50 protein-coding genes, 2 tRNA genes and 1 pseudogene (1 of these 53 running past the window's edge) are annotated in these 57,671 nt (G+C 64.6%); 17 read left to right on the top strand and 36 right to left on the bottom strand.

Annotation, left to right across the window (positions count from 1 at the left end; genetic code table 11):
* Both ACV22W_RS10255 and ACV22W_RS10250 read left to right on the top strand, forming a co-directional pair.
* Positions 1-337, top strand: partial view of a ShlB/FhaC/HecB family hemolysin secretion/activation protein gene (locus tag ACV22W_RS10255; RefSeq protein WP_059818075.1) — the 3' end only. It extends 1,349 nt beyond the left edge of the window; the window shows 337 of its 1,686 coding nt (coding positions 1,350-1,686); its start codon lies beyond the left edge, outside the window; its stop codon occupies positions 335-337.
* Positions 338-503: 166 nt separating this feature from the next.
* Positions 504-965 (top strand): DUF2147 domain-containing protein, encoded by a 462-nt coding sequence (locus ACV22W_RS10250; protein ID WP_448019026.1) that lies wholly within the window; start codon positions 504-506, stop codon positions 963-965.
* A gap of 102 nt (positions 966-1,067) precedes the next feature.
* Here ACV22W_RS10250 and ACV22W_RS10245 read toward each other — a convergent pair whose 3' ends face one another.
* The 6 genes from ACV22W_RS10245 to typA all read right to left on the bottom strand — a co-directional run bounded on the left by ACV22W_RS10245 (position 1,068) and on the right by typA (position 10,753).
* Positions 1,068-1,478: a transposase gene (locus ACV22W_RS10245; protein WP_448019025.1), complete on the bottom strand. Its 411-nt coding sequence runs from the start codon at positions 1,476-1,478 to the stop codon at positions 1,068-1,070.
* Positions 1,479-1,622: 144 nt separating this feature from the next.
* Positions 1,623-2,720, bottom strand: a complete 1,098-nt coding sequence (gene zapE / locus ACV22W_RS10240; RefSeq protein WP_059533030.1) for a cell division protein ZapE — start codon at positions 2,718-2,720, stop codon at positions 1,623-1,625.
* A 98-nt stretch (positions 2,721-2,818) separates the two neighbouring features.
* A complete protein-coding gene (gene lpdA / locus ACV22W_RS10235; protein ID WP_057924323.1) occupies positions 2,819-4,249 on the bottom strand; it encodes a dihydrolipoyl dehydrogenase in 1,431 nt (476 codons plus the stop codon).
* A gap of 81 nt (positions 4,250-4,330) precedes the next feature.
* Positions 4,331-5,608 carry a 2-oxoglutarate dehydrogenase complex dihydrolipoyllysine-residue succinyltransferase gene (gene odhB / locus ACV22W_RS10230; protein WP_059691809.1) on the bottom strand — a complete coding sequence of 426 codons (1,278 nt, stop codon included), beginning with the start codon at positions 5,606-5,608 and terminating at the stop codon, positions 4,331-4,333.
* Positions 5,609-5,744: 136 nt separating this feature from the next.
* Complete coding sequence (locus ACV22W_RS10225) at positions 5,745-8,609, bottom strand: 2-oxoglutarate dehydrogenase E1 component (protein ID WP_059533036.1); 2,865 nt, start codon at positions 8,607-8,609, stop codon at positions 5,745-5,747.
* A gap of 317 nt (positions 8,610-8,926) precedes the next feature.
* Positions 8,927-10,753: a translational GTPase TypA gene (gene typA / locus ACV22W_RS10220; RefSeq protein ID WP_059467636.1), complete on the bottom strand. Its 1,827-nt coding sequence runs from the start codon at positions 10,751-10,753 to the stop codon at positions 8,927-8,929.
* Between the two features lie 332 nt (positions 10,754-11,085).
* Between typA and ACV22W_RS10215 the strand changes: the two genes are divergently transcribed.
* From ACV22W_RS10215 to ACV22W_RS10200, 4 genes are all read left to right on the top strand, one after another.
* Positions 11,086-11,577: a MarR family winged helix-turn-helix transcriptional regulator gene (locus ACV22W_RS10215; RefSeq protein WP_321805046.1), complete on the top strand. Its 492-nt coding sequence runs from the start codon at positions 11,086-11,088 to the stop codon at positions 11,575-11,577.
* 87 nt (positions 11,578-11,664) lie between these two features.
* On the top strand, positions 11,665-13,161 hold the full coding sequence (locus ACV22W_RS10210; RefSeq protein ID WP_448019024.1) for an efflux transporter outer membrane subunit: 1,497 nt from the start codon (positions 11,665-11,667) through the stop codon (positions 13,159-13,161).
* 52 nt (positions 13,162-13,213) lie between these two features.
* Positions 13,214-14,431: an HlyD family secretion protein gene (locus ACV22W_RS10205; protein WP_448019023.1), complete on the top strand. Its 1,218-nt coding sequence runs from the start codon at positions 13,214-13,216 to the stop codon at positions 14,429-14,431.
* A gap of 27 nt (positions 14,432-14,458) precedes the next feature.
* A complete protein-coding gene (locus ACV22W_RS10200) occupies positions 14,459-16,018 on the top strand; it encodes a DHA2 family efflux MFS transporter permease subunit (RefSeq protein WP_057924316.1) in 1,560 nt (519 codons plus the stop codon).
* Positions 16,019-16,108: 90 nt separating this feature from the next.
* Here the strand turns inward: ACV22W_RS10200 and truB are convergent, their stop codons facing one another.
* From truB to ACV22W_RS10155, 9 genes are all read right to left on the bottom strand, one after another.
* On the bottom strand, positions 16,109-17,041 hold the full coding sequence (gene truB / locus ACV22W_RS10195; RefSeq protein ID WP_448019022.1) for a tRNA pseudouridine(55) synthase TruB: 933 nt from the start codon (positions 17,039-17,041) through the stop codon (positions 16,109-16,111).
* Positions 17,042-17,054: 13 nt separating this feature from the next.
* Positions 17,055-17,375, bottom strand: a complete 321-nt coding sequence (gene rbfA / locus ACV22W_RS10190) for a 30S ribosome-binding factor RbfA (RefSeq protein WP_448019021.1) — start codon at positions 17,373-17,375, stop codon at positions 17,055-17,057.
* Between the two features lie 190 nt (positions 17,376-17,565).
* Positions 17,566-20,487 (bottom strand): translation initiation factor IF-2, encoded by a 2,922-nt coding sequence (gene infB, locus ACV22W_RS10185; protein WP_448019020.1) that lies wholly within the window; start codon positions 20,485-20,487, stop codon positions 17,566-17,568.
* Positions 20,488-20,578: 91 nt separating this feature from the next.
* Complete coding sequence (nusA, locus tag ACV22W_RS10180) at positions 20,579-22,054, bottom strand: transcription termination factor NusA (protein WP_059533060.1); 1,476 nt, start codon at positions 22,052-22,054, stop codon at positions 20,579-20,581.
* Positions 22,054-22,512, bottom strand: a complete 459-nt coding sequence (gene rimP, locus ACV22W_RS10175; RefSeq protein ID WP_014897219.1) for a ribosome maturation factor RimP — start codon at positions 22,510-22,512, stop codon at positions 22,054-22,056. The genes nusA and rimP overlap by 1 nt, the downstream gene beginning before the upstream one ends.
* Positions 22,513-22,929: 417 nt before the next feature.
* The gene (rluB, locus tag ACV22W_RS10170) at positions 22,930-24,636 is read right to left on the bottom strand and encodes a 23S rRNA pseudouridine(2605) synthase RluB (protein WP_448019019.1); all 1,707 of its coding nucleotides are present in this window, start codon (positions 24,634-24,636) and stop codon (positions 22,930-22,932) included.
* A 60-nt stretch (positions 24,637-24,696) separates the two neighbouring features.
* The gene (gene scpB / locus ACV22W_RS10165) at positions 24,697-25,719 is read right to left on the bottom strand and encodes an SMC-Scp complex subunit ScpB (RefSeq protein WP_448019018.1); all 1,023 of its coding nucleotides are present in this window, start codon (positions 25,717-25,719) and stop codon (positions 24,697-24,699) included.
* A gap of 262 nt (positions 25,720-25,981) precedes the next feature.
* Positions 25,982-27,184, bottom strand: coding sequence for a pyridoxal phosphate-dependent aminotransferase (locus ACV22W_RS10160; protein ID WP_448019017.1), 1,203 nt, complete (start codon positions 27,182-27,184; stop codon positions 25,982-25,984).
* 64 nt (positions 27,185-27,248) lie between these two features.
* The gene (locus tag ACV22W_RS10155) at positions 27,249-28,151 is read right to left on the bottom strand and encodes a LysR substrate-binding domain-containing protein (protein WP_448019016.1); all 903 of its coding nucleotides are present in this window, start codon (positions 28,149-28,151) and stop codon (positions 27,249-27,251) included.
* Positions 28,152-28,581: 430 nt separating this feature from the next.
* Here ACV22W_RS10155 and ACV22W_RS10150 point away from each other — a divergent pair.
* Together ACV22W_RS10150 and ACV22W_RS10145 are read left to right on the top strand one after the other, a co-directional pair.
* Positions 28,582-28,977: pseudogene (locus ACV22W_RS10150) on the top strand (transposase); the annotation flags it as partial.
* Between the two features lie 201 nt (positions 28,978-29,178).
* Positions 29,179-29,430 carry a hypothetical protein gene (locus ACV22W_RS10145; protein WP_448019015.1) on the top strand — a complete coding sequence of 84 codons (252 nt, stop codon included), beginning with the start codon at positions 29,179-29,181 and terminating at the stop codon, positions 29,428-29,430.
* 180 nt (positions 29,431-29,610) lie between these two features.
* Here ACV22W_RS10145 and ACV22W_RS10140 read toward each other — a convergent pair whose 3' ends face one another.
* On the bottom strand, positions 29,611-29,928 hold the full coding sequence (locus tag ACV22W_RS10140) for a hypothetical protein (protein WP_059510817.1): 318 nt from the start codon (positions 29,926-29,928) through the stop codon (positions 29,611-29,613).
* Between the two features lie 157 nt (positions 29,929-30,085).
* Between ACV22W_RS10140 and ACV22W_RS10135 the strand changes: the two genes are divergently transcribed.
* The 3 genes from ACV22W_RS10135 to ACV22W_RS10125 all read left to right on the top strand — a co-directional run bounded on the left by ACV22W_RS10135 (position 30,086) and on the right by ACV22W_RS10125 (position 31,697).
* Positions 30,086-30,802, top strand: coding sequence for a YdcF family protein (locus ACV22W_RS10135; RefSeq protein WP_448019014.1), 717 nt, complete (start codon positions 30,086-30,088; stop codon positions 30,800-30,802).
* Between the two features lie 222 nt (positions 30,803-31,024).
* A complete protein-coding gene (locus ACV22W_RS10130; protein WP_059701473.1) occupies positions 31,025-31,303 on the top strand; it encodes a hypothetical protein in 279 nt (92 codons plus the stop codon).
* A 136-nt stretch (positions 31,304-31,439) separates the two neighbouring features.
* On the top strand, positions 31,440-31,697 hold the full coding sequence (locus ACV22W_RS10125) for a hypothetical protein (protein ID WP_006486090.1): 258 nt from the start codon (positions 31,440-31,442) through the stop codon (positions 31,695-31,697).
* Positions 31,698-32,324: 627 nt separating this feature from the next.
* Here ACV22W_RS10125 and bamC read toward each other — a convergent pair.
* From bamC to ACV22W_RS10110, 3 genes are all read right to left on the bottom strand, one after another.
* A complete protein-coding gene (gene bamC / locus ACV22W_RS10120) occupies positions 32,325-33,533 on the bottom strand; it encodes an outer membrane protein assembly factor BamC (protein ID WP_448019013.1) in 1,209 nt (402 codons plus the stop codon).
* A gap of 141 nt (positions 33,534-33,674) precedes the next feature.
* A tRNA-Pro gene (locus ACV22W_RS10115) sits at positions 33,675-33,751 on the bottom strand.
* Positions 33,752-33,923: 172 nt separating this feature from the next.
* On the bottom strand, positions 33,924-34,637 hold the full coding sequence (locus tag ACV22W_RS10110) for a methyltransferase domain-containing protein (RefSeq protein ID WP_448019012.1): 714 nt from the start codon (positions 34,635-34,637) through the stop codon (positions 33,924-33,926).
* A gap of 333 nt (positions 34,638-34,970) precedes the next feature.
* Between ACV22W_RS10110 and ACV22W_RS10105 the strand changes: the two genes are divergently transcribed.
* The gene (locus tag ACV22W_RS10105) at positions 34,971-35,849 is read left to right on the top strand and encodes a tyrosine-protein phosphatase (RefSeq protein WP_448019011.1); all 879 of its coding nucleotides are present in this window, start codon (positions 34,971-34,973) and stop codon (positions 35,847-35,849) included.
* 360 nt (positions 35,850-36,209) lie between these two features.
* Positions 36,210-38,420, top strand: a complete 2,211-nt coding sequence (locus tag ACV22W_RS10100) for a hypothetical protein (protein WP_448019010.1) — start codon at positions 36,210-36,212, stop codon at positions 38,418-38,420.
* Positions 38,421-38,497: 77 nt separating this feature from the next.
* On the opposite strand, the gene ACV22W_RS10095 is transcribed toward ACV22W_RS10100, so the two are convergent.
* The 13 genes from ACV22W_RS10095 to ACV22W_RS10035 form a co-directional block, all read right to left on the bottom strand.
* Positions 38,498-38,911, bottom strand: a complete 414-nt coding sequence (locus tag ACV22W_RS10095; protein ID WP_175915780.1) for a MerR family transcriptional regulator — start codon at positions 38,909-38,911, stop codon at positions 38,498-38,500.
* A gap of 61 nt (positions 38,912-38,972) precedes the next feature.
* Complete coding sequence (locus tag ACV22W_RS10090) at positions 38,973-39,359, bottom strand: integration host factor subunit alpha (protein ID WP_006486093.1); 387 nt, start codon at positions 39,357-39,359, stop codon at positions 38,973-38,975.
* Between the two features lie 72 nt (positions 39,360-39,431).
* The gene (pheT, locus tag ACV22W_RS10085) at positions 39,432-41,861 is read right to left on the bottom strand and encodes a phenylalanine--tRNA ligase subunit beta (protein ID WP_448019009.1); all 2,430 of its coding nucleotides are present in this window, start codon (positions 41,859-41,861) and stop codon (positions 39,432-39,434) included.
* Positions 41,862-41,950: 89 nt separating this feature from the next.
* Positions 41,951-42,964 (bottom strand): phenylalanine--tRNA ligase subunit alpha, encoded by a 1,014-nt coding sequence (gene pheS, locus ACV22W_RS10080; RefSeq protein WP_014897235.1) that lies wholly within the window; start codon positions 42,962-42,964, stop codon positions 41,951-41,953.
* Positions 42,965-43,112: 148 nt separating this feature from the next.
* Entirely contained in the window at positions 43,113-43,472 is a 360-nt protein-coding gene (gene rplT / locus ACV22W_RS10075; RefSeq protein ID WP_004192938.1) for a 50S ribosomal protein L20, read from the bottom strand.
* A 30-nt stretch (positions 43,473-43,502) separates the two neighbouring features.
* Complete coding sequence (gene rpmI / locus ACV22W_RS10070) at positions 43,503-43,700, bottom strand: 50S ribosomal protein L35 (RefSeq protein ID WP_004191477.1); 198 nt, start codon at positions 43,698-43,700, stop codon at positions 43,503-43,505.
* A 190-nt stretch (positions 43,701-43,890) separates the two neighbouring features.
* A complete protein-coding gene (infC, locus tag ACV22W_RS10065) occupies positions 43,891-44,415 on the bottom strand; it encodes a translation initiation factor IF-3 (protein ID WP_071734130.1) in 525 nt (174 codons plus the stop codon).
* Between the two features lie 49 nt (positions 44,416-44,464).
* Positions 44,465-46,372: a threonine--tRNA ligase gene (gene thrS / locus ACV22W_RS10060; protein WP_448019008.1), complete on the bottom strand. Its 1,908-nt coding sequence runs from the start codon at positions 46,370-46,372 to the stop codon at positions 44,465-44,467.
* Between the two features lie 271 nt (positions 46,373-46,643).
* A tRNA-Val gene (locus ACV22W_RS10055) sits at positions 46,644-46,720 on the bottom strand.
* A 97-nt stretch (positions 46,721-46,817) separates the two neighbouring features.
* On the bottom strand, positions 46,818-49,052 hold the full coding sequence (locus ACV22W_RS10050) for a RelA/SpoT family protein (protein ID WP_448019007.1): 2,235 nt from the start codon (positions 49,050-49,052) through the stop codon (positions 46,818-46,820).
* Positions 49,053-49,091: 39 nt separating this feature from the next.
* Positions 49,092-49,445 (bottom strand): RidA family protein, encoded by a 354-nt coding sequence (locus ACV22W_RS10045; protein ID WP_027784253.1) that lies wholly within the window; start codon positions 49,443-49,445, stop codon positions 49,092-49,094.
* A 79-nt stretch (positions 49,446-49,524) separates the two neighbouring features.
* Positions 49,525-50,421, bottom strand: coding sequence for an alpha/beta fold hydrolase (locus tag ACV22W_RS10040; RefSeq protein WP_448019006.1), 897 nt, complete (start codon positions 50,419-50,421; stop codon positions 49,525-49,527).
* Positions 50,422-50,552: 131 nt separating this feature from the next.
* Positions 50,553-51,458, bottom strand: a complete 906-nt coding sequence (locus tag ACV22W_RS10035) for a LysR family transcriptional regulator (protein ID WP_448019005.1) — start codon at positions 51,456-51,458, stop codon at positions 50,553-50,555.
* 138 nt (positions 51,459-51,596) lie between these two features.
* On the opposite strand from ACV22W_RS10035, the gene ACV22W_RS10030 reads away from it, so the two are divergent.
* The 3 genes from ACV22W_RS10030 to ACV22W_RS10020 are packed head-to-tail and all read left to right on the top strand — an operon-like array spanning position 51,597 to position 53,928.
* A complete protein-coding gene (locus ACV22W_RS10030) occupies positions 51,597-52,154 on the top strand; it encodes an ester cyclase (protein ID WP_448019004.1) in 558 nt (185 codons plus the stop codon).
* Between the two features lie 11 nt (positions 52,155-52,165).
* Positions 52,166-53,176: a polysaccharide deacetylase family protein gene (locus ACV22W_RS10025; RefSeq protein ID WP_448019003.1), complete on the top strand. Its 1,011-nt coding sequence runs from the start codon at positions 52,166-52,168 to the stop codon at positions 53,174-53,176.
* A gap of 38 nt (positions 53,177-53,214) precedes the next feature.
* The gene (locus tag ACV22W_RS10020) at positions 53,215-53,928 is read left to right on the top strand and encodes an SDR family oxidoreductase (protein ID WP_448019002.1); all 714 of its coding nucleotides are present in this window, start codon (positions 53,215-53,217) and stop codon (positions 53,926-53,928) included.
* Between the two features lie 78 nt (positions 53,929-54,006).
* On the opposite strand, the gene ACV22W_RS10015 is transcribed toward ACV22W_RS10020, so the two are convergent.
* Positions 54,007-54,648, bottom strand: a complete 642-nt coding sequence (locus ACV22W_RS10015; RefSeq protein ID WP_448019001.1) for a CoA transferase subunit B — start codon at positions 54,646-54,648, stop codon at positions 54,007-54,009.
* Between the two features lies 1 nt (position 54,649).
* Positions 54,650-55,354 (bottom strand): CoA transferase subunit A, encoded by a 705-nt coding sequence (locus ACV22W_RS10010; protein WP_059533110.1) that lies wholly within the window; start codon positions 55,352-55,354, stop codon positions 54,650-54,652.
* 223 nt (positions 55,355-55,577) lie between these two features.
* Here ACV22W_RS10010 and ACV22W_RS10005 point away from each other — a divergent pair, with 223 nt between their 5' ends.
* Entirely contained in the window at positions 55,578-56,123 is a 546-nt protein-coding gene (locus tag ACV22W_RS10005) for a LuxR C-terminal-related transcriptional regulator (RefSeq protein ID WP_059447349.1), read from the top strand.
* Positions 56,124-56,229: 106 nt separating this feature from the next.
* Here the strand turns inward: ACV22W_RS10005 and ACV22W_RS10000 are convergent, their stop codons facing one another.
* Both ACV22W_RS10000 and ACV22W_RS09995 read right to left on the bottom strand, forming a co-directional pair.
* A complete protein-coding gene (locus tag ACV22W_RS10000) occupies positions 56,230-56,661 on the bottom strand; it encodes an acyl-CoA thioesterase (RefSeq protein ID WP_448019000.1) in 432 nt (143 codons plus the stop codon).
* 32 nt (positions 56,662-56,693) lie between these two features.
* On the bottom strand, positions 56,694-57,470 hold the full coding sequence (locus ACV22W_RS09995) for an SDR family oxidoreductase (RefSeq protein ID WP_059467666.1): 777 nt from the start codon (positions 57,468-57,470) through the stop codon (positions 56,694-56,696).
* Positions 57,471-57,671: the final 201 nt, after the last annotated feature.

The following is a 57,671-nucleotide window of genomic DNA, read 5'->3' as shown; positions in this document are numbered from 1 at the left end:
CGGTTCGACGCGCTATGCACTCGGCTACCAGCCCGGTGAAACGTCCGGCGACTCGGGCTGGGGGATGTCGCTGGAGGTCAACCGCGGATTCACGCCGGGCTGGACGTATATGAAATCCATCACGCCGTACATCGCGTACGACATGGCGCGCGTGTATCTGCATACGGGGACGCCGTCGCCGAGCCGTCTGTCGTCGGTCGGCATCGGCGTGCGATTTACGGACAGCCGTTACTACAGTCTCGACCTGAATATCGCGAAGCCGGTCGGCGATGCACCGGTCGAAAGCGCCTCGCGCAGCCCGCGCGTGAATGCCGCGTTCTCGTATCAGCTCAACTGATCAGTCACCAAACAGCCCGCGTCTCGCGGGCTGTTTGGATTAGAACCCCCTCTATCAAACGCAGCGCGCGGTTTCACGTATTCTGGCGAAGCTCGCAACATGCCACCGCCCCATGCAGACGGTCGTGCGAGCGCATCGAATACGACATGAAACAAGGAGGAAGACGATGATTCAACTGACCCGCCCGTTGCGCACGCTGGCCATTGCAAGCGCGCTGCTCGCTTGCGCCGCACCTGTGTTTGCCCAAGCCGACAACCCCGTCGGCATGTGGCAGACGATCGACGACAACACGCATCAGCCGAAGGCGCTCGTGCAGATCGCCGATGACGGCGAAGGCTCGCTGTCGGGGAAGGTCGTCAAGGGCCTCGGCGCCAACGACACACCCGATCGCCGCTGCACCGCATGCACGGACGAGCGCAAGGATCAGCTCATCAAGGGCATGACGATCATCAAGGCGATGAAGAAGGACGGCGACCACTGGGACGGCGGCAATATCCTCGACCCGGAAAACGGCAAGGTCTACAAGTGCAAGATGTCACTCGAAGACGGCGGCCAGAAGCTCGTCGTGCGCGGCTACATCGGCGTGTCGCTGCTCGGCCGGTCGCAGACCTGGGTTCGCGCACAATAACGCGACGCGCGTCGATACGCGCAACGCAATGAAAAATCGGCCTGCGACGATGTCGTCAGGCCGATTTTGTTTTGATGTGGGCGCGAGTGAATTCACCCGATATCATGCCGCGTGCTTCAGCGCATCCGGCACGTAGCTGCCCGGTGCACGATACGCCGGCGCTGCGGCACTGCGCACCTCCGCTGCCTTCGACTGCGCGTGCTTGCGCATCCGCGTGGACAACTCCTTGCACAAATTCACGCCGGCGTCGCCGTACAACTCGCGCATTACCTGCATCAACGTGCCGGTCTCGTGCCATACCTTGAAGCGGCGATGGCACGTCTGGTATGAAGGGTAGCGACGCGGCATCGCGGACCAGGTCGCGCCGCTGTAAATCACCCAAAGTACGCCGTTCAGGACGGCGCGCGTGTTCGCCAACGGACGGCCCCGCAACTCGGTGCGCGGCTGCATTTCGGGCAGAAGCGGCACGACGCAGCGCCACTCATGGTCGGTCAGATCGCGATACGGTGTCATGGACATCTCCAGCCTTAGGAACCATGACTCAACGATATCGACTACCCTCAACCGTGAACATAAGACAAGTCCGAAAATACCCCGAGATCGCGAGAATTTGACCGGAATTGACGTTTGAAGTCGGTCACTTGTTGAAAACTGCGATCAGGTCAGCGAAGTATCGACGATGCGGCGCGGCGTTTCGAGGTACTCCTTCGACTGCATCTCGACGATTCGCGATACCGTGCGCGCGAACTCGTTCGCCATCGGCCCTTCGACGTACAACTGCTCCGCCGGCACCGCCGCGGACATCAGGAGCTTGACCTTGTGGTCGTACAGCACGTCGATGAGCCAGGTGAAGCGCCGCGCCTCCGACGCCATTCGCGGCGACATCTGCGGCACTTCCGACAGCACGATCGCATGGAAGCGGCTGGCAAGCTCGAGATAGTCGTTCTGCGATCGCGGGCCGCCGCACAGCGTCGCGAAATCGAACCAGACGACCCCGTCGGCCTTGCGCAGCGCCTTCAGCTCGCGCTTCTCGATATGCAGGATCGGGCTTTCGTCCGGCACCGCGGCGAGCTTCGCGAACGCATGACGCAGTTCGCGATCGGCGTCCGCGCCGAGCGGCGTGTGGTACATCTGCACCTGCGCGAGCGTACGCTGGCGATAGTCGACGCCCGCGTCGACGTTCAGCACGTCGAGCTTTTGCTTGATCAGGGCGATCGCCGGCAGCATGCGGTCGCGATGCAGGCCGTCGGGATACAGATCGTCGGGATCGTAGTTGGACGTCATCACGAACTGCACGCCGTTGTTGAACAGGCGATCGAGCAGCCGGTACAGGATCATCGCATCCGCGATGTCCGACACATGGAATTCGTCGAAGCAGATCAGCCGGTAGCGCTTCGCGATGCGTCGCGCGAGCTCGTCGAGCGGATCGGCCTGCCCTTTCAGCTCCTCGAGTTCGCGGTGTACCTCGCGCATGAATTCGTGGAAATGCAGGCGCGTCTTGCGCTGCACGGGCACCACCGCGTAGAAGCTGTCCATCAGGAAGCTCTTGCCGCGGCCGACGCCGCCCCACATGTAGACGCCGCGCGGGAGGTCCGGATGATTGATGAGCTTCTTGAACGCGTTCGAGCGACGCGCCTTGTATTCGACCCACTCGTCGAAACAGCACTGCAGGCGATCGACGGCCGCGCGCTGGGCGGGATCGGACTGATAGCCGCGCGTGGTCAGTTCGCGCGTGTAGTATTCGGTGACGTTCATCGGGCAAACCGGAAAAAACGAAGGCGAGCGGGAAACCCCGCCCGCCTTCGTCATGAGACGGCTGCGCCGGCCGATGGCCGGCAGGCGCTACACCATGCTCAGCTGTTCAGCGAGCGCTTGTCGACGGCGAGCGCCGCTTCGCGCATCACTTCCGACATCGACGGGTGCGGATGGCAGATGCGGGCGATGTCTTCCGACGCCGCCTTGAACTCCATCGCCACCACGGCTTCCGCGATCAGGTCCGACGCGTTCGCGGCGATCACGTGCACGCCGAGCAGTTCGTCGGTCTTCGCGTCCGCGATCATCTTCACGAAACCGTCCGGCGCGTTCATGCCGAGCGCGCGGCCGTTGATCGAGAACGGGAACTTGCCCGACTTGATCTCGCGGCCTTCGGCCTTCAGCTGCTGTTCCGTCTTGCCGACCCATGCGATTTCCGGGTACGTGTAGATCACCCACGGAATGCAGTTGTAGTCGATGTGCGGCTTCTGGCCGTCGATCACTTCCGCGACCAGCACGCCTTCGTCTTCCGCCTTGTGCGCGAGCATCGGACCACGCACCACGTCGCCGATCGCATAGACGTTCGGCACCGCGGTACGGCAGTGGTCGTCCACGTCGATGAAACCGCGCTCGTTCGCCTTCAGGCCGATCGCCTCGAGGCCGAGGTTGTCGGTGTTCGGCACGCGGCCGACCGACACGATCAGGCGGTCGGCGTCGAGCGTCTGCGCGTTGCCGTCCTTGTCGGTGTAGGCGATCGACACGCCGTTCGCCGTCGTCTTCACGTCACCGATCTTCACGCCGAGATGGATGTCGAGGCCTTGCTTCTTGAACAGCTTGGCCGCTTCCTTCGCGAGCGCTTCGTCGGCTGCGCCGAGGAACGCCGGCAGCGCTTCGAGCACCGTCACTTCGGCGCCCAGGCGACGCCACACCGAACCGAGTTCGAGGCCGATCACGCCTGCGCCGATCACGGCGAGCTTCTTCGGCACCGAGTCGAACGTCAGCGCACCTTCGTTGTCCGACACGATCTTGTTGTCGACCGGGATGTTCGGCAGGTGACGCGCCTTCGAACCCGTCGCGATGATCACGTTCTTCGCGGTGACGACTTCGGCCTCGCCCTCGCCGCTCACTTCGATCTGCACGCCGGCGTCGGTCTTGCCGGTGAACTTGCCATGGCCCTTCAGCCAGGTGATCTTGTTCTTCTTGAACAGGAACTCGATCCCGCTCGTCATCTTCTCGACGATCGCATCCTTGCGGCCGAGCATCTTCGCGACGTCGATCTTCACGCCGTCGACCGTGATGCCGTGGTCGGCCAGGTGGTGCGACGTGTTCTCGAACTCTTCCGACGAGGCGAGCAGCGCCTTCGACGGGATGCAGCCGACGTTCAGGCAGGTACCGCCGAGCTTCAGCGCGCCGGCCGGGTTCTTCCACTTCTCGATACAGGCAACGGTCTTGCCGAGCTGCGCGGCGCGAATCGCGGCGATGTAGCCGCCGGGGCCGGCGCCGATCACGACGACGTCAAATTCCTTGGACATGACAATCCTTTCTACTTGTACGCCCGCACGGTCGCGCGTGTGCGCGAGCGTGCGGAGCGGGTCAATGCAGTGAGACTCGGCTTACAGGTCGAGCAGCAGGCGTGCCGGATCTTCCAGCGCATCCTTCATTGCGACGAGCGACAGGACGGCTTCGCGGCCGTCGATGATCCGGTGGTCGTACGACAGTGCCAGGTAGTTGATCGGACGGATCACGATCTGGCCGTTTTCGACGACCGGGCGCTCCTTCGTCGCGTGCACGCCGAGGATGGCCGACTGCGGCGGGTTGATGATCGGCGTCGACAGCATCGAGCCGAACACGCCGCCGTTCGAGATCGAGAACGTACCGCCCGTCATTTCCTCGATCGACAGCTTGCCGTCCTTCGCCTTCTGGCCGAATTCGGCGATCTTCTTCTCGATGTCCGCGAGGCTCAGTTGATCGGCATTGCGCAGGATCGGCACCACGAGGCCGCGCGGCGAGCCGACGGCGATACCGATGTCGAAGTAGCCGTGATAGACGATGTCGTTACCGTCGATCGACGCGTTCACGAGCGGGAACTTCTTCAGCGCATGCACGGCCGCCTTCACGAAGAACGACATGAAGCCGAGCTTCACGCCATGTTCCTTCTCGAACTTGTCCTTGTACTTGTTGCGCAGCTCCATGACCGGAGCCATGTTGACTTCGTTGAACGTCGTCAGGATCGCGTTGGTCTGCTGCGACTCGAGCAGACGCTCGGCGATACGTGCACGCAGACGCGACATCGGCACGCGCTGTTCCGGACGATCGTTGAGCCACGTCGTGGCCGACGCCGGCACCTTCACTTCCGGCAGCGACGGCTTTGCAGCGGCGGTCTTCGCCGGTGCGGCGGCCGGAGCAGCCTTCGGTGCGCTGCCTGCGGCCAGCGCGTCGCCCTTCGTGACGCGGCCGTCGCGGCCCGAACCTGCGACGTCGCCTGCCGACAGGCCCTTCTCGGCCAGCAGCTTCGCTGCGGCCGGCGATGCGGCGGCCGAACTCGATGCGACCGCGGCAGCCGGCTGTGCTGCCGGTGCGGCTGCAGCGGGTGCTGCGGCCGGCTTCACTTCCGCGGCGCCCGCCGCTGCTTCGGCAGCACCTGCCTTCGCTTCGGTGTCGATCGTCGCGATGATCTGGTCGGCGACGACCGTGTCACCGTCGTTCTGCAGCACTTGCGCGAGCACGCCCGCGGCCGGTGCCGGCACTTCGAGCACGACCTTGTCGGTCTCGAGTTCGATCAGGATTTCGTCCTGCGCGACTGCTTCGCCCGGCTTCTTCTTCCACTGCAGCATGGTGGCTTCCGAAACCGACTCCGAAAGCTGGGGGACTTTGACTTCTACGATAGCCATGTGATTTTCCTGGATGCTTAATCTGGGTAATGACGAGGTTCGTGCGATTCCTTCGGCCGGTGCGGCGCGCGACGCGCCCGGCGGGCCAAAAGACACGGGAAAGCGCTGCGCGCCTTCCCGTTTCGCTTGACGTCGATTATTTCGCGATCGATGCGCTCTTCAGGCGGCCGAACGCACCTTCGATGAGGGCCTTCTGCTGCTCGTAGTGCTTCGCGTAGTAGCCAACCGCCGGCGAGGCCGAAGCCGGACGGCCGCTGTATGCCAGCTTCTGCCCTTCCTTCATGCCTTCCTTCAGGTGGTGCTCGACGTAGAACCAGGGGCCCTGGTTCTGCGGCTCGTCCTGCACCCAGACCACTTCAGTCGCGTTCTCGTACTTCTTCATTTCGGCTTCGAACTGCTTGTGCGCGAACGGATACAACTGCTCGATACGGATGATCGCGACGTCGTTCGCCTTCGCTTCGCGGCGATGCGCGACGAGGTCGTAGTACACGCGGCCCGAGCACACCAGCACGCGCTTGACCTTCTTCGCGTCGATGCCGCCGTCGGTCTCGCCCAGCACCGGCTGGAACGAACCCTTCGCGAGTTCCGACAGGTCCGACACCGCTTCCTTGTGGCGCAGCAGCGACTTCGGCGTTGCGACGATCAGCGGCTTGCGGAACAGACGGATCATCTGGCGACGCAGCAGGTGGAAAATCTGTGCCGGCGTCGTCGGTTGAACGACCTGCATGTTGTGATCGGCACACAGCTGCAGGAAACGCTCGATACGCGTCGACGAGTGTTCCGGACCCTGGCCTTCGTAGCCGTGCGGCAGCAGCATCGTCAGACCCGACACGCGGCCCCACTTCACTTCGCCCGACGAGATGAACTGGTCGATCACGACCTGCGCGCCGTTGACGAAGTCGCCGAACTGGGCTTCCCACAGCACGAGCGTGTTCGGCTCGGCGGTCGAGTAACCGTATTCGAAGCCCAGCACCGCTTCTTCCGACAGCACCGAGTCGATCACCGTGAACTTCGCCTGACCGTCGGCGATGTTCTGCAGCGGCACGTACGTGCCGTCGTTCCAGCGCTCGCGGTTCTGGTCGTGCAGCACCGCATGACGGTGCGTGAACGTGCCGCGGCCCGAGTCCTGGCCCGTCAGGCGCACCGAGTAGCCCGATGCGACGAGCGACGCGAATGCGAGGTGTTCGCCCATGCCCCAGTCGAGCGGCTGGTCGCCGCGCGCCATGTTGCGGCGGTCGTTGATCACGCGCTCGACGAGCGGGTGGACCTTGAAGTTTTCCGGCACCGTCGTGATGCGTTCGCCGAGGCGCTTCAGTTCGGCGAGCGGCACGGCCGTATCGGCTGCATCCGTCCACTTGCGGTTCAGGAACGGAACCCAGTCGACCGCGTACTTGCTCTTGTAGTTCGACAGGACCGGATCGACGGTGTGGTGGCCGTCGTCCATCGCCTTGCGGTACGCCTTCACGTAGTTGTCGGCGTCTTCGGCGGTGATCACGCCCTGCTGCACGAGCTTCTCGGCGTACAGCGCACGGGTGCCCGGGTGCTGCGCGATCTTCTTGTACATCAGCGGCTGCGTGACCGCCGGCGTGTCCTGCTCGTTGTGACCCAGCTTGCGGAAGCAGACGATGTCGATCACGACATCCTTGTGGAACTGCATCCGGTAGTCGATCGCGATCTGGATCGCGAGCACGACGGCTTCCGGATCGTCGCCGTTCACGTGCAGCACCGGCGCTTCGATCATCTTGACCACGTCGGTACAGTACAGCGTCGAGCGCGCGTCGCGCGGGTCGGACGTCGTGAAGCCGATCTGGTTGTTGATGACGATGTGCAGCGTGCCGTGCGTGCCGTAACCGCGCGTCTGCGCGAGGTTCAGCGTTTCCATCACGACGCCCTGGCCAGCGAAGGCCGCGTCACCGTGGATCTGCACCGGCAGCACCTGCAGGCCGTCTTCGTCGCCGCGACGGTCCATCCGTGCCTTCGCCGAACCTTCGACCACCGGGTTCACGATTTCGAGGTGCGACGGGTTGAACGCGAGCGACAGGTGGACCGGGCCGCCTTCGGTCGACACGTCCGACGAGAAGCCCTTGTGGTACTTCACGTCACCTGCCGGCAGGTCGTCGACGTGCTTGCCTTCGAATTCGGCGAACAGGTCGGCCGGCATCTTGCCCAGCGTGTTGACCAGCACGTTCAGACGGCCGCGGTGCGCCATGCCGATGATGATTTCCTGCACGCCGGTCTTGCCTGCGTGCTGGACGACTTCGTCCATCGCCGCGATGAAGCTTTCGCCGCCTTCGAGCGAGAAGCGCTTCTGGCCGACGTACTTGGTGTGCAGATAGCGCTCGAGGCCTTCCGCCGCCGTCAGGCGATTCAGGATGTGCTTCTTCTTGTCGATCGAGAAGGACGGCGTCGCGCGGGTCGATTCCAGGCGCTCCTGCCACCAGCGCTTCTGCTCCGGATCGCTGATGTACATGTATTCGGCGCCGATCGTGCCGCAGTACGTGTCACGCAGGCCCTTGACGATGTCGCGCAGCGAAGCCTGGTCGAAACCGAAATACAGGTTGCTTGCGCTGTACGTCTGGTCGAGGTCGCCTTCGGAGAAGTCGTAGAACGCGGGTTCGAGTTCGGGGATGGCGGGACGTTCGCGACGCTTCAGCGGATCCAGATTGGCCCATTGCGAGCCGAGGAAGCGATATGCGCTGATGAGGGACTGGACGTGGACCTGCTTGCGCGCGGTCGCCAGATTGCTCGTGCTTTCGCGCGGGATGAAGGCATTGGCCTTCGCACGCTCGGCAAACGATTCGACGATCGGGAAATGAGCGACGTCATTGGCGTTCGAGCCGTCGGTTGCAGGCACGTTCTGCAGCGCGTCGAAATACTCTCGCCAGTTCTCCGGCACCGATGCCGGATTGTTGAGGTATGCATCGTACAGTTCTTCAACGTACGAAGCATTGCCGCCGAACAGATAGGAGTTCAGCTGAAACTGCTTCATTACATCTGACATTTTACGCTCACCTTTCTTCGAGCTTCTCGAGAAATAGCGGGTTACTCAACCTTCCGCGACACGGCCTGACCGTTTAGCGGATTGCGAATCAAGTCTTGCTTGGAAGGACCTAAAACTTGCGTGCGCGCAGCATATCACAGAACCGATACCGAAGTTCACGGCGAAATGCGGCTGAAAGCACCGCGTGACGGGGTTTCGCCGGATTGCCGCGACTCGCGGGAACAGTGTTTTGCAACCCGCCCGATTGCACACTGCGCAGATGCAAAAAAGGCCGCCCGAAGGCAGCCTTTTTCGTCATGCACGGGAACAGCCGATGCTTAGTCGACCGCGCCTTCGCGGCTCGCGCGGCGACGCTCGTGCTCCTTCAGGAAGCGCTTGCGCAGACGGATCGACTGCGGCGTCACTTCCACGAGTTCGTCGTCGTCGATGAATTCGACCGCGTATTCGAGCGACATCTGGACCGGCGGCACGAGACGCACGGCTTCGTCGGTGCCCGACGCACGCACGTTGGTCAGCTGCTTGCCCTTGATCGGGTTCACGACGAGGTCGTTGTCGCGGCTGTGGATACCGATGATCATGCCCTCATACAGCGCGTCGCCCGGCTTCACGAACATGCGGCCGCGATCCTGCAGCTTCCACAGTGCGTAAGCCACGGCAGCGCCGTCGTCCTGCGAGATCAGCACGCCGTTGCGGCGCTCGAAGACCGAGCCGTCCTTGACCGGTGCGTACGAGTCGAAGATGTGGCTCATCAGGCCCGTGCCGCGCGTCAGCGTCAGGAATTCGCTCTGAAAGCCGATCAGGCCGCGCGCCGAGATCTTGTATTCCAGACGCGTGCGACCGCGGCCGTCCGACGCCATGTCGAGCATTTCGCCCTTGCGGCGACCGAGCTCTTCCATCACGCCGCCCTGATGCTCGTCCTCGACGTCGACGGTCAGCAGCTCGTACGGCTCGTGCCGCACGCCGTCGATTTCCTGCATCACGACGCGCGGACGCGACACGGCCAGCTCGTAGCCTTCACGGCGCATGTTCTCGACGAGAATCGTCAGGTGCAGTTCGCCGCGGCCCGACACTTCGAACACCGTTTCGTCGCCGGTATCCTTCACGCGCAGCGCGACGTTGTGATTCAGCTCCTTCATCAGGCGGTCGCGGATCTGGCGGCTCGTCACGAACTTGCCTTCGCGGCCGGCCAGCGGCGACGAATTGACGAGGAAGTTCATCGTCAGCGTCGGCTCGTCGACGGTGATCATCGGCAGCGCTTCCGGCGTATCGACGGCGCAGATCGTCGCGCCGATGCCGACGTCTTCGATGCCGTTGATCAGCACGATGTCGCCGGCTTCCGCCGACTCGACCTGCACGCGCTCGAGGCCCTTGAACGACAGCACCTGGTTGATCTTGCGGTTCAGCACGTCGCCTTCCGGACCGAAGCGCATCACGACCGGCTGACCCGGTTTGATGCGGCCGCGCGTGATGCGCCCGACGCCGATCCGGCCGACATACGTCGAATAATCGAGCGACGTGATCTGGAGCTGCAGCGGCGCTTCCGGATCAGCCGGGCGGACCGGGACGTGCGCGAGGATCGCCTCGAACAGCGGGCGCATATCGCCTTCGCGGGTTGCCGGATCGAGCGATGCGTAGCCGTTCAGGCCCGATGCGTAGACGATCGGGAAGTCGAGCTGCTCTTCGGTCGCGCCGAGCTTGTCGAACAGGTCGAAGGTCTGGTTGATGACCCAGTCGATCCGCGCGCCCGGACGGTCGATCTTGTTGATGACGACGATCGGCTTCAGACCAAGCGCGAGCGCCTTCTTCGTGACGAAGCGCGTTTGCGGCATCGGGCCCTCGACGGCGTCGACCAGGAGCAGCACCGAGTCGACCATCGACAGCACGCGCTCCACCTCGCCACCGAAGTCCGCGTGCCCAGGCGTGTCGACGATGTTGATGTGCGTGCCTTCGTATTCGACCGCGCAGTTCTTCGCGAGAATCGTGATCCCGCGCTCTTTTTCGATGTCGTTCGAGTCCATCACCCGCTCGGCAATCTGCTGGTTCTCGCGGAAGGTGCCGGACTGGCGAAGCAGTTGGTCGACGAGCGTGGTCTTGCCGTGGTCGACGTGAGCGATGATGGCGATGTTGCGAAGGGCGCGGGTCATAGAAACCTGGAAATCGTTGAACGCGCAAACGCGCACGCTCGTCAGTCACCGGGACACGTGCGCGCGCGTTGCAGCTTGGAAACCGCAAATTATAGCACGTGAGGATGTCGAAAGCCGGACTGGCCTTTGCAACGCAGCAAACGACGCACCCCTGCCCTCGTCGCAAAAGGGAGTCGACCGACCCACATCGCCGACGGCAAGCCGAAGACCCTGCCGGCGACAAGGGAATTTAGGGGCGCGGAGCGCGCCCTCGCCCGTTCGATTAATATTTGCCGCGGCAAGCAATTGTGCCTATACTGCTGCCTAGTCAACTATTGCAGCTTCAGGGTTTTATGTCGGATTCTCCTTCTCAATCGCCTGTTTCGCCGCTGTCCTCGTATCAGATGAACGACAGCGTCGGTTATCTGATGTCGCGCGTGAAATCCGTGATGACCAACCTCGTCACGCAGCGCACGCAGGAAGAGCTCGGCATCACGGGCACGCAGGCGAGCATGCTGTTCATGATCGCGGTCGGCAAATGCTCGACGGCCGCCGAGCTCGCCCGGGAATACGGGATCGACGCGAGCGCGGTCACGCGCCTGCTCGATCGCGTCGAGAAGCGCGGCCTGCTGTCCCGCGTGCGCAGCATCGAGGATCGGCGGGTCGTGCGCCTCGAGCTCACCGACGAGGGCCGCGCGCTGGCCGAGCGGCTGCCGCCGGTATTCCGCAGCGTGCTGGACGAACTGCTGGACGGTTTTACACCTGAAGAAGTCGGGTTCCTGAAGAGCATGCTGCGCCGCATTCTCAGCAACTATTGCGAGACGGCCGGCGGCAGCATCACGTAATAGTTGCCATAACAATTACTTTTGACAGATTAATGTAAGGAAATCCTTGCAGTGTCCATCATTCATTCCGAGTCAGGGAACAGCGCGATGAAATCCTCCCCGTTGTCCGTGCGCGCCGGGTCGTGCCGCGCCGCCGTCGCCGCCGCGGTCGCCGCGCTGGCGCTGGCGGGCTGCGCAAACTACATCGGCATAAAGAGCGACAAGCAGATCGCTCCCGCGTCGCAATTCGAAACTGCCCAGAGCCTGCCCGCCCAGGGCGGCCAGTGGCCGGCGCTGGACTGGGCAAACCAGTTCGGTGATCCGCAACTGCCGAAGCTGGTCGACGAGGCGCTCCAGGGCAGCCCGTCGATCGCGCAGGCGCAGGCGCGCATCGCGAAGGCGTCGTCGTACATCGAATCGTCGCGCTCGAACCTGATGCCGAAGGCCGAAGCCAGCTATTCGTGGACGCGCGAGCTGTACTCGTCGAACGCACTGTTTCCGCCCCCGTACGGCGGCCAGTGGTATAGCGAGAACAACGCGCTCGCGAGCGCGTCGTGGGATCTCGACCTGTGGGGCAAGAACCGCGAGCGCCTGCATACGGCCGTGTCGCAGGAAAAAGCCGCCGAAGCCGACATGCAGCAGGCGCGCATCACGCTCGCGTCGTCGGTCGCCCGCACGTACAACTCGCTTGCGCAACTGTATGCGCTGCGCGACATCGCGCAACGCGAGATCACCAACCGTCAGACGGTCGGCAAGATCACCGACGGCCGCGTATCGGCCGGCCTCGATACCAACGTGGAGCGCCAGACCGCACGCGGCAACATCGCGACGACCCAGGCGTCGCTGTCCGACCTCGACGGCCAGATCACGACCGTGCGCTACCAACTCGCCGCGCTGCTCGGCAAGGGCCCGGACCGTGGGCTGCAGATCGCCGCGCCCGTGATGAACCCGACCGGCGAAGTCGCACTGCCCGGCAACCTGCCGGCCGACCTCGTGTCGCGCCGTCCCGACATCGTCGCCGCGCGCTGGCAAGTCGAGGCCGCGATGCACGACGTGAAGGAAGCGAAGGCCGAATTCTTCCCCGACGTCAACCTCGCTGCCGGCTTCGGCTTCGATGCGTTCGGCTGGGGCAAATTCCTGAATTTCGCGAGCCGCCAGGCGCAGTTCGGCCCCGCCATCCACCTGCCGATCTTCGATGCCGGTGCGTTGCGCGCACAGCTCAAGGGCCGCTATGCAGACTTCGACCTGACGGTCGCGAACTACAACCAGACGCTCATCAGCGCGCTGAACGACGTCGCGACGCAGGTCGCGTCGATTCGCGCGGTCGATCGCCAGATGGACGACGCGCAGCGTGCGCTCGACGCGTCGACGCGTGCATACGACCTTGCCGTGATCCGCTACAAGGCCGGCCTGTCGCCGCAGCTCCAGGTGCTGACCGCCGACAGCAACCGCCTCGCGTCCGAACAGACGGTGACGAACCTGAAGATGCGCCGGCGCGACATGCAGCTCGCGCTGATCAAGGCGCTCGGCGGCGGGTTCGACGCGACCGGCACGCGGCTCGCCGCGCCCGACGCCGACAAGCAGACGAAACAGGCCGCCAACTGATCCGGCGCCACCACTACGCAGACACTCGAAATAACGGACGGAGAAAATCGCCATGAGCGACCCTCAACAAAACGCCGCCAGCGCACAGGCGCAGAACAACGGGAAGCGCAAACGGATGATGACGCTGCTGATCGCGGTCATCGTGATCGCCGCCATCGCGTACGGTCTGTACTACTTCCTGGTCTCGCGCTTCCATGAAGAGACCGACGACGCGTACGTGAACGGCAACGTCGTGCAGATCACGCCGCAGGTCACGGGTACCGTGATCGCCGTGAAGGCCGACGACACGCAGACGGTCAAGGCCGGCGATCCGCTGGTCGTGCTCGACCCGGCCGACTCGCAGGTCGCGCTGCAGCAGGCCGAGGCCAACCTCGCGCAGACGGTACGCCAGGTACGCGGCCTGTTCGTCAACGACGATCAGTACCGCGCGCAGGTCGCGCTGCGTCAGTCCGACCTGTCGAAGGCGCAGGACGACCTGCGCCGCCGGGTGGCCGTCGCGCAGACGGGCGCCGTATCGCAGGAAGAAATCTCCCACGCACGCGACGCGGTGCGCGCCGCGCAGGCGTCGGTCGACGCCGCGCAACAGCAGCTCGCGTCGAACCGTGCACTGACCGCGAACACGACGATCGCGTCGCACCCGAACGTGATGGCCGCGGCAGCGAAAGTTCGCGACGCGTACCTCGCGAACGCGCGTAACGTGCTGCCCGCGCCGGTCACCGGCTATGTCGCGAAGCGCTCGGTGCAGGTCGGCCAGCGCGTGTCGCCGGGCAACCCGCTGATGTCGGTCGTGCCGCTGAACGCGGTGTGGGTCGACGCCAACTTCAAGGAAGTCCAGCTCAAGCACATGCGCATCGGCCAACCGGTCGAATTGACCGCCGACATCTACGGCTCGTCGGCCGTCTACCACGGCAAGGTCGTCGGCTTCTCGGCCGGCACGGGTTCGGCGTTCTCGCTGCTGCCGGCGCAAAATGCGACGGGCAACTGGATCAAGGTCGTGCAGCGCCTGCCGGTGCGTATCGAGATCGATCCGAAGGATCTGGAGAAGCACCCGCTGCGCATCGGCCTGTCGATGCAGGTCGACGTCGACATCAAGGACGAGCGCGGCGACCAGCTGGTCAACGCAAAGAACACCGTCTACGAGACCAACGTGTTCGCGAAGTACGGCGACGAAGCCGACGCCGAGATCGCGCGCATCATCGCCGAGAATTCCGGCGGCAACGCGCCGGCACCGGCCGCGGCGAAGTCGACCGGCACCGCAAAGATGATGTAACGGCTCCGATTCCGGAAAACTACCGACATGGCACAGGCTCCTGTCTCCCACCCGCCCCTGCAGGGCGGGCAACTCGTGCTCGGAACGATCGCGGTATCGCTCGCGGTGTTCATGAACGTGCTCGACACGTCCATCGCGAACGTCGCGATCCCGACCATCTCGGGCGACCTCGGCGTATCGTCCGACCAGGGTACGTGGGTCATCACGTCGTTCGCCGTCGCGAACGCGATCTCCGTGCCGCTGACCGGCTGGCTGACCGATCGCTTCGGGCAGGTTCGTCTGTTCCTCGCATCGATCATCCTGTTCGTCATCTCGTCGTGGATGTGCGGGCTGGCGCCGAGCCTGCCGTTCCTGCTCGCATCGCGCGTGCTCCAGGGGGCGGTCGCCGGGCCGATGATTCCGCTGTCGCAATCGCTGCTGCTGTCGAGCTACCCTCGCGCGAAAGCGCCGATGGCGCTCGCGCTATGGTCGATGACGACGCTGATCGCACCGGTCGCGGGCCCGATCCTCGGCGGCTGGATTTCGGACAACTATTCTTGGCCGTGGATCTTCTACGTGAACATCCCGGTCGGCATCGCCGCCGCGCTGGCCACCTGGTCGATCTATCGCACGCGCGAATCCACGGTGCGTCGCGCGCCGATCGACGGCGTCGGCCTCGCGCTGCTCGTGCTGTGGGTCGGCTCGCTGCAGATCATGCTCGACAAGGGCAAGGATCTCGACTGGTTCGCGTCGACGACGATCATCGCGCTCGCGCTGATCGCGGTCATTTCGTTCGCGTTCTTCGTGATCTGGGAGCTGACCGCCGAACATCCGGTCGTCGACTTGTCGCTGTTCCGGATGCGCAACTTCACGGGCGGCACGATCGCCCTCGCGGTCGGCTACGGGCTCTACTTCGGCAACCTCGTGCTGCTGCCGCTGTGGCTGCAGACCCAGATCGGCTACACGGCAACCGATGCAGGCCTCGTGATGGCGCCCGTCGGGCTGTTCGCGATCCTGCTGTCGCCGCTGACCGGCAAGTTCCTGCCGCGCACGGATCCACGCTACATCGCGACCGCCGCATTCCTGACGTTCGCGCTGTGCTTCTGGATGCGCTCGCGCTACACGACCGGCGTCGACGAATGGTCGCTGACGCTGCCGACCCTCGTGCAAGGCATCGCGATGGCCGGCTTCTTCATCCCGCTCGTGTCGATCACGCTGTCCGGCCTGCCCGGCCACCGCATTCCCGCGGCATCGGGCCTGTCGAACTTCGTGCGGATCATGTGCGGCGGCATCGGCACGTCGATCTTCCAGACCGCGTGGGACCACCGGAACAATTTCCACCACGCGCAACTGGTCGAGCAGACCAACCCGTACAATCCGACGTTCAACCAGGCCGTCACGCAGATGGGCAACCTCGGGCTGACGCAGGACCAGGCGCACGGTCTCATCAACAACATGGCCACGCAGCAGGCCGCGCAACTCGGCGTGAACGACCTGTTCTACATTTCGGCGGCGATCTTCGTGCTGCTGATCGGACTGATCTGGATCACGAAGCCCGAACGCGCCGGCGGTGGCGATGCGGGTGCGGCGGCGTCGGCTGCACACTGAGCACCGCGCTCGAACGCACACACCAAACAAAAAGCCCGGTCGATTTCGACCGGGCTTTCTTTCATGCCGACGGCGCTTGCGCACCGCGCATCACGCTGCCGTCACGACGAGGCGCTCAGGTGCGAGCACGCCGTTGGCCATGCGAGCCACGCCGAGCAGCCGTGCCGCATCGTACACGCGCACACGCTCGCCCTCCGCCGCGTCGATCGAATCGAGCGCCGACAGCGGCAGACGCTGGCCGTGCAGGAACCGCTTCGCGCAGGCTTCGTCGAGACGCACCAGCGGAAACGTCGACAGCAGCGCGTCGACCGGCAGAAGCCACGCGTCGCGCGCCGCTTCGGCGGCGTCGGACAGCGCGTCGAGCGTCACCGCATGCTCGAGCGTCAGCGCGCCGACGCCCGTGCGACGCAGCATCGTCAGATGCGCGCCGCACCCGAGCGCTTCGCCGATATCCTCCGCCAGCGTGCGCACATAGGTGCCCTTGCTGCAAGTCACGCGAAACGTCACGTCCGGCAGGTCGCAGGCCAGCAGATCGAGCGCATGGATCGTCACGTTGCGGCCTTCCCGTTCGACGGTCTGGCCCGCGCGCGCATATTCATACAGCGGCTTGCCGTCGCGCTTGAGCGCCGAATACATCGGCGGCACCTGCACGATCTCGCCGGTAAAGCGTGCTAGCGCCGCCTCCACCGCCGTCCGGTCGCATTCCACGGCGCGCGTGTCGAGCACGTCGCCTTCGGCATCGCCGGTGGTCGTGCGCACGCCGAGACGCATCGTCGCTTCGTAGGTCTTGTCCGCTTCCAGCAAGTCCTGCGAGAACTTTGTCGCCTCGCCGAAGCACAGCGGCAACAGACCCGAGGCCAGCGGATCGAGCGTGCCGGTATGGCCGGCTTTCTTCGCGAGAAGCAGGCGCTTCGCGCGAATCAGGGCGTCGTTACTCGACAGGCCGACCGGCTTGTCCAGCAGGAGGACGCCGTCCAGCGCGCGCCGCGGCACGCGCGGACGCTGAGGAGCTGCAGTCGTCATGGGGCGCGCGCGCTCACTCGTCCTTCGCGGGCGCGTCGGCTTCGTCGTCGTCCTTCGCGCGCGTCGAGTTGGCTTCCTTGATCAGGCGCGACATTTCCACCGCCTTTTCGATCGTCTGGTCGTAATGGAAATGCAGCGTCGGCACCGTATGAATGTGCAGGCGCTTGAACAGCAGGTTGTGCAGGTGACCCGACGCGTGGTTCAGCGCCTCCTGCGTCTTGTCCGGATCGCCGGTCAGCGCCGTGAAATAGATCTTCGCGTGCGCATAGTCCGGCGTGAGTTCCACGCTCTGGATGGTCACGATGCCGATGCGCGGATCCTTGACCTCGCGCATGATGAGTTCGGACAGATCGCGTTGAATCTGGTCTGCAATCTGAACGTTGCGATTGGGGGAAGTACGTTTCCTGGACATGATCGATCCGTGATCCGTTTATCAGGATAAAGCGGCGCGCCGCTGGCACGCCACCATGAAAATGGGCGGGACAGGCCCAAGCCTGCCCCGCCCACGAGCCGATACGCGACGATTACAGCGTACGTGCGACTTCGGTCACTTCGAAGACTTCGAACTGGTCGCCTTCGATGATGTCGTTGAAGTTCTTCACCGACATACCGCACTCGAAGCCTTGCTTGACTTCCTTCACGTCGTCCTTGAAGCGCTTCAGCGATTCGAGTTCGCCCGTGAAGATCACGACGTTGTTGCGCAGCACGCGAACCGACGACGAGCGCTTGACGATACCGTCGGTGACCATACAGCCGGCAACCGTACCGACCTTCGGCACCTTGAACACCTGGCGCACCTCGACCATGCCCGTCACGACTTCGCGCTTCTCCGGCGCCAGCATGCCCGACATCGCGGCCTTCACCTCATCCACTGCGTCGTAGATGATGTTGTAGTAGCGAATGTCGATGCCGTTCGCTTCGGCCAGCTTGCGCGCCTGTGCATCCGCACGCGTGTTGAAGCCGATGATGACCGCCTTCGATGCCGTCGCGAGGTTGACGTCGTTCTCGCTGATGCCGCCCACCGCGCTGTGCACGATCTGCACGCGCACTTCGTCGGTCGACAGCTTGAGCAGCGACTGCACGAGTGCTTCCTGCGAGCCCTGCACGTCCGCCTTGATGATGAGCGGCAGGTTCTGCACTTCGCCTTCGCCCATCTGCTCGAGCATGCTTTCCAGCTTCGCGGCCTGCTGCTTCGCCAGCTTGACGTCGCGGAACTTGCCCTGGCGGAACAGCGCGATTTCGCGCGCCTTGCGCTCGTCCGGCAGCACGATCACTTCCTCGCCTGCACCGGGCACCTCCGACAGACCCTGGATTTCGACCGGGATCGACGGGCCGGCTTCCTTCGTCGGCTTGCCGTTCTCGTCGAGCATCGCACGCACGCGGCCATAAGCCGTGCCTGCCAGCACGATGTCGCCGCGGTTCAGCGTACCGGACTGCACCAGGATCGTCGCGACCGGGCCCTTGCCCTTGTCCAGCTTCGCTTCGATCACGATGCCCTTGGCCGGCGCCTCGACCGGTGCCTTCAGTTCCAGCACTTCGGCCTGCAGCAGCACGTTCTCGAGCAGGTCGTCGATACCGGCACCCGTCTTGGCCGACACCGGCACGAACGGCGAATCACCACCGTATTCTTCCGGCACGACGCCTTCCGCGACCAGTTCCTGCTTGACGCGGTCCGGGTTCGCTTCCGGCTTGTCGATCTTGTTGATCGCCACGACGATCGGCACGCCGCCCGCCTTCGCGTGAGCGATAGCTTCCTTGGTCTGCGGCATCACGCCGTCGTCGGCAGCGACCACCAGCACGACGATGTCGGTCGCCTTCGCGCCACGTGCACGCATTGCCGTGAACGCCTCGTGACCCGGCGTATCGAGGAACGTGATGACACCGCGCGGCGTTTCGACGTGATATGCGCCGATGTGCTGCGTAATACCGCCCGCTTCGCCCGCTGCAACCTTCGCGCGGCGGATGTGGTCGAGCAGCGAGGTCTTGCCGTGGTCGACGTGACCCATCACGGTGACGACCGGCGGACGCGGCAGTTGCTCCGCATCGGTACCGGTCTCGCCTTCGACCAGCAGTGCTTCCGGATCGTCCAGCTTCGCTGCGACCGCGCGGTGGCCCAGTTCCTCGACGACGATCATCGCCGTTTCCTGGTCCAGCACCTGGTTGATCGTGACCATCTGGCCCATCTTCATCATCACCTTGATGACTTCGGAGGCCTTGATCGACATCTTGTGCGCGAGATCGGCAACCGAGATCGTTTCCGGCACGTGCACTTCACGCACGATCGGCTCGGTCGGTGCCTGGAACGTCGATGCGCTGTCCTGGTGACGGCCGCGCCCCTTCGGGCCGCCGCGCCAACCGCGGTCGACGCCGCCGCTCGAATCGCCGCGCGTCTTGATGCCCCGACGCTTGGCCGCGTCGTCCTGCCAGCCGCCCTTGCCACCGCCCGGCTTCTTGTTGCGGTCGCCCGCGCCTGCCGGTGCCTGGGTCGTCGCCGGCGCTGCGCCTGCCGGCTTCTTCACGGCCGGACGCGCCTGCGCGCCTGCGCCTGCCGGCTTGGCCGGCTTGTGCAGCGTGCCCTTCGCTTCGGCCGGCTTCGCCGGTTCCACCGGCTTCGGCGGCTCGACTGCCTTGACCACGGCCTTGCGCGGCGTGTTCATCATTTCGCGGATAGCGCGCGCTTCGGCTTCTGCCGCCGCGCGACGCTTGCTGATCTCTTCCTGCTCGGCCCGCGCCTTGTCGGCCGCCTCGCGGGCAGCGTCTTCGGCCTTCTTCGCCGCTTCACGCTGGGCCGCACGTTCGGCGGCCGCGCGTGCTTCGTCCTGCGCGGACTGCGCACCGGATGCTTCCTGCTGGGCTTCGGCGGCCTGCTGGGCCGCAGCCTGCTGGGCCGCCGCGGCTTCGGCCGCGGCGCGCTTCGCCGCTGCTTCTTGCTCGGCACGGCGACGCTCGGCTTCGGCCGCTTCCTCGCGGGCACGGCGCTCGGCTTCCTCGCGCTCGAGGCGTTCCTGACGCTCGCGCAGTTCCTGCGCCTGCTTTTCGAGCAGCTCGGCCTCACGGCGCGCTTCTTCCTCGCGACGCTTCAGATCCGCATCGTCATCCGCTTCGGCAACCTGCGCCTGACCCTGTTCCGCACCCTCGGCCACGTCGTCGCGCTTGACGAACGTACGCTTCTTGCGGACCTCGACCTGAATGGTGCGAGCCTTGCCCGTCGCGTCAGACTGCTTGATCTCCGACGTATGCTTGCGGGTCAGCGTGATCTTGCGCTTGTCGCCGTCGGTTGCGCCGTGCGACTTGCGCAAATGATCGAGCAGACGCGCCTTGTCCGCCTCGGACAGCGCATCGTCTTCACTCGCTTTCTGGACGCCCGCTGCCTGCAGCTGTTCGAGCAGCACACCAGCAGGCATTTTCAGTTCCGCGGCAAATTGGGCTACGTTGTTACTCGCCATTCATTCCTCTTAGTGCAAGGACCGATTCCTTGCGGTTAGCATCGGGTCAGGCCATACGGCCGCCATCAAATCAGTGCGCCATGGTCATTTCTCACTGGAACCAGTGTTCACGTGCTTTCATGATCAACGCCTTAGCGGCATCCTCTTCCATCCCGGTCATGTCGACCAGTTCATCCACAGCCAGCTCGGCGAGATCGTCGCGCGTCTGCATGCCGTGTTCGGCCAGCTTCGCGAGCAACTCCGGCGTGACGCCGTCGAGGCCCTTCAAATCCAGCGCTGCGTTTTCGACCTTTTCTTCGTTCGCGATCGCCATCGTCAACAGCGCGTCGCGTGCGCGGTTGCGCAGCTCGTGCACGGTGTCCTCGTCGAACGCCTCGATTTCGAGCATTTCGTTGAGCGGCACGTAAGCGATCTCTTCGAGGCTCGTAAAGCCTTCGTCGATCAGAATGTCGGCAACTTCTTCGTCGACGTCGAGACGCGCCATGAACAGCGAACGCAGTCGATCGCGCTCTTCACCCTGCTTCAGGGCGGATTCGTCCGGCGTCATGATGTTGATCTGCCAGCCGGTCAGCTCGCCAGCAAGGCGAACGTTCTGACCGCTGCGGCCGATCGCGACGGCCAGCTCGTTTTCGTCGACGACGACGTCCATCGAGTGCTTTTCTTCATCGACGACGATCGACTGGACGGCTGCCGGCGCGAGCGCGCCGATCACGAACTGGGCGGGATCCTCGGACCATAGCACGATGTCGATGTTTTCGCCACCAAGCTCGTTGCGCACGGCCTGCACGCGCGAACCGCGGATGCCGACGCAGGTGCCGATCGGATCGATCCGCTTGTCGTAGGCGATCACGCCGATCTTCGCGCGCACGCCCGGATCGCGAGCGGCTGCCTTGATCTCGAGCAGGCCCTGCTCGATTTCCGGCACTTCCATCTCGAACAACTTCATCAGGAACTCGGGCGCCGTGCGCGAGAGTTCGATCTGCGGGCCGCGTGCGGTGCGGTCGACCTTCGCGATGTATGCGCGCACGCGGTCACCCACGCGCAGGTTTTCCTTCGGGATCAGCTGGTCGCGGCGCAGCAGCGCTTCGACACGGCCCGATTCGACGATGAAGTTGCCCTTGTCGAGGCGCTTCACCGTGCCCGTCATGATCTTTTCGCCGCGCTCGAGGTAATCGTTCAGGATCTGCTCGCGCTCGGCATCGCGCACCTTCTGCAGGATCACCTGCTTGGCGGCTTGCGCGCCGATACGGCCGAACTCGATCGACGGCACCGGCTCCTCGATGAATTCGCCGACTTCGACGTCGGGGTTCTGCTCACGCGCTTCGAACAGCAGGATCTCGCGATCCGGCTCCTGCAAGCCTGCCTCGTCGGGCACGACGAGCCAGCGACGGAAGGTTTCGTGCTCGCCGCTTTCGCGATCGATATGGACGCGGATTTCGGCGCCTTCGTCGAACAGCTTCTTGGAAGCGGACGCGAGCGCAGCCTCGAGAGCGCCCAGCACCACATCCTTGTCGACGTTTTTCTCGCGCGCCAGCGCATCCACCAGCATCAACACTTCGCGACTCATTATTTGCGGCTCCTAAAGTCAACTTGCGGAATCAGGCGGGCTTTGTCGATATCGGCCAGCGTGAAATCCAGCATGGCTGCCTCGCCCTTCTTCCTCTCAAATTCCAAACCGATCGTTTCGCCATTCGGCGCGTGCAGAATGCCCCGGTACGTCTTGCGCCCGTCCAGCGGCTTTTTCAAGGTCACGGAAACTTCGCTGCCGGCGAAGCGCTCGAAGTCGGCCAGCTTCTTCAACGGGCGGTCGAGCCCCGGGGACGAGACTTCGAGCCGTTCGTAATCGATGTTTTCGACCGTCAAGACGTGCTGGAGCTGACGCGTGACCTTTTCGCAATCTTCGAGCGAGATGCCGGCAGGCTGATCGATATAGATGCAAAGCATGCCGCGCCCGGTGCGCTCGAGATCCACCAGCTCGTAGCCGAGCCCGGTGACCGTGGTTTCTATCAGTTCCGTCAGTTGCACAGTGTCCTCTCAGGTGTTCGCGCCCGCCGCTCGCGATTCACCCGCGGGCGCGCGCCTTAGCCGGCGCAGGAAGCGCTACCCGAGATGCCTAACCGTTTCAGCAAAAAAAAATGGGCGGAACGCCCATCTTCTTACTGGTGGTCGCACCTGAGCCGCACATTGAATCCGTACGCCCAGCGACTCCGCGATTATAGCGATTTTTGGCGCAAACGCCAAGCCAGCCGGTAAAAGCAGCGCCCAGCCCGCCTTTACCGACCAAAAATGCGAAACCGGACTGCCCGACCAGGCGACACAATCCGGCAGCGCGTATATATACAGTCAAAAGCAAACCGCGCAACGCGAGGTGCCGACGCAACCCGACTCGCGCCAGTATTGCGGGCACGCCGGCGGCTTCACGCCGCCGACCGCCGAAAACGCTCAGCGACCGCGCGAGCGATTACGCTGCGGACGCTGGCCGCCGCGCGCACCACCGCCACCGTTGCCGGCGCCTTCGGCGCGATTGCCGTTCGGATTGCGGTTGCCGCCCTTGCCGCCGCCGCGCTTGCCGCCCGCGCCTTCACGCTTGGGGCCGGCGCCATAAGACGCACGATTGCCATCGACATCGCGGCCGCCGCCCGAGCGGTTGCCGTAGCCCGACGGCGAAACCGGCAGGCTGCCGTAGCCGCTCAGGCCAGGCAAGCCCGGGGCGCCACGTCGACCGCCACCGCGACGCGGCTGATCGAGCTGACCATGCGTCGTCAGCACCGGCTCGCGGCCAATGAAGCCCATCGACGTCTGCATCGGATCCGGCTGGCGACGCTCGGCCTGCCCGCCACCGCCACGCTTGCCCTTTTCCTCGGACGGCGCCTTCAGGCCGACGGTCGCCATCAGCTTGCGCACCTGCGCTTCGTCGAGCTCCTCCCAACGACCGCGCTTCAGGCCGCGCGGCAGCGGAATCGGACCGTGACGCGTCCGGATCAGGCGGCTCACCATCAGGCCGGCCGCCTCGAACATCCGGCGCACTTCGCGGTTGCGGCCTTCGGCCAGCGCGACGTGATACCAATGATTCGTGCCTTCGCCGCCGCCGTCGCGGATGCGCAGGAAGTTCGCCGGGCCGTCATCGAGTTCGACGCCGTGCAGCAGCTTCTGCCGCATCCCTTCGGACAGTTCGCCGACCACGCGCACCGCATACTCGCGCTCGACGCTGTAGCGCGGATGCATGAAACGGTTTGCGAGATCGCCCGACGTCGTGAGCATCAGCAGACCTTCGGTGTTGAAGTCGAGACGCCCCACCGCGAGCCATTTCGCCGTCTTCATCGGGGGCAGGCGATCGAACACCGACGGACGACCCTCCGGGTCCGCGTGACTGACGATCTCGCCCGTCGGCTTGTGGTACAGCAGCACGCGCGGCGGCTTGTTCGGCAGCTTGCGCTTGACGGGCTTGCCGTTGATGCGGACCTGGTCGGTCGGCATGATGCGCTGACCGATGTGCGCGGGCTCACCGTTCACCGACACGCGGCCGGCGACAATCAGCTCCTCCATTTCACGGCGCGAGCCCATGCCGGCTTCCGCAAGCACCTTGTGGAGCTTCGGCGCGTCGTCGTCAGGCGACAGCACGCGCTTGTTCGTCGGCTGGTTGCGGCCGCGACGCAGCATCGGCGCACGTACGCCGCTGCCGCCGGCGGAATTGTCCGCATCGAACGCCGGCGACGTCACATAGGCGAACAGGTCGTCCTGCGACGCCGCGTCGCCGTCGGCCTTCGCCGCACCGCCCTCGGCCTTCGCCGCGCCACCGCGCCGCCCCTGGCCGCCTTGCCCGCCCTGGGCACCCTTGGCCGCGCCTTCGCGCTTGCCGACCGGCTTGCGGCCGCCCTTTGCCGCGCCTTCCTTGCGCGGCGCGCGTGCGGGCTGAGCTTCGGCCGCGGCCGGCTGCGCGTCCGCGCCTTCGCCGCCCTGCGACTCGCCATCGCCCTTCGACTTGGCCGCCGCGCGGCGGCGCGCGATCAGGCTGCGCGGGCCGCGCCGCAGGCCGCGACGGGGACGCTCGTCACCACCCGCGGCCGGAGCATCCTGCTCCGGCGCATCCTCGGCACGCGCGGCCTGGACGGCAGGCGCGGACGATTCAATATCGTGGATATCAGTCAAAACAACCTCAAAATGTCAGGTCTCGCGCCCGGCTCGGGCGCGGCAAGAAGTCGGCCGCGATCAGGCGCGGCGCTGTTCGGGTTCTGCTTCGTCGTCCGGCAGTGCGTCGGCGCCGATGGGCGCGCTGGCACTGCGTACGGCATCGGCGAGGCTGTCGGACGTATCGTCCAGCAGTTCGCCGTCCGCGGGACGGGAGCGTGAGGCGTCGGCCTGGCCAGCCTCGCCCGGCATGTCGCCGGCCGCTTCCGCTCCGTCTCCGGCAACCTCGTCGGCAGCCGGCTTGCGATCTTCCTCGTTCCCTTCCGCGCGCAGCGGCTCGGGCTGCTCGCCGGCCGGCGCTACTTCGGCGCCGCCCTGTTCCATCTGAACGCGATCAGCTTCCAGCGTATCGCGGTTCGGCATTTCCTGCGTCGACGCACCTTCCGCCGCGGCATCGCCCGGCAACTCATCCGGCTGCGCGTGCGACACGTCGGCCGCCGCTTCGCCGGCTTCCGGCACCGCGTCCGCCACCGGCGCATCACCGCCGAAATCCATCGCCTGCTGCGCGAGCAGCGCGGCCTCGATGTTCGCGGCCGGTTCCTCGAGCGCCGGCAGGTCGTCGAGCGCCTTCAGGCCGAGATCGTCGAGAAACTGCTTGGTCGTCGCGTACAGCGCCGGGCGCCCCGGCACGTCGCGATGCCCGATCACCTCGATCCAGCCGCGGTCCTCGAGCTGCTTGACCACCTGCGTATTGACCGTGACGCCGCGAATCTCTTCGATGTCGCCGCGCGTGACGGGTTGCCGATACGCGATGATCGCGAGCGTTTCGAGCACCGCGCGCGAATATTTCGGCGGCTTCTCGGGATGCAGCCGGTCCAGATAATGGCGCATCGCCGGCTTGCTCTGAAAGCGCCATCCGGTTGCCAGCGCCACCAGTTCGACACCGCGGCCGGACCAATCCTGTTTCAGATCTTCGAGCAACGTGCGGACCGTGTCAGCCGACACGCCGTCGGCAAAGAGCTTGCGCAAATCGCCGAGTTTCAGCGGTTCTTGCGCGCAGATCAAAGCAGTCTCGAGGACGATCTTCGCCTCTTGGGTATTCATGCAGCTAGGCCAGACCCTGTGGTCAAACGAACCGGATCAACAAACAGACGAAAGGAACGGAAGACGCGCTCGCCCGATTCTGATCGGTCATATTGATGGGAGCACGAACCGGGGGTGGCGAACCAACTTCAAGCCAGGCCCAAACCGGACGGAACAGCACGGCTCAACGACGGAACCGCGTGACTGAGCGCCATCTTACGCAAAATTGCCCGGTGCGTAAAGATGAGCCGAACGGCACGCCGCAGCAGCTCCGCCCCGCGCTTCAACGCAGGCCCGCGCTGCGCCCGAGGAACACCCGCAAGCGCTCGACGCCCGCGTCGAGCCGCACCGGATCGCACGCGTAGCACCAGCGCACGAACCCTTCGCCCTCCGGGCCGAATGCGCGTCCCGGCGCCAGTCCAAGCCCGGTCTCGCGCACCAGCGACTTGCAAAACGCGAGACTGTCGTCCGCGCCCGGCAAGCGCAGAAACAGGTACATCGCGCCCGGCGGAGGCGGCACATCGACGCCCGGCAACGTGCGCAGCGCGGCAACCAGGTGGTCGCGTGCGCCACGCAGCGCCGCAACGAACGAGCGCACGAACGATTCGCCGTCGCGCAGCGCGACTTCCCCCGCGGCCTGGATGAAACCCGGCGCACACGACGTGTTGTATTCGACCAGCTTCGACAAATCGCCCATGATCGACGCCGGCGCGACCAGCCATCCGAGCCGCCAGCCCGTCATCGCCCAGGCCTTCGAGAACGAATTCACGACGATGACCCGCTCGTCGCGCGACGCGATGTCGAGAAACGACGGCGCGCCGTCCGCGCCGAACGCGAGCCGCTCGTACACCTCGTCGGAGACCACCCAGATGCCGTGACGCCGGCAATGCGCGAGCACGGCCTGCTGGTCGGCGCGGGACATCGCCCAGCCGGTCGGGTTGTTCGGCGAGTTCACGAACAGCATTCGCGTGCCGGGTGTCAGCGCCGCGAGTAGCCGGTCGATGTCGAGCCCCCAGCCCTCGTCGCCATGGCGGAGCGGCGTGCACTCGACCTGTGCACCGAGAATCTTCGGGATTTCGACAAGGTTCGGCCAGAGCGGCGTGACCGCGACGACGCGATCGCCCGGACCGACCAGCAGTTGCGCGGCCAGCATCAGCGCGCTCACGCCTGAGCTCGTCACGGCAATCGCATCGCCCCCGGTCGCGCCGTGACGCGCGCCCACATAGGCCGCAATCGCGTCGCGCAACGGTACCGTGCCGAGGTTGTGCGTGTAAAAGGTTGCGCCTTCGCGGAGCGCCGCGGCAGCCGCGTCGCGAATGAATGCCGGCGTCACGCGATCGGATTCGCCGAACCAGAATGGCAGCACGTCGGGCACGCCGAAGCCGGCGTTCGCGACTTCCCTGATCAGCGACGGCCGCAGCGCCCGGACCGCGCTGCGTGCCGCCGGCTCGCCCGTCGACGGGCCGACACCTGCGGAATACGTCATCGAGAACCGCCACCGAGGAACACGATCCGCGTAGTGTACCGGCGTGCGCGCCGCATCGGCACCCTCAGTCGAGGTCTTCCGCCCGCGCCGGCATCTGGCGCACGAGTTCCCAGATCGCCTGCGCGGCCGGCGACAGCGACCGGTCCCGGCGGCGCACCAGCTCGACGGTGCGCTCGGTACGCGGCGTCAGCGGCCGCGCGACCAGCGACGATCCCGCCGGCAGCGGCAGCGACAGCCACGGCTGCACGCTCACGCCGACACCGGCCTCGACGAGCCCGAATACCGTCGCCGAATGCCCGAGCTCCTGCATGACCGTCGCGTTCACCCGATGGGCTGCCAGCGCGGCGTCGATCAATGGCCGGCTTCCGGACGCATGGTCGAGCAGGACGAGGCGCTCGCCGTCGAGCGCCGTCCAAGGCACCTCGGCCCGCGCCGCGAGCGGATGATCGGCGCGCACGACCAGGCAAAACGAGTCGGTCATCAACGGTTCGCACACGAGGTCGGCAACGGTGAGCGGCCCGATGACGACGCCGAAATCGACCTCGCTCGACTTCACCTTTCGCAGCACGTCGCTCTGCACGTCGTCGCGCAGGCCGAGCGTGACGAACGGAAACTGGCGCTCGCAGGCCGCGACGACGCGCGGCATCAGCCGGCACGCAATCGTCGGACTCGCGGCGACGATCACGCGCCCCCGCCGCTGCTCGCCGATCTCGCGAATCTCGCGCAGCGTGTCGTCGAGATCGCCGATCAGGCGGGACACGCTCGCGATCAGGTTCGCCCCGACGTCGGTCAACTGCACGTCGCGGGTCGTTCGGTCGATCAGCTTCAGACCGAGTTCGGTCTCGAGTTCGCGCACGCAACGGCTGACCGCAGACTGCGTGAGTCCGATCTCGTCGCCCGCGCGACTGAAGCTCCGCAGCCGCGCAACCTCGATGAATACGCGAAGCTGGCGCAGCGTAACGTTCATCACCTCACCTCATCAATGGTCGATACCGATGCACGATTTTAATGCGCGAAATCGGCTTCCATGCGCGAATGCGGCACCGGCCGCACATGTTTCGCTGCGGTGCAATATCCACGCAAACGCACGTGGCGCGGGCGAATTGCACAAGATTGGTGATTGTCCTGATTTGCTGGCGGGTTATTTTGGCGTCTTATACGCCCCTAGCTGACTTAGCCGTTAGCCCGCTGCCAAGCGGCTCTCGAGGGAATCGCCTCCGACGTGGCACGCATCGTGCTTTACCTGACGCACAGGGCGCAGGTTCAGTCGGACGGAAGGCAAAAACGCCGCTGCCGGTCAACCGGACGCCCCCACCCGGCACTCGACGCTCGAGTGCTTGAAGAGTGCGCGGCGCAGGGCAGCGCACCGGAGTTAGCTTCGCTGAGGTGAGGACATGATGCTGTTCGACGATTTGAGAGATAACGAGTGGGCGCTGGTCGAAGGTCTGTTTTGCTCGGAACCCGCACGTAGTGAACGGCGCGGACGCCCCCGCGTGGAGGCCCGTTCGGTGGTAAACGCCGTGCTGTGGGTACTGTCGACGGGTGAAGGCTGGTCGAAGCTGCCGGGTCGCTATCCGTCGCCGCCGACCTGCCGCCGTCGCTTCGACGAATGGCAGGCAGACGGTACGCTCGCCGAAATCGTCAAGCGCCTCGGCACGAGCGGTCGCCAGATCTCGCTGCGCGGGCGCATCGGGGCAAGCGCGGCGAAGCCGCCCGCACCGCCGAGCCGCGACCGGTTGCGCGGCGCCTTCTGGACCAATCCGGAATCCTGGCGCGCCCCCGTGAAGATGGCGTAACGCATGCTCGATCGGGCGGCTTCGGCCGCCCGGTTTCTTTCGGCGCCTCGCGCTTTGCGCGGCGCCCGCGTCGTCGTCGATTACCGCTGTCGCGCCGCGATACATCTATTTACTATTATTTACAGCAAGCCTGCACTCCCGCGCTTACCTTAGCGACATATCAACAAGCCGCGCCGATGGCTTGAAGGGAGCCCCGCCATGAAATCAATGTCACTGCTCGTCGCATGCGGCATTGTCATTTCGCTGGCGCTGACCGCCCCCGCTCGCGCCGATGATCGCGCGAAACCGCCTCACCGCCAGCAGGATCACCGAAACACCCTTCGCCAGCAACCACCCGGCGCGTCGCCCAATCGACAGACCGTGCCGCGCGGCGATTTGCGCGGCGACATCGCCAGCAACGCACGTGCGCGCATCGGCTCGCAGCCGACGGAACTGCCGCGTCATCCGTAGTCCGCAGGATTTCGTCAAAGAAAGTTCCCGAACTCGGGAACTGCTCGACATACGACGGGTCACATTCGTTGCCATGACCACAGCGTGGCAACAGCAAAAGTATCCGGTACGCCCGTATCCTCGCGATACGGGCTTTTTTTTGAGTGCCGTCGGCGACGGCACGAGGTCAGGAGTGTGACGCTACAGGCGGCTTTCGAGAATCGCCACGGCGCTCGCTTCGCTTAACGCGTAGTCGTCCATACGGCGATCGGTCCAGGAAAGTAATTTTTCGTCGCGTTCGAGGCGCGCGCATTCGGCCCGACCACTATCGGTCAGCACCGCGATGTCGACCGGCGCGTGGAAACCCGGCGCGGGGGCAACCGTCTTCTGCCTGACCGTGTCCATCAGCCCCAGCGACCGGAGATACTCGAACACGCCCGGGCGGCGCGCCCACGGTACCTGGCGGTACTGCACTCGTCTCAATGCGTCGAGCACCGCTTCGTTGGAATACGTGGCCATCTCGATTCTTTCTTAAAGTGCAGCGACAATGCGAAGCGGCGCGCCGGGCGGGAACTCCACCCGCCGATACCGCCACCGATTCTGGTTGCCGACGTTCGGCGTCGCGTCAGGGCCGGATCGTCAGCCGTCCATAAAAAGACACCATACCCCAATCAAATTGATTCTGTTCGATTCATTTGTACTTCTCTTCATCGGTTTCATGCTCTTCCGCAAGAGGCGGAGACTCATCGCGATCGCGAGCGTCGCGCTGCTCTGGCTACTCGCGACAGGCTGGCTCACCGCACCACTCATCGCATGGACCGAGGCGGGCGTGACGCCGGTCGAGCGCCCCGACATGCACGGCCGAACCACGTTGATCATCCTCGGCATCGGCACACGGCGCAGCGACACCGGCCTGCGGCCGCCACCCGACGGGGAAGCACGCATCCGCACGACCGCTGCGCTCTACCGCACATGCCGCGATCAGGCCACCCGCTGCACCGTGGTGATGTCGGGCGGCGACCCTCAACATCACGGCGAAACCGAGGCGGCCGTCTATGGGCGCCGCCTGATCGCGGAAGGCGTCGCTCCCGGCGACCTCGTTCTCGAGCCGAACAGCCGCACCACCTATGAAAATGCGAAATTCACCGCTTCTATACTACGCTCACAACATGACGACTCGCGCATTCTCGTCGCGTCGTCCTACCAGATGCGCCGCGCATTGCTCGATTTCCGCCGCTTCGGCATCGATCCCCAGCCCGTTTATTCCAATCGCCGGCGCGCGCAAACGGGCTGGCTGCCCCGGTGGCACAACCTGGAAAGCGCGAATCAGGCATTGCACGAGTTGATCGGCATCGCGCAGTTCCATGTCTACCGATGGCTCGGCTGGTTTTGATGGCGACGTGTGCAGCGAACGCGAAAACGACTGCGCGGCGCGGGATGGCATGCGCATGACGGCGCACAAGAAGTGTTGCGCGACTTCAACGGGGCCTTGCGCTGCACGGCGATCCGGTGCACATTGATCCGTCACTTTTGTTACACTCGACACGCACTCGATTGCAGTCGCCAGACAAATCGGCAACATTCGGGTTCATCACCACTTAGCGGAGGTAAAGCAATGAAGAAGACGTCCCTGGCTATTCTGGTCGCGATGTCGGCGCTGACTGGCGCAGCGTATGCGCAAGAGAGCACGCAAATCCAGACCATCACCGACCCGGCCAAGATCGCCGAGATCGAGCAGCGCGCACAGGCACTGCAACAGCAGCAAGCAGCCGAGGCTGCACAGCCGGCGATGCAGGAAGAGCACCACGGCAAGAAGGCTGCTCACCACAAGGCAGCGAAGAAGGCTGGCAAGAAGGCCGCCAAGGCCGCTCCGGCAGACGCTGCCAGCCAGTAAGTTCGGCGGCACCGCACAAGCGAAAAGCCGAATCCGGGCAACCGGGTTCGGCTTTTTTGGTTGCGGTGCCCGCGCGCTGTGCTAAAGTCGCGCACCGAAATTTTCCACCCGTGCGCACCCCGGTGCGGAGGACAGCATGAGCAACATTCAACTCGACATCGAGTGGACCGAAGCAGCCACTCGCAAGATCAAGCAACTGATGCCGCGCGGCTCGGACGACGCCTTCCTCGCGCTGCCGCCGATCGAGTGCCTGCCGATGGAGGGCGACGTGCTTTTCCTCGGCCCGCAAGGCAAACAGCAACCGTTCATCGTCGCCGAACGCCAGTATCACCACGACGGCGACGCCGACTGGACGATCATCCTGATTCTCGACGTACCCAGCGCGTCGCACTGACGCGCCGCGGCGGCCGGCAACACGTCCGGCCGCACCACCCTGCTCACACGCGAGCCTCGACAGGACGCGGATCGGCACCCGACAATTACGCGTCCGCCCCGCCAATTCAGAAAAGATTGCGAATCAACGGATCCAGCACTCGCCGGATCGCCATGCGTCGCATCGCGGCCCCACCAAAAAAATTGCCCGCGCTTCAGAAGAAGCGCGGGCGAAACCGTCGCCCTACGAGGATAGGCGACGGGGCCATCGAGATCCGCGCGCGGCGCGGATCGTCATCGGTTGCGCCAGCGCTCGCAGCGCCGGCATCTCAAGACGTTGAAACCGTTGATCGGGCGCTCGCGACGCCTGCCCAGTCTCTAACGCCATCCTCCCTGTCCTAACGATTCACATATATAAAGCAGTTTGCGTGCCAGGTTCTCTTCCGAAAGCATGCCATTGATCCATAAGGATATTTTTCGTGGCCACACCGATGTAACACCCGCCCTGCCCGCCGTAACGCCCGAATGTTACGTAACGTCACGAGGGAGGGTCGCGAACGTCCGCACACGCGGAGCCGGGAGGCGCGCGCGACCATGAAAAAAGCCCGCCGGAAGGCGGGCTTTTTCGAAGAGCGGGAGCGTACCGCGATCAGCGCAGCTGATTCACGAGCAGCCCCATGATCTGCCGGGCCGGCCCCGACGTATCGATCGCGCCCGAGTCGTCGACGATTGCCACACGCGTCTGGTCGGGCGTCAGCGCCTTCACGTTAACGCGATACTGCTTCGCCTGCTTTTCCTTCTTGCCGTGGAACAGCTGGCTCCAGAAGCCCTGCTCGGCCGAGCTCAGATCCTTCGGATCGACATAACGCACGAAATACAGACCCTTCGTGCGATCGCGATCGTCGACCGTGAAGTTCGCGCGATCGAGTGCGAGGCCGACATGCAGCCACGACCGGTCGTACGGCTCGCCGAGCGTGACTTCGGACGGCACCGCGGCCGAATCGACGTCGTTCGCTTGCGACGACGTACGCGCGACGTTCTGCGCAGCGATCGCTGCAGCGGCGGCCTTCGATGCGTCGGTATCCGCTTTCTTGTCCTTCGGCACCGTGTTGTCGTTGATGTTCGCGATCGGCGGCTCGCCGTTCTTCGCGCGCTGCTCGTTCTGTGCGAGCACCGCCATCAGCCGCTTCAGGTATTCGGTCTCGAGCGCCGGATCGTTCGCTTTCGCTTCCCACTTGCTCGAATCGTTGTTCGCGCCGGTGATCGCTTCACGCATGCCCTTCTGGCTAATGAACACGTAGGTGCCGCCGTTCGGCGCCGCATCGAGACGGGTGCGGTACTTGTTGCGCTCGGCCGTCACGTACGAATTGCCCATCGCCTTGGAGATCACGCTGCGGATCAGGCCGTCGTTGATCTGCGGATGGGTTTCGTTCCAGTCGGTTTCCATCACGCCCTTGTCGCGCTGGTCGACGACGAGCAGGAAGCCCTGCTCCTGCCAGAAACGGCGAACTTGCGGCCAGATGTCGGCGGGCTTCTTGCCGTCGATCACGAGCCAGCTCTCGGTGCCGTCGCGCTGAATATGCATGCCGGCCACGGCGGGCGCGACGGTGTCCGTCGTGGGCGCCGCGTGCTGGACCTGCTGAAGCGCGGACAGGGAAGTCGCACCGCCCTGTGGCGGCAGCGAACGCTGATCGGCCGTCTCGTCGAGCATGTTGGGCGGCACTGCGAGCGACGCTTCCTTCGATTTCGAATCGCTCTTGTAGTCCACTTTCGTGGGCGACGACGTACCGCAACCGGCAACGAGCGCGCCGGTGGCGAGCACTGCAGCGAACCGCATGGTAAGACGAAGATCAGTCATGTTCGGGGAATCCTCTTCCGCTAAATCACGGCGCTTTCCGTGGATCAACCTTGCATTTTACCGGGGCCGCGCCGGGATGTGCAAAAAAGCGACCGACAAGAAAAAACCCGCGTCAGCCTGAACTGACGCGGGTTCTTTGTCTGGTCGGGGCGAGAGGATTTGAACCTCCGACCACCTGCACCCCATGCAGGTACGCTACCAGGCTGCGCTACGCCCCGAAAGAAAAAAATTATAACAGACAGTTTGCCGCTTTAGAACGGGTCGCATGCATTTTGTGCATGTTCCTGTGAAATTTTTTGCGACATGACCCAACGGGACAAGACAGCTTCGACACCGGCGGCGACGCGCATCCCGCTATGCCACGCTCCGGCCATACGAACCACCGCATGCTCACCGCCGGCGCGCGACACAGATGACCGTGAGGCCCGCCACGCGGTTGAACCGGAACATCGGCAACTCGGCCCGGCAGATCAGCTTGAGCAAACCGTTGACAACCGGATGGTGCCTGCGCAACTGCGACGCCGGTTCGCGCGGTTGCCGACGCACCCGCTCGCTCAGTCGCAATGCCGCCGCCAGCGGGAACGTGAGGCCGAAGTAGTAGGCGCCGCGCTCGACCTCCAGCCCCGCACGGCGCACGACATCTTCGAGACCGTCGAGCGTATACCTGCGCTTGTGCTCGAGAAAATCGTCATGTGCGCTCCAGAGAAACTGAAACGCGGGAACCGTGATCAGGAACCGGCTGCCCTTCGGCGCATCCGCCACGTAGCGGGCAAGCAAGCCCACATCGTCGTCGACGTGCTCGAGGACATCCATCAGCAACACGAGATCGGCATCGAACCGATCGACGGCTCGGCGAAAATGGACGGGCTTGCCGGCGGCCTCCCCGTCGGTGTCGTCGGCGTAGCTCGTATCGACACACCATGCTTCCGTCGCCTGCGTGCGCTCGAGCAAATGCTTCGAAAAGAAGCCCGAGCCGGCACCGACGTCGAGTATGCGATTCGCGTCCGACGTGCCCAGAAACCGACGGATCGCGCTCGCCTTCGACGCGTAGTACCAGTGATCGCCTACATCCGCTCCCAATACGTCGAGCTCCTTCAGATCCATGACGCCTCCCCCCGTGTCGGCCACCATGCTTTGACCCATCCAGCCACTGACGCCGATCTTACCGCGCCGCCGCCGTCGCACGTACGGCAAGTTGCGCGATTCGCACGGGCAGCCTGTGTCGCGCCTTAATCGAAAAGGACGATGGCCGATTCGTCGCGGATCGCTACCGTGCGCTTGGCCGGTGCGAGATCAACGCGCACGGCACATCGTCCGACTGCACGCCGATCGATATGGCACGCCTCCGCTTCGCCGCGCTGCGCGGCACGCCGGCGGCGGTTTCGATCGCAACGGCGATCGCGACGTCCCGTCACCGTCTCAGACAAAGGCCAGTGAATGACTCAGAAAAGCGACATTTCCCGTCGACACTTTCTCCGGCTGGGTGCCGGCACGATCGGCATCATGCTGGGAGGCACGCCTCTACTGTCCGCGTGCGGCGGCGATTCGATCGCGGTCGCCCCCGTCACGACACCCAGGCTCGATTCGGCAGCGAACTTTCGTGACACCGGGGGACCGGACGGAACGGGCTATGCCACCGCGAGCGGTGCAGCGATGAAGAAAGGCGCGATCTACCGGTCGTCCGCGCTCGCGCTGTCGGCGGCCGACCTCGCAACGGTCGATACGCTCGGCATCATGCACGTATGCGACCTGCGCACGACCGCGGAGATCCACGCGCAGCCGGATGTGCCATTGGCCGGCGCCACCTGGCGGAACCTCAATGTGCTCGGCGTCGCCAGTATCGGTGCGCTCCCGACCGACGGCGCGACTGCCGCGACCTTCATGCAACGCATGTATCGGGCGTTCGTGACGTCGGACACGGCACGGACGAGTTACCACACGCTATTCGCCGGCTTTGCCGCGTCCGGCGGCAACCTGGTCTTCCACTGCACGGCCGGCAAGGATCGCACCGGCTGGGCAACGGCCATTCTGCACACGATCCTCGGTGTCCCACGGCAGACGATCGTCGCCGACTATCTGCTGACCAACGTCTACAGCGCGTCGGAGATCGCCGCTTATGTCTCGCAGGCGCGCAAGAGCGGCGGGCAGGATGCGGCCGACATGATGGCCGCGTTGCAGAGCGCGCAAGCGACCTATCTGCAGGCGGCATTCGACCAGGTTGTCGCATCGTACGGCTCGATGACGTCGTACATCGATAACGGCCTGCAACTGGATCAGACGACGCAGAATGCAATCCGGCGGAGCATGCTGGTCTGATCGGTCGTGCAGGCGGCGAAAGCGCGGGCGCGTCAGCCACTCCCGCCCGCCGTCTGCACCCCGGATCGGACATCGCCTTGATCCGGCATTTAACTCCGCGTCAGCCAACGCCGACGCCGGAATTGCCGATCCGGCGCAACGCGCGCCGCCCGCCTCGACCGCAAAACCAAACGACCGTTTGATCTTTCCGCCCCGCCGCCGCGAATCCATTGTCCCGTCGCGCCCGGGCCGGTCCTGCCCGGACGCCCGCTGTTTGGTTACGCCGCTCTAGTGCGCTATGCCACACTGCACGGCATCGACGTCCGCGCCGCGCATCGGCCGTGCGCCCTCGCCGATCACGACAAGACATGGAGACAGACGATGCGGAATGCGGTCCGGCGCGGCCATCGCACGCCTTTGGCATTTCTCGACTGGATGGCCGGCCCGCAACGCGCGGCCGCGTCGGTTTCACCGAGCGCCTCTCGAGCGCTCGGCTGTGGCGCGCTTGTGCTCGCACTGCTCTGTGCCGGCTGTGCGGAACCGGCCGCGCAGCGCGACGGCAACACGCCTGTCGCATCGACGAAGATCGAGCGCACCAAGGCCGAACGCCTCGCCCGCGAACAGCAGATCGCGCGCACGGTGCCGTCGCTCGCGTCGCTCAGCCTCGCGCAGCCGCGCCCGTTCACGCTGCGCGACTCGGGCCAGAACGGTGCGATGACGTTCCTGCGCGACGTCGATTTCCGCATCGTCAACAACCTTGGCTTCTTCATCCATCAACTGTCCGCGACACTCGTGCCGACGCAGGCCGGCGCACCGATCGTGTTCGACGATCCGACGAGTTTCGAGATCGACGTGCACGAAGGCACGGTCACGCTCGACGACGCGAAACTGACCGCCCTCTTCAACACTTACATCTTCGGTTACCGCAACGCGCCGCTGCGCAGGCTCGCGGTGTCGGCAGGCGACGGCGTGATCCATCTGCAGGGCGAGATGCAGCGCGACGGCTGGGTGCCGTTCTCGCTGACCGGCACGCTCACGATCCGCGACGGCAGCCAGCTCGTATTCCACCCGACCGGCGTGCGCGTATCTGGCATCAACGCGCAGCCGGTGATGCGCGCGGCCAACGTGAAGATGGCCGATCTGCTGAAGGTCGAGACGCCGATCGCGCGACTCGCCGGCGACGACCTCGTGATGTCGGTCGACAAGCTGATGCCGCCGCCGCGGCTGAAGATCAGGATCACCGCGCTGCGCGTGACAGCGGCCGGCCTCGACCTGACGCTCGACGACGGCTCGCACGCCGGTTTCGCGCTGCCCGCGAACGCGCCGCAACAGGCGATGTACATCCGCGGCGGCGACGTGAAGTTCATGCGCTCGATGCCGATGAACGCGGACATCCTGATCGGCCCCGTCGATCCGACGAAGCGTGACCAGAATTTCGTGTTCGACCTGTATCACTATCGCGACCAGGTATCGGCCGGCTACTTCAATTTCGACGAAAGCGGCGCGATGGCGATCCGGATGCCGTCGTACGCGGGCCCCGCGAGCGGTGCCGCGCTCGGCAACGCGGCCGCTCGCCTGAACGACAGCTTCCTCGCCGCGCAGCAGGCCGCGTTGCGCGACTCGCGCCAGCACTGGGAAGCGTTTGCATTCGCGGCCGGCACGGCGCAGCCCGGGATGCAGAAAGTTGCGATGCGGCGCTCGTCCGCCATCCCGTTCAACGAACGGCACGTATCGAACCGCAACCCGACGATCCATCTGCACAATGTCGACTTCAACCTGTCCGGCGACATCGGCTTCCACGTCGAGGATCTCGACGTCCAGCTCGTCGCGAAACGGCCGGGCGAACCAGTCGACCTCGACGATCCGAACCAGTACGACATCCGCATTCTCGGCGGGACGGTCGTCGAATCGTGGAAGGCGATGTCGGCGCTCTTCAACGACTACCTGCTCGACTACTCGCCGCGCTCGCTGAACGACCTGCGGTTGAGCGCGGACGGCCAGGACCTGCGCGTCCAGGGCGGCATCAAGCTCTGGAATCACGTGCCCGGCGTGTGGCTGCCAACCGACATGAAGGGCTCGCTTTCGGTGCTCGACGATCGGCACCTCGCGTTCCGGCCGTCGCAGGTATCGGTGCTCGGCATCCCGCAGGCGAAGCTGCTGCGCTCGCTCGGCATCGAGCTCGCGTCGTTGACGCCGCTGCAGCGCCGCGGCGCGGAATTGCGCGGCGACACGCTCGTGCTAGACCAGTACACCGTCTTTCCGCCGCCGGTGCTGAACGGCAAGCTCGGTCAGGCCACGGTCGGACGCGACGGACTGCGCCTCACGTTCCGGCGCGTTGCCGACGCACCCACGCCGAAGCGGCCGCAGATCGACGCGCCGAGCTACATGTGGATGGAAGGCGGCGACATGAAGATGTTCAACGTGCTGGAACTGAACGTGCGCGCGCTGATCCGGAACTCGGCCGAGACAGGCCCGATGCGCTTCGACCTGTACAGCTACCGCAGCCAGGTCGCGCAAGGCTCGGTGCGGATGCTGCCGGACGGCACGCTGGTCGTCGACATGGGCAAGCCGAATCCGCTCGCGTCGCGCTGATCCGGCCGGGCCGCAAGCATGAAAAAAGCCCGGTGGCGCTTCGCCAACCGGGCTTCATGTCGATCCGAGCGTCGCGCTCAGTCGTGCTTCAGTCCGTCGATCACGTCGAGGAGCGCCTGCCGCAGCGCGATCACGTCGACCGTTGCCCCCGGCTTGCCCGATGCACGCGCATCGGCGGCCGGCACGTCGGGCTCGACCGGCGCGCCTGCAGCACGCTCGCCGGCCGGTGAATCGAGCCGGTTGCGCGCCCCGTTGATCGTGAACCCCTGTTCGTACAGCAACTCGCGAATCCGCCGGATCAGCAGCACTTCGTGGTGCTGGTAGTACCGGCGATTGCCGCGCCGCTTCACCGGTCGCAACTGCGTGAATTCCTGCTCCCAGTAACGCAGTACGTGCGGCTTGACCCCGCACAGCTCACTGACTTCACCGATCGTGAAGTAGCGCTTCGCGGGAATCGGAGGCAAGACGACTTTCTCAACCGTAGTGGTCATCGTCGGTTAACCGTCGGTAAAGGGTGCGCGGCGGCCGCGCGGAGACGTCAGCGCGCGGGCGTTACTCCGCGCCGTTTTCGACCAGCGCCTTCAGCTTCTGGCTCGCGTGGAAGGTTACCACCCGGCGAGCCGCGATCGGAATCGCCTCGCCCGTCTTCGGATTGCGGCCCGGACGCTGCGGCTTGTCGCGCAGCTGGAAGTTGCCGAACCCCGACAGCTTGACGCTTTCACCGTTTTCGAGCGCGTCGCGGATCACTTCGAAAAACGCCTCGACCATGTCCTTCGCTTCACGCTTGTTCAGCCCGACGCTGTCGAACAGCAGCTCCGCCAGTTCCGCTTTCGTCAGCGTCGGCGTCTCGGTGGACGCCGGCGCAGAAGCGTCGCGGTTCATGGCGCTGCGTTGCGCCGTCAGGAGGGCTTCGAATTCACTCGAGGTCATGTCGTTCATATCTGCCATACAGCGCGTTAAACCAAAACTCACGATGGGGAAGCGCCACCCGCGAGCGGGTGGCGCCTCTCCTTAGCCGCGCAGGCGGGCACCAGCACGAGCCATCCGCTCGACCAGCGTCTGGATCGCCTGATCGACGACCTCGTCCTGTAGCGTGCCAGCCGCGTCCTGCAGCGTCACGCGGAAGGCAAGGCTCTTCTCGTGCGCGGCGAGACCACCGGAAGTATTTGATTTTGCACGAAATTCGTCGAAGAGTACAACCTTCTGAACGAATCGGCAGGCGTCTTCGGCCAGCGCCTTCTTCATTTCGTCGAAAAGCGCCTGAACCTCGACCGCCTGATCGACCACGACCGCGATATCGCGCCGCACCGGCGGGAATTTCGACACGTCGGTCGGTGCCGGCAGCGCACGTGCGATCAGCGCATCCGCGTCGATTTCGAACATCACCGGCGCGTGCGGCAGTTCATGCTTCTGCATCAGGCGCGGATGGAGCTCGCCGATCCAGCCGACCGCGCGGCCATCGACCTCGATGCGCGCGCTGCGGCCCGGATGGAGGGCCGGATGCTCGGCCTTCACGAAGCGTGCGGCGGCCGGCGCGAGCAGCGCCTCGAGATCGCCCTTCACGTCGAAGAAATCGACCGCGCGGGTCGCAACGCCCCACTGTTCGTCGACCGACGGGCCGTACGCGAGCGCGCCGACACGCTTCGGCTGCGTGTAGCCTTCGACGGTCAGTTCGCCGGCCTTCACCGACGGATCGGCGAGGAACACGCGGCCCGTCTCGAACACGCGAACGCGATCCGCGCGGCGGTTCAGGTTGTGGCGCAGTACCGAGATCAGGCTGCCGAACAGCGTCGTACGCATCACCGACAGCTGGCTCGCGATCGGGTTCAGCAGGCGGATCGGGTTGTCGTTGCCGGCGAAGTCGTGCTCCCACTCCGCATCGACGAAGCTGAAGTTGACCGTTTCGGCGTAGTCGCGTGCCGCGAGCGCGTGACGGATGTCATGAATCGAGCGCCGCGTCTCGTTGGTCGCGCGCATCTCGCTCGTCGCGACCGGCGGACGTGCCGGGATCTTCTCGAAGCCGTAGATGCGCGCCACTTCCTCGATCAGGTCTTCCTCGATCTCGATGTCGAAGCGGTGCGACGGCGGCGTGACCAGGAATGCATCGTCGTCACGCTCGAACGGCAGGCGCAGGCGCGTGAAGATGTTGGCAATCTCGTCGGCGTCGATCTTCACGCCGATGATGCGGTTCGCGCGCGACACGCGCATCTTCACCGGCGCGCGCTGCGGCAGGTTCACTGCCTGGTCGTCGACCGGGCCGGCCTTGCCGCCGCAGATCTCGAGAATCAGCTGCGTGATGCGCTCGACGTGTTCGACGGTCGTCGCGTAGTCGACGCCGCGCTCGAAGCGATGGGCCGCATCGGTCGAGAAGTTGTACTTGCGCGCGCGGCCACGGATGCTGTCCGGCCACCAGAACGCGGCCTCCAGGTAAATGTTGGTCGTGTCGAGCGTGACGGCTGTGCTGTCGCCGCCCATGATGCCCGCGAGGCTTTCGACCTGACGATCGTCCGCAATCACGCCGACCGTTTCGTCGAGCTCGACCGTGTTGCCGTTCAGCAGCTTCAGCGACTCGCCGCGCTTGCCCCAGCGCACCTCGATACCGCCGTGGATCTTGTCCAGATCGAACACGTGCGACGGGCGACCAAGCTCGAACATCACGTAGTTCGAGATGTCGACGAGCGCCGACACGCTGCGCTGGCCCGAGCGCTCGAGGCGCTCGACCATCCACTGCGGTGTCTTCGCATGTGCGTTCACGCCGCGGATCACGCGCCCCGAGAAGCGACCGCACAGATCGGGGGCGGCGATGCGCACGGGCAGCGTTTCGTCGAGCTCGACGCGCACCGGACGGATGTCGACCGGCGTCAGCGGCGCGCCGGTGATCGCGGCCGTCTCGCGCGCGATGCCGAACACCGACAGGCAGTCGGCCTTGTTCGGCGTCAGCTTGATTTCGAAGATCGTGTCGTCGAGATTGAGCGTATCGCGGATGTCCTGGCCGACCGGCGTGTCTTCCGGCAGGATCAGCAGACCACTGTGGTCCTCGGACAGCTTCAGCTCACGCGCCGAGCACAGCATCCCCTGGCTCTCCACGCCGCGCAGCTTCGACAGCTTGATCGCGAACGGCTTGCCGCCCTCTTCTGCCGGCGGCAGTTCCGCGCCGACCAGCGCGACCGGCACCTTGATGCCGGGCGCGACGTTCGGTGCGCCGCACACGATATTCAGCGTCGCGCCGGTGCCGGCGTCGACCTGGCAGACATTGAGCTTGTCCGCATCCGGATGCTTGGCGACTTCGAGCACACGGCCGACGACGATCTTCGACGTCGGCGGCGCAGCCTTGCTCAGCGATTCGACTTCGAGCCCCGCCATCGTCAGCGCGTGCGACAGTTCGTCGGTCGTCAGCTGCGGGTCGACAAAGGTTCTCAACCAGGATTCAGGGAATTGCATGGATGTCTACGTTCGAAACAGGTTAGATCGGCGCCCGCCCCCGTCGGAAACGTCCGGCGGGCATGCGCGGGCACATGTCGGCGCGTGCGTTATGCGAACTGGCGCAGGAAACGCAAGTCGTTCTCGAAGAACAGCCGGAGATCCTGCACGCCGTAGCGCAGCATCGTCAGGCGCTCGAGGCCGCTGCCGAACGCAAAGCCGATGTAGCGCTCGGGATCGAGGCCCATGTTGCGGATCACGGTCGGATGCACCTGCCCCGAGCCGGAAATCTCGAGCCATTTGCCCGCGTTCTTGCCGTGCTCGAACATCATGTCGATCTCGGCCGACGGTTCCGTGAACGGGAAATACGATGGACGGAAGCGCACGAGGATGTCGTCGCGCTCGAAGAACTTCTTCAGGAAGTCGGTATAGACGCCCTTGAGGTCGGCGAAGCTGATGTTTTCGTCGATCCACAGCCCCTCGACCTGATTGAACATCGGCGAGTGGGTCGCATCGCTGTCGACGCGATACGTGCGGCCCGGTGCGATCACCTTGATCGGCGGGCGGTTCATGCGCGCGTAACGCACCTGCATCGGGCTCGTGTGCGTGCGCAGCAGCAGCTGGCGGCCGTCGGCGTCCTTGCCTTCGACGTAGAAGGTGTCCTGCATCGAACGCGCCGGATGGTTCTCCGGGCTGTTCAACGACGTGAAGTTGTACCAGTCGGTCTCGATTTCGGGACCGTCGGCCACGTCGAAGCCGATCGAGCGGAAAATCTGTTCGACGCGCTCCCACGTGCGCATCACGGGGTGCAGGCTGCCTGCACCGGCGCCGCGACCCGGCAGTGTGACGTCGATCGCCTCGGCGGCAAGGCGCTGGTTCAGCAGCGCATCGGCAAGCGCCTGACGGCGTGCGGTCAGCGCGGCTTCCACCTGCTGCTTCACGACGTTGATACGTGCGCCTTCGGTCTTGCGTGCTTCGGGATCGAGCTTGCCGAGGCCCTTGAGCAACTCGGTCAGCGCACCCGACTTGCCGAGAAATCGTGCTTTCTCGTTTTCGAGCGTGGTGATGTCGGCAGCCTGTTCAAAGGACTGCTGCGCGTCGGCGACAATCTGGTCCAGATCCATAGATCCCATCATTTCCAACGTCATTCGGTCTTGGCGAGCGAAACTGCCCGCCAAACAAAAAAGGGGCTCGGAAGAGCCCCGTTTTCGCTGCAGCGGCCGAAACTACCGGAACATCGCTGCAACTAACCACGCAGTGCTAATTTCGCAATTAGGCTGCAACGGCGGCTTTCACCTGCTTGACGATCGCAGCAAAAGCAGCCTTGTCGAACACCGCCATATCGGCCAGGACCTTACGGTCGAGTTCGATCGACGCCTTCTTCAGGCCGTTGATGAACACGCTGTAGGTCATGTCGTGCTGGCGAACTGCCGCGTTGATACGCGTGATCCACAGTGCGCGGAACACACGCTTCTTGTTGCGGCGATCGCGGTACGCGTACTGACCAGCGCGCATCACCGCCTGCTTGGCGATGCGGTAGACGTTATTGCGACGGCCGCGATAACCCTTGGCCAGGTTGATGATCTTCTTGTGGCGGGCCCGTGCGGTTACCCCACGTTTGACTCGAGGCATGTTTCTCTCCTTGGAGTATCAGTTGAGGGGTTACGCGAACGGCAGCATTGCGCGGACGGAGTTCAGATCGGAATCATGAACTGCCGTTGCGCCGCGCAGGTGACGCTTGTTCTTCGTGGTTTTCTTGGTCAGGATGTGACGCTTGAAGGCTTGACCGCGCTTGACGGTACCGCCCGGACGCACCACGAAGCGCTTTGCAGCACTCTTCTTGGTCTTCATCTTAGGCATGACGAACAACTCCAGTTTATTTGATGGCGATGGGTGTGCGGTTGGCTTGCGCCCTTGACCCGCCCTTCGAAACCCAGTCCACTTGTGTACGGCGAACCGCTTGCGCAGCCGCCGTCATTGTTGGCACGCCGCCCTGATCGGGCAACGCACCGAACCACTTTCGAACCTGCGCGGCATGCGCGCGGGCCCGTTACTTCTTTTTCTTCGGCGAGAGCACCATGATCATCTGGCGCCCTTCCATCTTCGGCATCTGCTCGACCTGGCCAACTTCCTCGAGATCCGTGCGCAGACGCTCAAGCATCCGCATGCCGATCTCCTGGTGAGCCATTTCACGGCCGCGGAAACGCAACGTGATCTTCGTCTTGTCGCCCTCTTCGAGGAAGCGCACGAGATTGCGAAGCTTGACGTTGTAGTCACCGTCGTCGGTACCCGGGCGGAATTTGACTTCCTTCACCTGGATGACCTTCTGCTTCAGCTTCGCTTCGTGCTGCTTCTTGGACTCCTGATACTTGAACTTGCCGTAGTCCATCAGACGGCAGACCGGCGGAACCGCTTGCGGCGCGATTTCCACCAGATCAACATCCAGCTCTTCCGATTTACGGAAAGCATCAGCGAGTTTTACGATACCGAGCGGTTCGTTCTCGATCCCGACCAGACGCACTTCCGGCGCAGTGATTTCACCGTTGATGCGATGCGACGACTTATCAGTAGCGATGTTACGTTTCCTCTAAAAATTAAAAAAACGAGCCGCGCTGCCAGGGCGGTTACTTGAACGAGCGCAGGTCTTCCTGCAGACGCTCAACGAAGGCTTCGACCGGCATAACGCCAAGATCGACGCCGCCACGGGCACGCACGGCTACCGTTTGCGCATCACGCTCCTTATCGCCCACGACGAGGAGATAAGGCACCTTTTCCAGCGTGTGCTCGCGTATTTTATAGCTAATCTTCTCGTTGCGCAAATCGGCCGCCACTCTAACCCCTTGTTTTTGCAACGTTTGGGCCAGAGATTGTGCATATTCCGCCTGACTTTCGGCGATATTGAGCACAATTGCCTGGAACGGCGCGAGCCAGACCGGCATTGCACCAGCGTGGTGCTCGATCAGGATGCCGAGGAATCGCTCCATCGACCCGACGATCGCACGGTGCAGCATGACGGGCCGGCGGCGGCTGTTGTCCTCCGCGACGTATTCGGCACCGAGGCGCTCCGGCAGCATCATGTCGAGTTGCAGCGTGCCGCATTGCCACGAACGGCCCAGCGCATCCTTGATGTGGTACTCGATCTTCGGTCCATAGAATGCACCTTCGCCCGGCAACTCTTCCCACGACAGGCCGCAGGCCGTCAGCGCTTCACGCAGCCCCTGCTCGGCACGGTCCCACGTTTCGTCGGAGCCCATGCGCTGCTCGGGACGCAGCGACAGCTTGATGTCGATGTGCTCGAATCCGAAATCGCCGTACACGCTCATCGCAAGCTTGTTGAACGCGATCGACTCGGCAATGATCTGGTCTTCCGTGCAGAAGATATGCGCGTCGTCCTGCACGAAGCCGCGCACGCGCATCAGGCCATGCAACGCACCCGATGCCTCGTTGCGATGGCACGAACCGAATTCCGCGTAGCGCAACGGCAGGTCGCGGTACGAGCGCAGGCCGTGCTTGAACACCTGAACGTGACCCGGACAGTTCATCGGCTTGATCGCGTAGTCGCGCTTCTCCGACTCCGTCGTGAACATGTTCTCGCGGTAGTTCTGCCAGTGGCCCGACGCCTCCCACAGCGAGCGGTCCATGATCATCGGGGTCTTGATCTCCTGGTAGCCGGCTTCATTCACGCGGCGGCGCATGTACTGCTCGACCTGCTGCCACAGCGCCCAGCCCTTCGGATGCCAGAACACCATGCCCGGCGATTCTTCCTGCATGTGGAACAGGTCGAGCTGCTTGCCGAGCTTGCGGTGGTCGCGCTTTTCCGCTTCCTCGAGCATGTGCAGGTATTGATCCTGATCTTCCTTCTTCGTCCAGGCCGTACCGTAGATGCGCTGCAACTGCTCGTTCTTCGAGTCACCGCGCCAGTACGCGCCCGCGACCTTCATCAGCTTGAAGACCTTCAGCTTGCCGGTCGACGGCACGTGCGGGCCGCGGCAGAGGTCCGTGAAGCCGCCGTGCGAGTACAGCTTGATTTCGTCGCTTTGCGGAATCGATTCGATGATTTCGGCCTTGTACTTCTCGCCGAGGCTGCGGAAATAGCCGGCCGCCTCGTCGCGCGACACGACGCGGCGCGTCACCGGCTCGTCCTTCTTCGCGAGCTCCTGCATGCGCTTTTCGATCTTTTCCAGATCTTCGGGCGTAAACGGGCGGTTATACGAGAAGTCGTAGTAGAAGCCGTTGTCGATCACCGGGCCGATCGTCACCTGCGCATCCGGATACAGGTCCTTCACCGCGTAGGCAAGCAAGTGCGCGGTCGAGTGACGGATGATGTCGAGACCGTCGGCATCCTTGTCCGTGACGATTGCGAGCGACGCATCGCGATCGATGACCGTGGACGTATCGACCAGCTCGCCGTCGAGCTTGCCACCAAGCGCAGCCTTCGCAAGGCCGGGACCGATCGAGGCTGCAACCTCGGCAACTGTCACCGGATGCTCGTATTGTCGAACTGAGCCGTCAGGCAAGCGTATCGAAACCATAGCAATCTCCGTGATGCCGACAGTGGGCGGCAGACCAAGCACGCGATATCAAAGTCACGCGCGAAAATTTCGCGACAAAAAAAATGCGGCCCCGCTTTCGAGGGGCCGCATTCGATACTTCACTCAAACTGAAAGGGCGAAAGGGTTCCTCGACTAGCGTCGCTCCGAAAAAGTTTCGGTCAACGTTCGCGGTGTCATAACCGTATTCGCCTTGTTCGCGTTGAGTTATTTACTGCATCGAACACCCGGAAACCGGGCATTCTCAATTCGTTGGTAGGCTCGATTGGACTCGAACCAACGACCCCCACCATGTCAAGGTGGTGCTCTAACCAGCTGAGCTACGAGCCTAGAGAAGCTGAAATTATATGGAGCTATCGTTCACTTGGCAAGCGTTTTTATGCGGTCGCAGCAAAATGATCGAGCCCAGACCCCATTTATATGGACGTCACGTCTTGCGCCCCGCCCGCACGACACCCGGCACTTCGCCGAGCAGCGTACACGCACGCTGCACCTGCGCGGAATTCGACACCTCGACCGTGAACTGCATGAATGCCGCATTCCGGCGGCTCTGCGTCTTCACGCCCACCACGTTCATCTTCTCGCGCGCGAACACTTCGGAGATGTCGCGCAGCAAGCCTTGCCGATCGCTCGCCTCGATCATCAGATCGACCGGATAGACGGACACCCCACGGCCGCCCAGCACGTCGGCCGACCAGGTTGTCTGCAGCACGCGCTCCGGCGCCCGTTCGGCCATGCGCCGGAACGTCGGGCAGTCGCTGCGGTGAATCGACATCCCCTTGCCGCGCGTCACGAAGCCGCTGATCGGGTCCGGCGGCGCCGGACGGCAGCAGCGCGCAAGCTGGGTCAGCAGCGCATCGACGCCGACCACCAGCACGCCGGTCGACGCGCCGTGCGCGACACTCGCCCCGCTGCTGCGCTTCTCGAAATCCGCGGGCGCCTCGGGCGCATGCTCGGGCGGCGGCGCATCGGACAGCGCATGCTCGACGTTGCGCAGGCTGAATTCTTCCTTGCCGACGACCGAGAACAGTTCCTCGGGCGACTTGAAGCCGAGCTTCGCGGCGAGGTTGTCGAGGTTGACCGACGTCTTGCCCTCGCGCTGCAACGTCTTTTCGACGAGCGCGCGACCATGCGCGATGTTCTCTTCCTGCTCGATCGAGTTGAACCACCCACGCACCTTCTGCCGCGCACGCGGGCTCTTCAGGTAGCCGAGTTGCAGGTTCAGCCAGTCGCGTGACGGCCCGCCCTCCTTCACCGCGACGATCTCGACCGTCTGCCCGTTCGCGAGCGCCGTGTTCAGCGGCACCATCACGCCGTCGACGCGCGCGCCGCGGCAGCGATGGCCGAGCTCGCTGTGCAGGTGGTACGCGAAATCGACCGGCGTCGCGCCCTGCGGCAACGCAATCACCCGCGCCTGCGGCGTCAGCACGTAAATGTGGTCGTCGTCGAGTGACGTCTCGCGCAGCTGAGCCCACGCCTGGTCGCCGGATACTTCCGTGCCGTCCTCGACGTCGTCCTTCCACGCGAGCAGCTGGCGCAGCCACGCGATCTTCTCGTCGTACTTGTCGCTCGCCGAGAACTGGCCGCCATAGCCACGCGCGCCCGCTTCCTTGTAGCGCCAGTGCGCGGCGACACCGTACTCCGCGAAACGGTGCATCTCCTGCGTGCGGATCTGCACTTCGAACGCGCGGCCGTCGTCGCCGATCACGACCGTATGCAGCGACTTGTAGCCGTTCGGCTTCGGACGCGAGATGTAATCGTCGAATTCCTTCGGCACCGGCTGCCACAGGTGATGCACGATGCCGAGCACCGCGTAGCAATCCTTGATGTCCGGCACGATCACGCGGAACGCGCGCACGTCGTACAGTTCGGAGAAATCGAGCTCCTTGCCGCGCATCTTGCGCCAGATGCTGTAGATGTGCTTCGGCCGCCCGCTCACGTCGGCCGGGATGTGCGCTTCCGCCAGCTCGTGCTGCAGCCGCTCGATCGCCTGCGCGACGTACGCCTCGCGCTCGATGCGCTTTTCGTCGAGCAGCTTGGCGATGCGCTTGTAGGTGACCGGATCCTCGAAGCGGAACGCGAGGTCCTCGAGCTCCCACTTCAGTTGCCAGATACCGAGGCGGTTCGCGAGCGGCGCATAGATCTCGAGCGTCTCGCGCGCGACGTCGGGCGGCGGATCGATCTTCGCCGCCGCGTAGTAGCGCAGCGACTGCAACCGCGACGCCAGCCGGATCAGCACCACGCGGATGTCCTGCGCGAACGCGAGCAGCATCTTGCGCAACGCCTCGATCTGCGTGCGCCGCTCTTGCGCGGCGTCGCGCCCGGCGTCCGGTATTGCGTTCTGCGCGGCGCGCAGGCTGACGGTGCCGAGCCGCAGCAGCTTGCGCACATCGGATACGAGCCGCGCGACCTCTTCGCCGAAACGTTCGGTCAGCTCCCGCTCGGGATCGTTCAGGTGCGGCGTCAGTACGAACAGCGCGGCCGCCTGCATCGCGTGCGGGTCGACGTTCAGCGTGCGCATGATCGACGCCGTGCCCGCCGAGTGATCGGCCAGCAGCTCGCCCGACGACAGGCGCGCGTCACCGGCACGCTCGCGCACGAACGCGAGCACATCGTCGAACGACGGTGCTGCGACGGAAGAAGCGGAAACGGACTCGGTCATCGCACGGCCTGACGGATTGCGGTCATCGGAATGCTTCGCTCAGCTCCGTTGCGCGGCGACGACGACGATCTCGACGAGCAGCGCCGGATCCGCGAGCTTCGCCTCGACGGTCGCGCGCGGCGGCGTATTGCCCTGCGCGACCCATGCGTCCCACTCCGCGTTCATGCCTTCGAAGTTCGCGAGATCCGAAATGTAGATCTGCACCGACAGCAGATGCGCCTTGTCGCTGTTCGCTTCGGCAAGCAGGCGGTCGATGTGGCCGAGCACTTCACGCGTCTGGCCCCTGATGTCCTGGGTGGTGTCTTCTGCGATCTGGCCAGCCAGATACACGGTACCGTTGTGGATCGCGGTTTCGGAGAGACGCGCCCCGACGTGGTGACGAATGACTGCCATGGAATGTTCCGGTCGTGTAAGTGGATGAGAATCGGCGACGACGCACGCGCGTGCCGCCGAACCGCACATTATGACGCGTTTATGCGCCGCCTTCGACGAAAAACCGGCGGGCAAGCGCAATCTGGTCGGCGCCGATGAACGCCGGCGCATGGCCCGCGTCCTGGATCTCGGCCTGCGTCACGTGCCGGCCGCGACGCACCATCTCCGCCACCGTGTCACGCGACAGCAGGTCGGAATGCTCGCCGCGCACGACGAGCAGCGCCGCATCGGTGGTCTCGATCGCGCGCCACAGCGCGGCCTCGCCGAGCGCGGCCAGCTCGGGCGTCGTCGCCTTGAACGGCTCGGCGATGCGCGGATCGTAGCGCATCGTCCAGCCCCCGTCGGGCAGCTCGCGCAGCAACGGCCCATTGATCTCGCGCCATTCGTCGTCGGTCAACGCGCCAAACGGCAGCGACAGTGACGTCAGATAGTCGATGCCCTCCTGTTCGGTCGCGAAACGCGGCTGCACGCCGAGGTATTCGCCGATGCGCGTCAGCGAATCAGGCTCGATGCGCGGACCGACGTCGTTGACGATCATCCGGCGCAGCGGCGAACCTGGCAGACCCGCGAGCGCCATGCCGATCAACCCGCCCATCGACGTGCCGAACCAGTCGACCGACTCGACGTCGAGCCGCGCGATCAGCGTGACCATGTCGGCCACATATTGCGGAATCGCATAAAGCCGCGGATCGGCGAGCCAGTCGGAACGTCCGCGCCCGACGACGTCGGGGCAGACGACGCGATACGTATCGGACAACGCGGCAGCGAGCCGGTCGAAGTCGCGCCCCGAACGGGTCAGGCCGTGCACGCAGACCAGCACGCGAGGATTGGCGGGGTCGCCCCATTCGGTATAGGCGACATGGTGAAGGCCGGCGGCGCTCGCACACTGCACGCGTCGCTGACGGGGAACCGGAGGATTCGCTGAGGTTGTTGGCATCGTTGGCATCCTGTCGAACGGAAGCGGTGCGGCGGGCAACACTCGCGCCGCCCGATGCGAACGATTGTAAACCGCTTCGCAACGACGGGCCGTGACGCGGCCGCGGTCATCCGACGCATCTTCCCGACCGCTCACGCACTGCGGCGCCACGCCTCGCGCAACTGGTCGCGCAGGAAATCGACGAACGCCCGCACGCGCAGCGGCACGTGACGGCCACCGGGATAGACGGCATGGAGCGGTGCCGCAGGCGCCGCGAATGTCGGCAACACACGCACGAGCCGGCCGGCCTCGAGATCGGCACCGACGTCCCAGATCGACTTCAGCGCAATGCCCGCGCCCTCCAATGCCAGCGTACGAGCCGCACCGCCGTCGTTCGTCAGCAGCGCGGCCGTCACTTCGACCGCCACTGCGCCCTGTGCACCGTCGAACCGCCACTCCGTTCGAGGCTGGTCGCCCATCACGATGCACCGATGTGCACGCAGTTCGGCCGGATGAGCCGGCAGTCCGTGCACGGCGAGATAGCTCGACGACGCGCAAAGCACGCGGTGATTCGGCGCCAGTTCGCGCGCGATCATCGTCGAATCGGCGAGGCTGCCGATCCGCACGGCAACGTCGATGTCGTGCGCGAGCAGGTCGACGATCGTGTCGGTCAGCATCAGTTGCACGCTCAATTCCGGATGTTGCCGTTGAAACGCCGCGACGAGCGGCGCAATCCGCAGCCGGCCGAGCTCGCCGGGCGCCGTCAGGCGAAGCACGCCGCCGACCGTGCCGCGACGGTCGCTCATCAGCGTTTCGGCGCGATCGACCTCGGCCAGGATGCGCAGCACCTGCGCGTGGAACTGCGCCCCGTCGTCGGTCAGCGTCTGCTGCCGCGTCGTCCGGTGCAGCAGACGCACGCCGAGTCGCGACTCGAGATGCGCGAGCCGCTTGCTGACGACGGACAGCGACAAGTCAAGCTCGCGCGCCGCCGCGGACAGGCTGCCGGCCGACACGATTCTCGCGAACGTATCGAGCGCCGGGAGATCGTCGATCAGCATCGCGGCACCCGCCCTGCGTCGTCCTTTCCTTTTTTCGAATAATCCATTCGCCTTTTCCCCGTATTTCAGCTCGAAACGGAAACCTACCATACCTGTACCGCGTCGCCCCACGACGCCATCCACAGGACACCTGAAACCATGTCGATCCACTTTCCTTCGATCACACGCCCGATTAGCCGCGTCATCGCTGCAGCGGCCTGCGTCGTTGCGCTGTCGCCTGCCGCATCCCGCGCCGCCGACCTTCTCGATCCGCACAGCCTGACGGTCGCGGCCGACGTGCCGGCTACGCAGGCACGTGCGCAAATCCTCGCCGCGCGTCGCTACGGCACGTTCTGGAATACCGGTGATACCGCCCTCGCCCGCGCCGCACTCGCGGCCGATTTCGTCGACCGAACATTGCCGGCCGGTCGTGAGCAAGGTGTAGCGGGACCGCTCGCGGCGTCCAGCACGATGCGTACGGCGATCCCGGACCTGCACTGCGACATCGAACAGATGATCGTGGCAGGCGACCGTGTCGTCGTGCACCTGCACTTTCGCGGACATTTCACCGGCACGTTCAATGGAACGACCGGAAGCGGACAGGCGATCGACTTCATCGCGACCGACATCTACCGGATCGACCACGGCCGGATAGCGGAAAACTGGCACATCGAGGACAACCTGACGTTGATGCGTCAGCTCGGGCTCGTCGGCTGACGGAGGAAACGATGACTCACCGCAATCACGGTTCGATAACGCATCCGGCTCGCCGCACGTTTCTTGCACAGACGGGTGCCGGGCTGGCAGCCGGCATCGCGATGGCCGCAGGCGCCTCCGGGTCGGCAACGGCCGCCCCGACACCGGGCCCCGCATCGCCAGGCACCGGCGGGTTCTGGCAGAACGGCACGCGCCTAGTCATCTCGATCTCGATGCAGTTCGAGGCCGGCGGACAACCGCCCAAGGGCGCGGACAGTCCGTTCCCACCCGTGGAATTTCCGTCGTCGGTGCCGGTCGACCTGGCGTCGGCCACGTGGTTCGCATATGGCTACCGCGAAGGCATTCCGCGCCTTCTCGATCTGTGGGACAGGCATGGCGTGAAAGTCACGTCGCACATGATCGGAGAGGCCGCGCGCCGGCATCCCGAACTGGCGCGCGAGATCGTCTCGCGCGGCCACGAGGCGGCCGCGCACGGCCCGACCTGGCGATCGCAATTCGCAATGAATCGCGACGACGAGCGCCGCTTCCTCACCGAAGCCCGCGACATGGTCGAAGCAGTGACGGGGCAGCGCCCGATCGGCTACAACTGCAACTGGCTGCGGCGCGGACCGAACACGCTGCCGCTGTTGCAGGAACTCGGCTACGTGTATCACATCGACGACGTCAGCCGCGACGAACCCTTCATCGAAACCGTCGACGGTCGCGATTTCGCAGTCGTTCCGTACACGTTGCGCAACAACGACATCCTGCTGATCGAAGGCCGCAACTATTCGCCAACGATGTTCCTCGAGCAGATCAAACTCGATTTCGACCAGTTGTACGCGGAAGCCGGACAGCGGCGGCGATTGATGTCGATCAGCGCGCACGACCGGATCAGCGGTACGCCGCAGATGGTCCGCGCGTGGGACGCATTCCTGCACTACGCTCGATCGCATCCGGGCGTTGCCTTCATGCGCAAGGATGACATTGCCCGCTTTGCCCTGCACAGCCCGTCGACGTTGCGCGAAGCCGAAACGATCTGACCGGATTGCGCTCACCTCCTCACTTCGGAAGAACCATCATGAACGATTCACTCCACGGAAAGAAGGTACTCGTCGTCGGCGGCAGTTCCGGCATCGGTGCCGCCGCCGCGAAAGCATTCGCAAAGCTTGGCGCTGTCGTGACGATTGCATCGCGCAACCCGGCCAGGGTCAATGTCGATGCCACGCCGGACGCGCAAGCGCGCACCGAAGCGCTCGACATCACGGATACGGCGGCCGTCGACGCGTTCTGCGCGCGCGTCGGCCAGTTCGACCACGTCGTGATTTCGGCTGCGAAGACGGCGACGGGCCCGGTCCGCACGCTGCCGCTTGCCGACGCGCAAGCCGCGATGGACAGCAAGTTCTGGGGCGCATACCGCGTCGCGCGCTCGATCGATATCGCACCCGGCGGTTCGCTGACGTTCGTGTCGGGTTACCTCAGCGTACGGCCGAACGCATCGTCGGTCCTGCAGGGCGCGATCAACGCGGCGCTCGAGGCGCTCGCCCGCGGCCTTGCACTCGAGCTGGCACCCGTTCGAGTGAATGCCGTGTCACCCGGCCTGATCGCGACGCCACTGTGGGACAAACTCGCATCCGATGCGCGCGACGCGATGTATGCAGGCGCCGCGCAGCGCCTTCCGGCACGCCGCGTGGGCCAGCCGGAGGACGTCGCGAATGCGATCGTGTATCTGGCGACAACGCCGTATGCGACCGGCTCGACGGTGCTGATCGACGGCGGCGGTGCAATCGCGTAGCGTATGCGGCCATGACAAAACGCCCCGCGTTCCATTGGGGAACGCGGGGCGTCGAGAGTCGTGCCGGAAAGCCGGCGCTTACGCGACCGCGCTCACATCGAGCGGCGCGCCCGTCTTCGTCTGGATCTCTTCCGCGCTCACGCCGTCGGCGAGCTCGAGCACCTTCAGGCCATTGGGCGTCACTTCGATCACGCCGAGATCGGTGATGATCAGATCGACCACGCCGACGCCCGTCAGCGGCAGATTGCATTCGTCGAGGATCTTGTGCTGATCGCCCTTCGCGACGTGCTCCATCAACACGACGACGCGCTTCACGCCCGCGACGAGGTCCATCGCGCCGCCCATCCCCTTGATCATCTTGCCCGGGATCATCCAGTTCGCGAGGTCGCCCGTTTTGCTGACCTGCATCGCGCCGAGGATCGCGAGGTTGATGTGGCCGCCGCGGATCATCGCGAACGAATCGGCCGACGAGAAGATCGACGAACCGGGCAGCGTCGTGACGGTCTGCTTGCCGGCGTTGATCAGGTCGGCGTCGACTTCGTCCTCGGTCGGCGACGGGCCGATGCCGAGCAGGCCGTTTTCCGACTGCAGCCACACCTCGACGCCCGACGGCACGTGGTTCGCGACGAGCGTCGGCAGCCCGATGCCCAGGTTCACATAGAAGCCGTCCTGCAGTTCCTTCGCCGCGCGCGCGGCCATCTGGTCACGATTCCAGGCCATGTCAGTCTCCTTTCGCGCGTACGACGCGTTGTTCGATGCGTTTTTCGGGCGTCGCGTTCAGCACGATACGCTGCACGAAGATGCCAGGCGTATGGATCTGATCCGGATCGAGCGTGCCGTTCTCGACGATCTCCTCGACTTCCGCCACGGTGATCTTGCCCGCCATCGCGCACATCGGGTTGAAGTTGCGCGCGGTGCGGCGATAGATCAGGTTGCCGGACTTGTCGGCCTTCCACGCCTTCACAAGCGCGACGTCGGCCGTCAGCGACGGCTCGAGCACGTAGTGGCGATCGCCGAACTGACGCGTTTCCTTGCCTTCCGCGATCACGGTGCCGTAGCCGGTGTTCGTGAAAAACGCGGGGATGCCGGCGCCGCCAGCGCGCAGCTTCTCGGCCAGCGTGCCCTGCGGCGTGAATTCGAGTTCGAGTTCGCCGGCCAGGTACTGGCGCTCGAACTCCTTGTTCTCGCCGACATACGACGAGATCATCTTCTTGATCTGGCGCGTTTCCAGCAGCAGGCCGAGACCGAAGCCGTCGACACCCGCGTTGTTGCTGATGCAGGTGATGCCCTTGACGGCGGAATCGCGCAGCGCCGCGATCAGCGCCTCCGGAATCCCGCACAGGCCGAAGCCGCCCACCGCGAAGGTCTGTCCGTCGCGGACGATCCCTTCCAGCGCGGCGGCCGCGCTTGGATAGACTTTGTTCATCTGTATGTCCCTTCCTCTATGGAAACCAGCAAAACCGGTTCACGCGCCCACTGGGCCGCAAGCCCGCCGCATCATTCTATGCATGCACGGCGATACCTGCGTCGAAGCGCGCTGTTTTTATATCGCGACGAGTCGCCGCGAGATGCCTGAAAGGGTACGATGCGGCGCGGATGCGGCACAATACGCAAAAATACATAAGCGTTTGCCTCCGCTTGCCTGCGCCATGCCTGCTCTCGATTACCAGACTGCCTTTCACCTCGCGCCGCTCGGCCTCGTGATGTCGCGCGACCGCGTGATCGAGGACTGCAACGACGCGCTCGCGTCGATCTTCCGCTGTGCGCGGGCCGACCTGATCGGAAAGTCGTACGAAGTGCTCTATCCGTCGCCGGACGAATTCCAGCGCATCGGCGAGCGCATCTCGCGCGTGATGATCGCGAACGGCACCTACGCCGATGACAGAATCATGAAACGAGCCGACGGCGAGCTGTTCTGGTGCCACGTGACGGGCCGCGCGCTCGACCGCACCGCACCGCTCGCGGCCGGCGTCTGGACGTTCGAGGACCTGAGCGCGACACGTCGCGTCGCCGTCGAGCTGACGCCGCGCGAGCGCGAGATCGCCGCGCAGCTCGCGACGGGCAAGACCAGCAAGCAGATCGGGCGCGTGCTCGACATCAGTTCGCGCACGGTCGACATCTATCGGGCGCGGCTGATGCGCAAGTACGGCACGAACAATACGCCGGAACTGCTGCAACGCCTGCTCGGCCAGTAAAACGCACCCCGGAAGGGCAATCGGCCGCGTGAAGCGGCCGATTCGGGAGATCAACGAAAAATGGCGACACACCGGCGCGCGGGCGCCGGCTTCGGTGCCGCCGCGCTCAGCCGACTTTCGCCGCGAGCGCGCGCTCGATGGTGTCGCGCAGCAGTTGCGGGAGCGGAACCGACTTGCCGAGCGCGTAGTCGACCCACACGCAGCGCGCGTTGCCGCGCGCATAGACATGCTCCGGATCGTCGGCGCGCGTCAGCTCGAAACCGGTATCGAAGCTGCTGCGGCCGGGCTTCGCGGCCGACATCCTCGCGATTACGTCGCCCGGATAGTGCAGTTGCTTCAGGAACTCCATCGACGCCGTGACGATCACGGGCCCGTGCCCCTCGCCGTTGCCGCCCGCGATGCCGAGTTCCTCGAACCACGAGATCCGGGCCTGCTCCATGTAGCGGAAATAGACCGTGTTGTTCACGTGGCCGAATGCGTCCATGTCGCCCCAGCGGATCGGCATCGACATTTCAAATACGGGGGAATATTCGCTCATTGCAGTCTTCTGTGTTGCTGAATGTCATCCACTCAGGCGAGGCCGAAGCCGTCGTCGGCGGAGATAATCGAGCCGTTGATGAACTGCGACTCGTCGGCCGCGAGCAGCAACAACAGCCCGTCGAGATCCTGCGGCTTGCCGACGCGCCGGCGCGGCAGCATCGACTGCAGCTTCTGGCCCTGCTCGGTTTCCCACAGGTAATGATTGATTTCGGTATCGATATAGCCCGGACAGATCGCGTTGACGTTGATTCCGTGGCGGCCCCATTCGAGCGCCATCGCACGCGTCATCTGCACGACCGCCGACTTGCTCATCGCATACAGCCCGATCTGCGGAAACACGCGCAGCCCGGCCACCGAAGCGATGTTGATGATCCGGTAAGGCGGCTTGCCGTTGCCGTTCGCGCGCATGATCATCCGCTTCGCGACTTCCTGCGCGACGAAAAACGCGCCGCGCGTGTTGGTGTCGAACACGAACTCGAAATCGGCCGGCGTCACGTCGACGAGCTTCTGCATCGTCGAGACGCCCGAATTGTTCACGAGGATGTCGATCGTGCCGGCTTCCGTTTCCGCGTGCGCGATGGCTGCCTTGATGCTCTGCACATCGGTGACGTCGAGCGACACGACGTGCGCGGCACCGCCCGCCGCCTCGATTTCCGCGCGCAACTCCTTCAAGCGCTCGACGCGGCGGCTCGCCAGCACGACCTTCGCGCCGGCCTGCGACAGCACCTGTGCAAAGCGTTGCCCGAGGCCGCTCGATGCGCCCGTGACCAGCGCGACCTTGCCTTCCAGATTGATCGATCGACCCATTACACATCCCCTTTCGATGTCGTTTCGCCGCCGCGGGCGCCCTGTCCCACGCAGCATAACCCCAGCACAAAAAATAGAACGATCGTGCTAATCTACGCGCATGCTGTTGCGGCAAGCATTTCGTTTCGCAGACAATACGCTCCCGAATAAAAGCATTCTAACGGTTAGAGGAACGCCAATGACCCCCGCAAGCCTCATCGA

It is taken from the genome of Burkholderia sp. AW49-1 (assembly GCF_053427845.1).
This window is presented reverse-complemented; position numbering and strand designations above follow the sequence as displayed.

Bases quoted from the DNA above. Each gene is read 5' to 3' on its own strand.
- lpdA (WP_057924323.1), bottom strand. From the start codon at position 4,249: ATGTCCAAGGAATTTGACGTCGTCGTGATCGGCGCCGGCCCCGGCGGC.
- ACV22W_RS10010 (WP_059533110.1), bottom strand. From the start codon at position 55,354: ATGAACAAAGTCTATCCAAGCGCGGCCGCCGCGCTGGAAGGGATCGTC.
- ACV22W_RS10045 (WP_027784253.1), bottom strand. From the start codon at position 49,445: ATGGCAGTCATTCGTCACCACGTCGGGGCGCGTCTCTCCGAAACCGCG.
- ACV22W_RS10125 (WP_006486090.1), top strand. From the start codon at position 31,440: ATGAGCAACATTCAACTCGACATCGAGTGGACCGAAGCAGCCACTCGC.
- ACV22W_RS10110 (WP_448019012.1), bottom strand. From the start codon at position 34,637: ATGGATCTGAAGGAGCTCGACGTATTGGGAGCGGATGTAGGCGATCAC.
- ACV22W_RS10245 (WP_448019025.1), bottom strand. From the start codon at position 1,478: ATGACACCGTATCGCGATCTGACCGACCATGAGTGGCGCTGCGTCGTG.
- ACV22W_RS10130 (WP_059701473.1), top strand. From the start codon at position 31,025: ATGAAGAAGACGTCCCTGGCTATTCTGGTCGCGATGTCGGCGCTGACT.
- ACV22W_RS10040 (WP_448019006.1), bottom strand. From the start codon at position 50,421: ATGCCAACAACCTCAGCGAATCCTCCGGTTCCCCGTCAGCGACGCGTG.
- ACV22W_RS10145 (WP_448019015.1), top strand. From the start codon at position 29,179: ATGAAATCAATGTCACTGCTCGTCGCATGCGGCATTGTCATTTCGCTG.
- ACV22W_RS10100 (WP_448019010.1), top strand. From the start codon at position 36,210: ATGCGGAATGCGGTCCGGCGCGGCCATCGCACGCCTTTGGCATTTCTC.
- ACV22W_RS10015 (WP_448019001.1), bottom strand. From the start codon at position 54,648: ATGGCCTGGAATCGTGACCAGATGGCCGCGCGCGCGGCGAAGGAACTG.
- ACV22W_RS10225 (WP_059533036.1), bottom strand. From the start codon at position 8,609: ATGTCAGATGTAATGAAGCAGTTTCAGCTGAACTCCTATCTGTTCGGC.
- typA (WP_059467636.1), bottom strand. From the start codon at position 10,753: ATGACCCGCGCCCTTCGCAACATCGCCATCATCGCTCACGTCGACCAC.
- infB (WP_448019020.1), bottom strand. From the start codon at position 20,487: ATGGCGAGTAACAACGTAGCCCAATTTGCCGCGGAACTGAAAATGCCT.
- ACV22W_RS10050 (WP_448019007.1), bottom strand. From the start codon at position 49,052: ATGACCGAGTCCGTTTCCGCTTCTTCCGTCGCAGCACCGTCGTTCGAC.
- ACV22W_RS10005 (WP_059447349.1), top strand. From the start codon at position 55,578: ATGCCTGCTCTCGATTACCAGACTGCCTTTCACCTCGCGCCGCTCGGC.
- ACV22W_RS10250 (WP_448019026.1), top strand. From the start codon at position 504: ATGATTCAACTGACCCGCCCGTTGCGCACGCTGGCCATTGCAAGCGCG.
- ACV22W_RS10095 (WP_175915780.1), bottom strand. From the start codon at position 38,911: ATGACCACTACGGTTGAGAAAGTCGTCTTGCCTCCGATTCCCGCGAAG.
- scpB (WP_448019018.1), bottom strand. From the start codon at position 25,719: ATGAATACCCAAGAGGCGAAGATCGTCCTCGAGACTGCTTTGATCTGC.
- truB (WP_448019022.1), bottom strand. From the start codon at position 17,041: ATGACGACTGCAGCTCCTCAGCGTCCGCGCGTGCCGCGGCGCGCGCTG.
- zapE (WP_059533030.1), bottom strand. From the start codon at position 2,720: ATGAACGTCACCGAATACTACACGCGCGAACTGACCACGCGCGGCTAT.
- rpmI (WP_004191477.1), bottom strand. From the start codon at position 43,700: ATGCCTAAGATGAAGACCAAGAAGAGTGCTGCAAAGCGCTTCGTGGTG.
- ACV22W_RS09995 (WP_059467666.1), bottom strand. From the start codon at position 57,470: ATGGGTCGATCGATCAATCTGGAAGGCAAGGTCGCGCTGGTCACGGGC.
- ACV22W_RS10035 (WP_448019005.1), bottom strand. From the start codon at position 51,458: ATGCTGATCGACGATCTCCCGGCGCTCGATACGTTCGCGAGAATCGTG.
- ACV22W_RS10215 (WP_321805046.1), top strand. From the start codon at position 11,086: ATGTCGGATTCTCCTTCTCAATCGCCTGTTTCGCCGCTGTCCTCGTAT.
- ACV22W_RS10155 (WP_448019016.1), bottom strand. From the start codon at position 28,151: ATGAACGTTACGCTGCGCCAGCTTCGCGTATTCATCGAGGTTGCGCGG.
- odhB (WP_059691809.1), bottom strand. From the start codon at position 5,608: ATGGCTATCGTAGAAGTCAAAGTCCCCCAGCTTTCGGAGTCGGTTTCG.
- ACV22W_RS10020 (WP_448019002.1), top strand. From the start codon at position 53,215: ATGAACGATTCACTCCACGGAAAGAAGGTACTCGTCGTCGGCGGCAGT.
- bamC (WP_448019013.1), bottom strand. From the start codon at position 33,533: ATGACTGATCTTCGTCTTACCATGCGGTTCGCTGCAGTGCTCGCCACC.
- ACV22W_RS10090 (WP_006486093.1), bottom strand. From the start codon at position 39,359: ATGAACGACATGACCTCGAGTGAATTCGAAGCCCTCCTGACGGCGCAA.
- ACV22W_RS10210 (WP_448019024.1), top strand. From the start codon at position 11,665: ATGAAATCCTCCCCGTTGTCCGTGCGCGCCGGGTCGTGCCGCGCCGCC.
- pheT (WP_448019009.1), bottom strand. From the start codon at position 41,861: ATGCAATTCCCTGAATCCTGGTTGAGAACCTTTGTCGACCCGCAGCTG.
- nusA (WP_059533060.1), bottom strand. From the start codon at position 22,054: ATGAGTCGCGAAGTGTTGATGCTGGTGGATGCGCTGGCGCGCGAGAAA.
- thrS (WP_448019008.1), bottom strand. From the start codon at position 46,372: ATGGTTTCGATACGCTTGCCTGACGGCTCAGTTCGACAATACGAGCAT.
- rplT (WP_004192938.1), bottom strand. From the start codon at position 43,472: ATGCCTCGAGTCAAACGTGGGGTAACCGCACGGGCCCGCCACAAGAAG.
- ACV22W_RS10105 (WP_448019011.1), top strand. From the start codon at position 34,971: ATGACTCAGAAAAGCGACATTTCCCGTCGACACTTTCTCCGGCTGGGT.
- rbfA (WP_448019021.1), bottom strand. From the start codon at position 17,375: ATGCGCGAGGTCAAGGATCCGCGCATCGGCATCGTGACCATCCAGAGC.
- ACV22W_RS10160 (WP_448019017.1), bottom strand. From the start codon at position 27,184: ATGACGTATTCCGCAGGTGTCGGCCCGTCGACGGGCGAGCCGGCGGCA.
- ACV22W_RS10205 (WP_448019023.1), top strand. From the start codon at position 13,214: ATGAGCGACCCTCAACAAAACGCCGCCAGCGCACAGGCGCAGAACAAC.
- ACV22W_RS10140 (WP_059510817.1), bottom strand. From the start codon at position 29,928: ATGGCCACGTATTCCAACGAAGCGGTGCTCGACGCATTGAGACGAGTG.
- ACV22W_RS10025 (WP_448019003.1), top strand. From the start codon at position 52,166: ATGACTCACCGCAATCACGGTTCGATAACGCATCCGGCTCGCCGCACG.
- ACV22W_RS10000 (WP_448019000.1), bottom strand. From the start codon at position 56,661: ATGAGCGAATATTCCCCCGTATTTGAAATGTCGATGCCGATCCGCTGG.
- pheS (WP_014897235.1), bottom strand. From the start codon at position 42,964: ATGGATCTGGACCAGATTGTCGCCGACGCGCAGCAGTCCTTTGAACAG.
- ACV22W_RS10200 (WP_057924316.1), top strand. From the start codon at position 14,459: ATGGCACAGGCTCCTGTCTCCCACCCGCCCCTGCAGGGCGGGCAACTC.
- ACV22W_RS10030 (WP_448019004.1), top strand. From the start codon at position 51,597: ATGTCGATCCACTTTCCTTCGATCACACGCCCGATTAGCCGCGTCATC.